The 57671-nt window shown below is 35.1% G+C and carries 55 protein-coding genes (1 of these 55 running past the window's edge); 10 read left to right on the top strand and 45 right to left on the bottom strand.

What is annotated here, in order from left to right; all coding sequences use genetic code 11:
• From HMPREF0072_RS05645 to HMPREF0072_RS05560, 17 genes are all read right to left on the bottom strand, one after another.
• Nucleotides 1-1029, bottom strand: partial view of an aminopeptidase gene (locus HMPREF0072_RS05645; protein ID WP_004828167.1) — the 5' portion only. It extends 360 nt beyond the left edge of the window; the window shows 1029 of its 1389 coding nt (coding positions 1-1029); it begins with the start codon at nucleotides 1027-1029; its stop codon lies beyond the left edge, outside the window.
• A 156-nt stretch (nucleotides 1030-1185) separates the two neighbouring features.
• Nucleotides 1186-1383, bottom strand: a complete 198-nt coding sequence (locus HMPREF0072_RS05640) for a hypothetical protein (protein WP_004828165.1) — start codon at nucleotides 1381-1383, stop codon at nucleotides 1186-1188.
• Nucleotides 1384-1438: 55 nt separating this feature from the next.
• Nucleotides 1439-1978 (bottom strand): hypothetical protein, encoded by a 540-nt coding sequence (locus tag HMPREF0072_RS05635; RefSeq protein ID WP_004828163.1) that lies wholly within the window; start codon nucleotides 1976-1978, stop codon nucleotides 1439-1441.
• 32 nt (nucleotides 1979-2010) lie between these two features.
• Entirely contained in the window at nucleotides 2011-3006 is a 996-nt protein-coding gene (locus tag HMPREF0072_RS05630; protein ID WP_155811875.1) for a hypothetical protein, read from the bottom strand.
• Between the two features lie 213 nt (nucleotides 3007-3219).
• A complete protein-coding gene (locus tag HMPREF0072_RS05625) occupies nucleotides 3220-3654 on the bottom strand; it encodes a hypothetical protein (protein WP_004828159.1) in 435 nt (144 codons plus the stop codon).
• Nucleotides 3641-4216 carry a hypothetical protein gene (locus tag HMPREF0072_RS05620; protein ID WP_050755268.1) on the bottom strand — a complete coding sequence of 192 codons (576 nt, stop codon included), beginning with the start codon at nucleotides 4214-4216 and terminating at the stop codon, nucleotides 3641-3643. The genes HMPREF0072_RS05625 and HMPREF0072_RS05620 overlap by 14 nt, the downstream gene beginning before the upstream one ends.
• A 192-nt stretch (nucleotides 4217-4408) precedes the next feature.
• A complete protein-coding gene (locus HMPREF0072_RS05615) occupies nucleotides 4409-4882 on the bottom strand; it encodes a hypothetical protein (RefSeq protein WP_039931171.1) in 474 nt (157 codons plus the stop codon).
• A 963-nt stretch (nucleotides 4883-5845) separates the two neighbouring features.
• Nucleotides 5846-6322, bottom strand: coding sequence for a hypothetical protein (locus HMPREF0072_RS05605; protein ID WP_004828148.1), 477 nt, complete (start codon nucleotides 6320-6322; stop codon nucleotides 5846-5848).
• Nucleotides 6312-6935, bottom strand: coding sequence for an ABC transporter ATP-binding protein (locus HMPREF0072_RS05600; RefSeq protein ID WP_004828146.1), 624 nt, complete (start codon nucleotides 6933-6935; stop codon nucleotides 6312-6314). The genes HMPREF0072_RS05605 and HMPREF0072_RS05600 overlap by 11 nt, the downstream gene beginning before the upstream one ends.
• Nucleotides 6932-8266, bottom strand: coding sequence for a bacteriocin-associated integral membrane family protein (locus HMPREF0072_RS05595; protein WP_211204221.1), 1335 nt, complete (start codon nucleotides 8264-8266; stop codon nucleotides 6932-6934). The genes HMPREF0072_RS05600 and HMPREF0072_RS05595 overlap by 4 nt, the downstream gene beginning before the upstream one ends.
• 818 nt (nucleotides 8267-9084) lie before the next feature.
• Nucleotides 9085-10185, bottom strand: a complete 1101-nt coding sequence (locus tag HMPREF0072_RS05590; RefSeq protein ID WP_004828140.1) for a hypothetical protein — start codon at nucleotides 10183-10185, stop codon at nucleotides 9085-9087.
• Nucleotides 10186-10311: 126 nt separating this feature from the next.
• On the bottom strand, nucleotides 10312-11670 hold the full coding sequence (locus HMPREF0072_RS05585; protein ID WP_004828138.1) for a M56 family metallopeptidase: 1359 nt from the start codon (nucleotides 11668-11670) through the stop codon (nucleotides 10312-10314).
• Nucleotides 11651-12067: a BlaI/MecI/CopY family transcriptional regulator gene (locus HMPREF0072_RS05580; RefSeq protein ID WP_004828137.1), complete on the bottom strand. Its 417-nt coding sequence runs from the start codon at nucleotides 12065-12067 to the stop codon at nucleotides 11651-11653. Before HMPREF0072_RS05580 ends, HMPREF0072_RS05585 begins: the two co-directional genes overlap by 20 nt.
• A 415-nt stretch (nucleotides 12068-12482) precedes the next feature.
• Nucleotides 12483-12899 carry a DUF4829 domain-containing protein gene (locus HMPREF0072_RS05575; protein ID WP_248601170.1) on the bottom strand — a complete coding sequence of 139 codons (417 nt, stop codon included), beginning with the start codon at nucleotides 12897-12899 and terminating at the stop codon, nucleotides 12483-12485.
• A 239-nt stretch (nucleotides 12900-13138) separates the two neighbouring features.
• The gene (htpG, locus tag HMPREF0072_RS05570; protein ID WP_004828134.1) at nucleotides 13139-14986 is read right to left on the bottom strand and encodes a molecular chaperone HtpG; all 1848 of its coding nucleotides are present in this window, start codon (nucleotides 14984-14986) and stop codon (nucleotides 13139-13141) included.
• Nucleotides 14987-15077: 91 nt separating this feature from the next.
• On the bottom strand, nucleotides 15078-15728 hold the full coding sequence (gene trhA, locus HMPREF0072_RS05565) for a PAQR family membrane homeostasis protein TrhA (protein ID WP_004828132.1): 651 nt from the start codon (nucleotides 15726-15728) through the stop codon (nucleotides 15078-15080).
• Nucleotides 15715-16047, bottom strand: coding sequence for a hypothetical protein (locus HMPREF0072_RS05560; RefSeq protein WP_004828130.1), 333 nt, complete (start codon nucleotides 16045-16047; stop codon nucleotides 15715-15717). The genes trhA and HMPREF0072_RS05560 overlap by 14 nt, the downstream gene beginning before the upstream one ends.
• Before the next feature lie 82 nt (nucleotides 16048-16129).
• On the opposite strand from HMPREF0072_RS05560, the gene HMPREF0072_RS05555 reads away from it, so the two are divergent.
• Nucleotides 16130-16345: a DUF1858 domain-containing protein gene (locus HMPREF0072_RS05555; RefSeq protein ID WP_004828128.1), complete on the top strand. Its 216-nt coding sequence runs from the start codon at nucleotides 16130-16132 to the stop codon at nucleotides 16343-16345.
• Between the two features lie 40 nt (nucleotides 16346-16385).
• Here HMPREF0072_RS05555 and HMPREF0072_RS05550 read toward each other — a convergent pair whose 3' ends face one another.
• From HMPREF0072_RS05550 to HMPREF0072_RS05540, 3 genes are read right to left on the bottom strand one after another with little or no spacing between them, the layout of a single operon-like run.
• The gene (locus HMPREF0072_RS05550; RefSeq protein ID WP_004828127.1) at nucleotides 16386-16901 is read right to left on the bottom strand and encodes an NUDIX hydrolase; all 516 of its coding nucleotides are present in this window, start codon (nucleotides 16899-16901) and stop codon (nucleotides 16386-16388) included.
• 46 nt (nucleotides 16902-16947) lie between these two features.
• A complete protein-coding gene (locus tag HMPREF0072_RS05545; protein WP_004828124.1) occupies nucleotides 16948-18594 on the bottom strand; it encodes a putative manganese-dependent inorganic diphosphatase in 1647 nt (548 codons plus the stop codon).
• A 9-nt stretch (nucleotides 18595-18603) separates the two neighbouring features.
• A complete protein-coding gene (locus HMPREF0072_RS05540; protein ID WP_004828121.1) occupies nucleotides 18604-19851 on the bottom strand; it encodes a hemolysin family protein in 1248 nt (415 codons plus the stop codon).
• Between the two features lie 135 nt (nucleotides 19852-19986).
• Between HMPREF0072_RS05540 and HMPREF0072_RS05535 the strand changes: the two genes are divergently transcribed.
• On the top strand, nucleotides 19987-21291 hold the full coding sequence (locus HMPREF0072_RS05535; protein WP_004828120.1) for an NCS2 family permease: 1305 nt from the start codon (nucleotides 19987-19989) through the stop codon (nucleotides 21289-21291).
• Between the two features lie 328 nt (nucleotides 21292-21619).
• Nucleotides 21620-22129: a tryptophan transporter gene (locus HMPREF0072_RS05530; RefSeq protein WP_004828117.1), complete on the top strand. Its 510-nt coding sequence runs from the start codon at nucleotides 21620-21622 to the stop codon at nucleotides 22127-22129.
• 140 nt (nucleotides 22130-22269) lie between these two features.
• Here HMPREF0072_RS05530 and HMPREF0072_RS05525 read toward each other — a convergent pair whose 3' ends face one another.
• The 4 genes from HMPREF0072_RS05525 to HMPREF0072_RS05510 all read right to left on the bottom strand — a co-directional run bounded on the left by HMPREF0072_RS05525 (nucleotide 22270) and on the right by HMPREF0072_RS05510 (nucleotide 27153).
• The gene (locus HMPREF0072_RS05525) at nucleotides 22270-24336 is read right to left on the bottom strand and encodes a glutamine synthetase III domain-containing protein (RefSeq protein WP_039931168.1); all 2067 of its coding nucleotides are present in this window, start codon (nucleotides 24334-24336) and stop codon (nucleotides 22270-22272) included.
• Between the two features lie 216 nt (nucleotides 24337-24552).
• Complete coding sequence (locus HMPREF0072_RS05520; RefSeq protein ID WP_004828114.1) at nucleotides 24553-24849, bottom strand: MTH1187 family thiamine-binding protein; 297 nt, start codon at nucleotides 24847-24849, stop codon at nucleotides 24553-24555.
• Entirely contained in the window at nucleotides 24850-26121 is a 1272-nt protein-coding gene (locus HMPREF0072_RS05515) for a M18 family aminopeptidase (protein WP_004828112.1), read from the bottom strand.
• A gap of 96 nt (nucleotides 26122-26217) precedes the next feature.
• Entirely contained in the window at nucleotides 26218-27153 is a 936-nt protein-coding gene (locus HMPREF0072_RS05510; RefSeq protein ID WP_004828109.1) for an alpha/beta hydrolase, read from the bottom strand.
• A gap of 158 nt (nucleotides 27154-27311) precedes the next feature.
• Here HMPREF0072_RS05510 and HMPREF0072_RS05505 point away from each other — a divergent pair, with 158 nt between their 5' ends.
• The gene (locus HMPREF0072_RS05505; RefSeq protein ID WP_004828108.1) at nucleotides 27312-28496 is read left to right on the top strand and encodes an MFS transporter; all 1185 of its coding nucleotides are present in this window, start codon (nucleotides 27312-27314) and stop codon (nucleotides 28494-28496) included.
• A gap of 18 nt (nucleotides 28497-28514) precedes the next feature.
• Here the strand turns inward: HMPREF0072_RS05505 and HMPREF0072_RS05500 are convergent, their stop codons facing one another.
• From HMPREF0072_RS05500 to HMPREF0072_RS05475, 6 genes are all read right to left on the bottom strand, one after another.
• Nucleotides 28515-29786 (bottom strand): amidohydrolase, encoded by a 1272-nt coding sequence (locus HMPREF0072_RS05500; RefSeq protein WP_004828106.1) that lies wholly within the window; start codon nucleotides 29784-29786, stop codon nucleotides 28515-28517.
• Nucleotide 29787: 1 nt separating this feature from the next.
• Nucleotides 29788-30627 carry a formate/nitrite transporter family protein gene (locus HMPREF0072_RS05495; protein ID WP_004828103.1) on the bottom strand — a complete coding sequence of 280 codons (840 nt, stop codon included), beginning with the start codon at nucleotides 30625-30627 and terminating at the stop codon, nucleotides 29788-29790.
• 122 nt (nucleotides 30628-30749) lie between these two features.
• On the bottom strand, nucleotides 30750-32441 hold the full coding sequence (locus tag HMPREF0072_RS05490) for a glycoside hydrolase family 13 protein (RefSeq protein WP_004828101.1): 1692 nt from the start codon (nucleotides 32439-32441) through the stop codon (nucleotides 30750-30752).
• Nucleotides 32442-32561: 120 nt separating this feature from the next.
• Complete coding sequence (locus tag HMPREF0072_RS05485) at nucleotides 32562-34442, bottom strand: PTS fructose transporter subunit IIABC (protein WP_004828099.1); 1881 nt, start codon at nucleotides 34440-34442, stop codon at nucleotides 32562-32564.
• The gene (gene pfkB / locus HMPREF0072_RS05480; protein WP_004828097.1) at nucleotides 34432-35337 is read right to left on the bottom strand and encodes a 1-phosphofructokinase; all 906 of its coding nucleotides are present in this window, start codon (nucleotides 35335-35337) and stop codon (nucleotides 34432-34434) included. Before pfkB ends, HMPREF0072_RS05485 begins: the two co-directional genes overlap by 11 nt.
• Nucleotides 35334-36029 (bottom strand): DeoR/GlpR family DNA-binding transcription regulator, encoded by a 696-nt coding sequence (locus tag HMPREF0072_RS05475; protein ID WP_004828093.1) that lies wholly within the window; start codon nucleotides 36027-36029, stop codon nucleotides 35334-35336. The genes pfkB and HMPREF0072_RS05475 overlap by 4 nt, the downstream gene beginning before the upstream one ends.
• A gap of 153 nt (nucleotides 36030-36182) precedes the next feature.
• Here HMPREF0072_RS05475 and HMPREF0072_RS05470 point away from each other — a divergent pair, with 153 nt between their 5' ends.
• Nucleotides 36183-36758: a xanthine phosphoribosyltransferase gene (locus HMPREF0072_RS05470; protein ID WP_037326849.1), complete on the top strand. Its 576-nt coding sequence runs from the start codon at nucleotides 36183-36185 to the stop codon at nucleotides 36756-36758.
• Between the two features lie 392 nt (nucleotides 36759-37150).
• Here HMPREF0072_RS05470 and HMPREF0072_RS05465 read toward each other — a convergent pair whose 3' ends face one another.
• Together HMPREF0072_RS05465 and HMPREF0072_RS05460 are read right to left on the bottom strand one after the other, a co-directional pair.
• Nucleotides 37151-39448, bottom strand: coding sequence for a coiled-coil domain-containing protein (locus HMPREF0072_RS05465; RefSeq protein WP_004828089.1), 2298 nt, complete (start codon nucleotides 39446-39448; stop codon nucleotides 37151-37153).
• Nucleotides 39441-41513, bottom strand: a complete 2073-nt coding sequence (locus HMPREF0072_RS05460) for an efflux RND transporter permease subunit (RefSeq protein WP_004828087.1) — start codon at nucleotides 41511-41513, stop codon at nucleotides 39441-39443. Before HMPREF0072_RS05460 ends, HMPREF0072_RS05465 begins: the two co-directional genes overlap by 8 nt.
• Nucleotides 41514-42098: 585 nt before the next feature.
• Between HMPREF0072_RS05460 and HMPREF0072_RS05455 the strand changes: the two genes are divergently transcribed.
• Nucleotides 42099-42533, top strand: coding sequence for a flavodoxin (locus HMPREF0072_RS05455; protein WP_004828085.1), 435 nt, complete (start codon nucleotides 42099-42101; stop codon nucleotides 42531-42533).
• Nucleotide 42534: 1 nt separating this feature from the next.
• Complete coding sequence (locus HMPREF0072_RS05450; RefSeq protein WP_004828083.1) at nucleotides 42535-43080, top strand: DUF3793 family protein; 546 nt, start codon at nucleotides 42535-42537, stop codon at nucleotides 43078-43080.
• A 109-nt stretch (nucleotides 43081-43189) separates the two neighbouring features.
• Here the strand turns inward: HMPREF0072_RS05450 and HMPREF0072_RS05445 are convergent, their stop codons facing one another.
• From HMPREF0072_RS05445 to HMPREF0072_RS05430, 4 genes are all read right to left on the bottom strand, one after another.
• A complete protein-coding gene (locus HMPREF0072_RS05445) occupies nucleotides 43190-44143 on the bottom strand; it encodes an L-lactate dehydrogenase (protein ID WP_037326934.1) in 954 nt (317 codons plus the stop codon).
• Nucleotides 44144-44238: 95 nt separating this feature from the next.
• Nucleotides 44239-44961 (bottom strand): copper homeostasis protein CutC, encoded by a 723-nt coding sequence (locus HMPREF0072_RS05440; protein ID WP_004828079.1) that lies wholly within the window; start codon nucleotides 44959-44961, stop codon nucleotides 44239-44241.
• A 96-nt stretch (nucleotides 44962-45057) separates the two neighbouring features.
• Nucleotides 45058-45591, bottom strand: coding sequence for a cysteine hydrolase family protein (locus HMPREF0072_RS05435; RefSeq protein ID WP_004828077.1), 534 nt, complete (start codon nucleotides 45589-45591; stop codon nucleotides 45058-45060).
• 13 nt (nucleotides 45592-45604) lie between these two features.
• Nucleotides 45605-46039 carry a hypothetical protein gene (locus HMPREF0072_RS05430; RefSeq protein WP_004828076.1) on the bottom strand — a complete coding sequence of 145 codons (435 nt, stop codon included), beginning with the start codon at nucleotides 46037-46039 and terminating at the stop codon, nucleotides 45605-45607.
• A 146-nt stretch (nucleotides 46040-46185) separates the two neighbouring features.
• On the opposite strand from HMPREF0072_RS05430, the gene HMPREF0072_RS05425 reads away from it, so the two are divergent.
• Complete coding sequence (locus HMPREF0072_RS05425; protein WP_004828074.1) at nucleotides 46186-46539, top strand: class II SORL domain-containing protein; 354 nt, start codon at nucleotides 46186-46188, stop codon at nucleotides 46537-46539.
• 156 nt (nucleotides 46540-46695) lie between these two features.
• Here the strand turns inward: HMPREF0072_RS05425 and HMPREF0072_RS05420 are convergent, their stop codons facing one another.
• From HMPREF0072_RS05420 to HMPREF0072_RS12590, 4 genes are all read right to left on the bottom strand, one after another.
• Complete coding sequence (locus HMPREF0072_RS05420) at nucleotides 46696-47367, bottom strand: 5'-methylthioadenosine/S-adenosylhomocysteine nucleosidase (RefSeq protein WP_004828071.1); 672 nt, start codon at nucleotides 47365-47367, stop codon at nucleotides 46696-46698.
• Between the two features lie 150 nt (nucleotides 47368-47517).
• Nucleotides 47518-48549 carry an enoyl-CoA hydratase/isomerase family protein gene (locus HMPREF0072_RS05415; protein WP_039931166.1) on the bottom strand — a complete coding sequence of 344 codons (1032 nt, stop codon included), beginning with the start codon at nucleotides 48547-48549 and terminating at the stop codon, nucleotides 47518-47520.
• Nucleotides 48550-48692: 143 nt separating this feature from the next.
• Nucleotides 48693-49739: an FAD-dependent oxidoreductase gene (locus HMPREF0072_RS11985; protein WP_004828067.1), complete on the bottom strand. Its 1047-nt coding sequence runs from the start codon at nucleotides 49737-49739 to the stop codon at nucleotides 48693-48695.
• The gene (locus HMPREF0072_RS12590) at nucleotides 49688-50470 is read right to left on the bottom strand and encodes an FAD-binding protein (RefSeq protein WP_004828065.1); all 783 of its coding nucleotides are present in this window, start codon (nucleotides 50468-50470) and stop codon (nucleotides 49688-49690) included. Before HMPREF0072_RS12590 ends, HMPREF0072_RS11985 begins: the two co-directional genes overlap by 52 nt.
• A 221-nt stretch (nucleotides 50471-50691) precedes the next feature.
• On the opposite strand from HMPREF0072_RS12590, the gene HMPREF0072_RS05405 reads away from it, so the two are divergent.
• A complete protein-coding gene (locus tag HMPREF0072_RS05405) occupies nucleotides 50692-51216 on the top strand; it encodes a sigma-70 family RNA polymerase sigma factor (RefSeq protein ID WP_004828064.1) in 525 nt (174 codons plus the stop codon).
• Nucleotides 51200-52189, top strand: a complete 990-nt coding sequence (locus HMPREF0072_RS05400; RefSeq protein WP_004828061.1) for a hypothetical protein — start codon at nucleotides 51200-51202, stop codon at nucleotides 52187-52189. Before HMPREF0072_RS05405 ends, HMPREF0072_RS05400 begins: the two co-directional genes overlap by 17 nt.
• 45 nt (nucleotides 52190-52234) lie before the next feature.
• Here the strand turns inward: HMPREF0072_RS05400 and yihA are convergent, their stop codons facing one another.
• The 5 genes from yihA to HMPREF0072_RS12465 all read right to left on the bottom strand — a co-directional run.
• A complete protein-coding gene (yihA, locus tag HMPREF0072_RS05395) occupies nucleotides 52235-52822 on the bottom strand; it encodes a ribosome biogenesis GTP-binding protein YihA/YsxC (protein WP_004828058.1) in 588 nt (195 codons plus the stop codon).
• Nucleotides 52819-55149, bottom strand: a complete 2331-nt coding sequence (gene lon / locus HMPREF0072_RS05390; protein WP_004828056.1) for an endopeptidase La — start codon at nucleotides 55147-55149, stop codon at nucleotides 52819-52821. Before lon ends, yihA begins: the two co-directional genes overlap by 4 nt.
• 55 nt (nucleotides 55150-55204) lie before the next feature.
• On the bottom strand, nucleotides 55205-56419 hold the full coding sequence (gene clpX, locus HMPREF0072_RS05385; RefSeq protein WP_004828054.1) for an ATP-dependent Clp protease ATP-binding subunit ClpX: 1215 nt from the start codon (nucleotides 56417-56419) through the stop codon (nucleotides 55205-55207).
• Between the two features lies 1 nt (nucleotide 56420).
• The gene (gene clpP / locus HMPREF0072_RS05380) at nucleotides 56421-57017 is read right to left on the bottom strand and encodes an ATP-dependent Clp endopeptidase proteolytic subunit ClpP (RefSeq protein WP_037326878.1); all 597 of its coding nucleotides are present in this window, start codon (nucleotides 57015-57017) and stop codon (nucleotides 56421-56423) included.
• Between the two features lie 48 nt (nucleotides 57018-57065).
• On the bottom strand, nucleotides 57066-57671 hold a 606-nt coding region (locus tag HMPREF0072_RS12465; RefSeq protein ID WP_004828049.1), incomplete at its 5' end, for a trigger factor.

Raw genomic sequence — 57671 nt, 5'->3', positions numbered from 1 at the left:
TTCTGCAAGGGTTACGTCAGCAGAAAGGACCTTAGAATTTCTGAGGGCTCTCTTTAGGCTAACAATATTGCCATTGCCTTCGGCTTCCAATATTTCAAGGACCATGTCTTCGAAAAATTGGCTAGTCATACCTGTTGCGCCAACAGAGCCGATTTCTTCCTTGTCAACATAAAGACCCACTAGAGTTTTTTCTGGTATATTTTCTCCAGCTTCAAGGATTGCCTTTAGAGAAGCAAAAGAGCATACCTTATCGTCGTGGCCATAAGCCATTATCATTGACCTATCAAAGCCAACATCACGTGCCTTGGTGGCTGGCACTACATTTAATTCTGCCACCATAAAGTCATCTTCTTCAAGGCCATAGGTTTCCTTTAGGTATTTTAAAACATTTTTCTTGATAGGATTTTCTTTTTCATCCTTAAGAGGAATTGATCCTACCATTATGTTAAGCTTCTCACCTTCTATAACTTCACCCGCCTTCTTTTGGTTAAGGTCGGCTGATAGGTGGACTAAAAGTTCAGAGATGAAAAATACTGGGTCATCATCCTTTTCACCTATTGATATTTCAACTTTTGTGCCATCTTTTTTAAAAGCAACTCCCACAAGACTAAGTGGAATATTTGTCCATTGGTATTTTTTAATACCACCGTAATAGTGGGTTTTTAAATAAGCTGCGTGGCTTTCTTCAAAAAGTGGAACTGGTTTAAGGTCAAGCCTTGGGCTATCCAAGTGGGAACCAACAATGGTCATGCCCTCTTCAAGGTCCTTAGATCCAAGGACAAATAAAGCCACAGCCTTGTTTCTATTTATAGCATAAGCCTTAGCCCCAGCTTTTACTTCGCCAGCCTTAATTAAGTCTTCAAGTGGCCTAAAACCAGCCTCTTCCGCTCTTTTAATAATTTCCTTAACAGCCATTCTTTCTGTCTTAGACTTATCCATAAAGCCAAGATAATCCTTAGAAAAAACGTCCAAATCTTTAAGCTCTGCCTCAGTCAATTCAAGCCAGGCAGATTTTCTAATATCTTCCATACTTCCTCCAATAAAAAAGGGAAATCTTCCCTCGATATTTCTTATATGATTACTATACTGGATTCTAAGTGATTTTTATAGCAATATAAAAACGATTAAGATTTTATTCCTAATCGTTTTTCAAAATTTTTTATTTTATCCTTTATAGGGCAAAACCTACTCGCCCTTATTTTTATTTTCTATAGCAAAAAATAAGATTGCTATGGCTATCAGGGTAATTGATAGGGGCAAAGTCTTAGCCATTAATACTCCTTCAATATAGTGGCCAAAAACACATTCTTTAATGACATATATGCTAATTAAGGCAAAAAGTATTCCGAGACATGTTTTACAGATATTATAAATATTTTTCATAAGTCATCTCCTTTTCAAATTTTTCTTCTCCGCTCGCCTTTTTATTAAAAATTTACTAATAACTTACTTTTATTTTTAAGAGATAGTCTGCTTTTTTATCCTTAAATAACTTATCCACTTCATCCACATTCGCCCATTTTAGTAAAATTTCTGAACTTTCTTCTCTGGCAACATTAAGCACAAATTTTTGCACAGCTGCTGATGGGCCTTCGACCATATTCTCATTTTTTATTGGAAAATCAGTCATAATATATGAAATTAAATTCAAATTTTCTTTTTCATCAAGGCTCCAATAATTAATAGGAAGACGTTGAGGAAGAACAATCTCAACAATATCGCTATCCCCATCCATCTTAACTTCTATTTCAGAACCCATATGTGATTCTCCTACAAGATCTATAGGATAAGCTTTGTTGTTTATCATTACCACATTGTTTTGTGGATATCCCTTATCATCCAAAGGAAATTCCACTTCTTTGTTCTCTGATACAGGCTCTTTGCTACAACTTGTCAGTAAAAACATAACAGAAAGCAAAAAAGAACCGATCAAAATAGTCAAAACTTTCTTAAAACTCAAAGACTTAGTATAATTCATAAAATCCACCTTCCTTAATTTTTTCAAACGCCCTACTTAACAGGATAAAAAATTATATTGTCATAATTTTTATTTCTAATTAAGACTGGTGTTTCAAGGCTTTCTCCACTATTAAGATTGAATTTCGTAATAGTTCCGAGATTAATTTTTCCTTTTTCCTTTGTTGGATTTTCTGTCCTTGAATAAACATATAGGTTTTCATCATTTATAAGATAAGAATCAACAAATGTATCATTTGAAAGAGGTTTTAGAACATTAAATTCATTATCACCTTCTATCTTACAAATCTTATTATCAATTATTCCGTAGAGGTCTTCTTTAAATGCGAAAATACCGTCAATTAAATCATCAAATTCTAACTCATTGATTTTTTTCAAAGTATTTTTATCAAGCACATCTATTTTTCTTGCCTCGTTATCCATATTAGCGGACAGACAATATACCTTATCTCCTATAATCAAAACTTTCCTATAATCACTATCTTTGGATAAGATATTTTCATTAATTTCACCACTCCTACAGTCGTAAGCGATTATCTTACTAGACCAGAGATTTTTATCCGCTTGTAAGAAAGAACCCACTATAAAGATTTTATTACCCAAAAATATTGCGTCTGATGCATAAATATCTAAAATCTTTTTTTCTTTCACATTGCCTTCTATATCTTGTATCACCAGCAAATTCTTGTAAGTATTATCAGCAAGGTTGCCATTCATAATGGCTATAACATTTTCTCCATCTGATGTAAGAGCAGTTACCCCCGAATAATTTGGATTATCTAGCAAGAAAAACTCTTTTACATTCCCATCCTCATCAATAATTAGGTTATTATTCGCCCTATGTCCACCTGCTATCAAATCCTTATCTTTGTAGGCAAATTCTGCTAAATCTTGGATTTTCAATCTTTCTTCGCTGGTAATTTCCCCATCAATATCAAGTCCAGTAAGACCTCCGGATTTTTTCAACATATCTGAATTAACTATATAATAAGCCGTTTCTTTGTTTGAAAACTTTTCCTTTTTAGTCATATAGAAAAAAACTCCTATTATTGCGGCAATTAGAACTATAATAACAAAGGTTTTCTTCGTATTGATTCTATTTTCTTTTTTCATCTCTTGCACCATCCTGCATTGTTTTCGTATCTTTTAATATCAAAATATTTCCTTATTTAAAGTTCTTCTTATTATAATAATTATATCACGAAAATTTGCTTTATAGGATGTTTTCTTGAATTCGTATAATCAATTTCCATTTTTTATTATATTTTTAATTTTCTCAGTAACATCACTTTCTATAATGTATGTCTTAACTATTTTGCCATTTTCATAAGATTCTATATAAGTATTATCATTTTCTGTATAAATCAACAACTTAGTTTTACCATCACTTACAAATTTAATAAATTTCATTGGTTCTATCTTTAACCAATTATCTTTTTTTAACTCTTTAATATCATTTGCAATCAAAAAATCAGACAGGTCTTTTTTTATTTCTTTTGTAAACTTTACTTTTTTATAAGCATCTCCTTCACAAAACTCTATTTCATAATAATTTTCCGGTAAAATTTCCCTTGTTTTTTTATGGCTCTTGTCATTATTAAAGTATAAAAATATAATAATAACAGCAATAAAAGATATTATAGATATAAGTAAAACATTCTTTTTATTTGTAACCATTTAATTTCTCCTCTAATTCCATATCCTCGATATATAGCATAGCCAACTCTTGATCCGATTTATTCATTTTATCAAGATTTTTCTTTAAGATTTCAATATTCTTTTCAGTTGTATCTAGTGTCGCTTCATATCCTGGATTTAGGTTCTCATTAATATAGTTAACAACTAGCTCATATCCATCTGGTTCATAAGAAACTTTGCCATTTTTACTCTTATAATACTCATAATCATCAACCAAATAATCCAATTTATTTAATATGCTAGAACTTGCCTTTTTAGCGATTTCTTTACTAGAAAGCTCAGGATACATATCTTTAAACATATTATATGCATCTATATAATCCTGGGTGTATAGTTTAACTTCATCGCTACTCAAGCCAGGTTTTAACTCTAACAAATCTTTTTGAAAGCTTTCAATATTATATTCTTTATCAAAATATTCAAACTCCTTATATCTATCCTTGTGTATTTCCGAGTCGATCTTTGATGTTGATGGAAATAAATTTCTCATTGTTGCTGCTATTATCAACATAATTATTAAGAAAACAACCTTCTTTTTCATAATTTTATTCCCCCTCCACATACAAAAATAGTTTAACACACTATATTTTTGAAACTTAAATTTAATTATCTCTAAAGTAAGGTATTTATATTTCCATTCTTATAACTCATTGCGTTTAATAGTTGCAATATTAAACTGTTGATTACAACAAGTAAACTATCATAAAACATAAGTGTTAAATTACTTATATTATTAGTCTCTTTTACTTACTCCGTAAGTAACTAATGATGCTGTAAGGATTCCACCTACCCCAGCTACTCCAGTTATACCAGTTTTAGCGTTGTTTCCTGCTTTCCTAGCTGGTTTCTTAGCTTCTTCCTGGTTATCTTCTTGTGCTTTTAAGTCTACAATATCAACTTTTGAAACTTCATTAGCACTGAACACTTTTAAAAGTTGACTTGGAAAATAGTTCACGGCTCGTTGTGCCTCTTTAGGAAGAGAATTATACCAGCTTAACCATTTTATATCTTTATCCGACAATCTAAGTGATTGTAATAGATCATAGTTTACACTTTTTTGTTCCTCTTTACTTAGACCATTAAACCACTCTTGCAATTCTTTAGGGCTAAGTTCTAAATTATTATTTGCTGATGAAGCAAATACATTTGTTGTAATTGTACTTAACAACATCACTATGGCTACTAATAGAGTAAATCTTTTTTTCATTTCATACCTCCTCATATAATTTTGTTTAACCTTAATATATTTGACATTAAAATCAAATATTATCTATTTTTCCAACTGTTGTTTCTAGCTATATTCTATAATATAGCATCTAAACTAATCGCTATTCTTATACCTCTGAGGATTACTATAGTTCATAAAGTTCACCCCAATTTCATTTATTTGATGTACACATCTTAACACGCAATTATCAACTACAATTTAAACTACTAAAAGTTTACTTTTAATCTAAGTCAAATATTTTATATATACAAACACCTAAATCGTTTACTATATAGTTAGCAGTTTTTTAGCTCGGAATTGTTTTACCTGTTTCTATTCTATTTATGCTTGTCCTTTAGTAGCTAAGATTTCATCATTTAATTTCAACAAACTTGAAATCAAATTGCAAATCAACAATGCAAGCATACACACAATACCCATATTAAGCATTTACATTCCTATTAGAATAGGTAGAATAATACAAACAATGTCTATAACAACTAATATGACTAAAAATTTAAACCTTATTTTAGCTGAAGATCTAACCAATTTCAATATCGAAAGTAACAACAAACTCATCGTTATAATGATAACAATTAAAGGAAAATGTAATCCATATCCAAATATTGTTGCTGATAGAAAATTATATTTTCTAATTATTATTTCTCCACTTCCTGTTCGAAAAGTCACCCATACATAGTTTCCAACAATGCCTAATATTAATGTTAATATTAAACAAATTATTGAGACAGAAGGTTTAACTAATAACTTTCTCAACATCATATAAATCCTCCTCACATAATTTTATTTGGCCTCAATATCTTAGATATTGAAATCAAATTTAATCTATGTTTCCCACTGTTAAAGCCTCCAAACTCTCTAACAATTATCTATTGCAAGGTTTAATATATTAACTTTAACAATGGCTGCACCTGCCGCGTTAGCAGCTTCACCCGCTGTCTCTTATTTAGATTCTATTTCGTCTAACAAGACCGTCATATACTCTTTTAATTTACCCTCTTTCTTTTCTAACAACTTCAAAGCTATTTCTTCTTCAGGTTCATCAAGAGTACTTTTATCTGCTAGATATCTAAATTGATCATCTACATAAAATGAGTAACTGGTATTATTCTCCTTATTGTATAGTGTTACACCGATTTCAGATTCTTTTTTCATTAGTGTTTTAGGCCAAAAAATTATTTGAACATCTTCTTCATAGTCGCTTATGGCATAGTTCCCAGTAAAGCTTGGATATTGGGGAGGATGATAAGAGATAATATACTCCTCAAATTCTTTATAGTAATTTTTAACACCCAGTTCATAACCGCTTGCTTTTGGGAACTTTGAGTAATTTATATACCACAAGAGATGAAATACCAAAACTATAATTAAGATAGCTGAAATAAATTTAGATAAAACTTTTCTATCTTTACATTTCATTGAGATTCACCCTTTTCTCTACTTTACTCTTTAGATATTCGTCGTGTGTTACAATGATAATTGTCTTTCCAATATCATTTAACTGCTTTAAAATCTCAAATATCTTTTCCGCATTTTTTCTATCTAGAGACCCAGTCGGCTCGTCTGCAAGTATGTATTTGCATTCTTTTAAATACAACCTAGCCATAGCGACCCTCTGTTGTTCACCACCTGATAAAGTATATACCTTACTGTTTTTTTTATCATCTAGACCTACCATTTTTAATGCAGAATCTATACTTACATCCGTACGATCTTCTTTTCTTATAAGCTTTAGATTTTCTTCCACTGTTTTGCTTTCTACTAACACGAAATTCTGAAAGATAAACCCAAGTTTTTTCCTGAATAAATCGAGTTTATCCTTTTTAGTTTCAATTGGTTTTCCTTCAAATAGGATTTCTCCTTCTTGATATGGCTCTAGTTGACCGATCATATTTAATAAGGTAGTTTTCCCTGTCCCACTATCTCCAGAGATACAAAGGAAATCCCCATCATTAATTATTAAATTGAAGTTTTTGAACAGTACATGTTCATCAAAGTTCTTACATAAATTCTTTATCTGTATCACTTTCATTGACCTCCTTTTATTATATGAGCAAGAAGTATCTCTTCTTTACTCTTTACTTGAATCATAGTATAGATTATTTCCAGTGTTATCAATACTATCGCAAGAATCATAAACACTTTAAAGTTAAAGACAGATAGATGTATATAAATAAGACAACTGATCAATAAGCTGATAAGTACAGTCAATGCTTGAGTTAATAAAAATATTTTGTTTTTTTCAAAAATGCTATAGCCAAGAATTGTCTTTAATACAAATTCTTTACGACGCAAAAAGTACTTCATTCTTATTATAAAAGCTAAAATCAAAAAGTTTAAGCCTAAAAATAGCAGGTTCATAAATAATAACATTGTCGTATTACGTCGTATATTATTCAACTCAAATGTAAATACATCATATATGTTTGTTCGTTTTGCTATTTGATTTTCTAGCTGAAACTTCTCAATTAGTTCTTCATATTCTTGACCACTTATATCATAGGGTGTTGAATAGGCATAATAGAGCATAGCATCCGCATTGCTGATTGAAATCCCCATGTTTCTTGTTTCTAAAATTACTAAAGGAGACTCTAATAGAACACTTCGGAGCAAACTGTTGGTATCATTGATTGCTATAATTTCTATCTTGTCCTTATATTGTACGTAATCAATTTTACTATTGGACGGATAGTATAGCTCTAGAACTCTTTCTATCTCCTCCTTTGTATCATCAGATAATTCAGATTGGTAAAAAACAGCCAAGTCTGTTCCTTCTTTTAAGTCATGGAGAGGTAGATGTATCTCTTGCTCCTCTAATGCTTTTTTATTTACTAATATGGATTCCAGCCCACCTAAATTTCTTGAAAAATTAAACATCAACATTGAACGTTCATAATATTTGTCGTTTAAGTATTTATGAATAAGGGCTGTATCGTCGGTATTATCAATATCTTTCCCCAAGGAATTATCAATTCGGTAATTTAATTGATAGTAGGAATATTCTTTATGATTTTCAAAAAAAGGTTTCTGCTTAGCATAGTCTAATCCGTTTTTTATAATCAATCCATTGCTGTACATTAACTGTATTAAAATCAATAGGACAATAACTCGAACTCCGTATGAAATCTTTACTACAGTATTATTGTTTTCTGCACGAATCCCAGTTTTTTCAATTTTATTTGCTGTTCTTATATAGAGTATTAAGGCCAGCAATAACTGTAAACTATATGCAACAGCTAAATAGTATCTTATGTATTCTAAGTAATAGAATCTCTTTATAAAAAGGTATAAGATAGCTGTAATCATACCCAAAATTAGCTGATCTTTGAAAAATAATTTCAAATTGCTTTTTACTATATCCACACCTTGTATAAGCTTTATATAGTTTTCTTTTTTGCTAATTTGTAGTTCGAATGTAGTTATCAAAATTAGGACAAGATAAACAATTGACAACACGAGAAGAGTTGTGTTTCTCAATGTATTGGATTTTCCATAGTACTTTGGGAATCCTCCCCCGTATTGATCGATAAGTTCTTTTTTAAACTCTCTTGTTTGGGTTAAATCTTCGGCATCATTGGTGAAGAACAATACTTTTAAGGAATCTACATTCTCTAGTTCTTTCCAGTCATGGAATATAACCTCTGCTTCACCTGCTACTAGACTATTATAAGCACCTTTTTTATTAAATGTTTTTTGAAGTTTTTTAAGCCCAATTTCATTACCATAGATATGGTATTCTTTTCGTTTTTCTTTTGGTAACTTGTTTTCTAAAGCAAAAATTCCTAAATTATATTTTTCTGCTGTGTCTACGAAATCATTTTTGCAACACTTAAATCCTCTACTTGATTAACAGCAAAAGTACAGTTAATATAATCATTAGAAAAGCTATCTAAATTATAAACATATAATTCTCCTAAAATCAGAAAAGAAATTATGACGCATAAGCTATATACTATAATTTTTATTTTTCTCATGACATCGCTCCCCTTTTATTTTAATCCTTTAAACAAACAATTATTATTACAATTACACTTAGCATTAAGAAAGAATATATATCTAAACTAAATTTCATTATAATAACCTCTTTGATCTACCTTATAATATGTCAACCTTACATAGATTTATCAACTCAAAGTTCAATATTCAATAAAAATTTCATGTCTGAAAATCATCCGTAAATTTTATTTATTATCAATACTAATAAAATCTACTTGTTCTCCCATCCATTCCCTACTTCCATCAAGTTTAATATCTATGTTTCTTATTAGTTTCATATCTTTTTTGTCATATTCTCTTATACAACCAACTTCCACATTATCAAAATCTTCTGATGTATAAAGAACGCTTAGAATATTTTCCTTATCAATAATTTTTCTTAAACCAAGTTTATTGTCTTCTATATCTTTTATTAAATCTGTATCTTCTATTTCTTTTTTATTAACTATTTCTAATTCACTGTTTAAGTCATATATATTTTTATTAGTAATAACTTTTAGATTGTCATTTACAAATACATACAATATATTTTCATTTTTAAATGTAATTTCCTTACTTTCATTAGTATTTGAATCAATCAAATACAAAAGTGATGAACTTCCAATATGTCCATAATCAACCACAGATTCGTTAAACTGGATCATTTGTTTGCCTGGGTCTATATAAGGTTTGTCAAAATTTATTATATTAGACGTCTTTTTTTCTTTATCAATTACAATTATCCTATATTTGGAGGATATTTCGTTATAGGCTTCTAGAAATATTTTTCCATCTACTTCGATTGCATCATCTAAATATTCCCATTTTAATAAAATCTCGTTTCTGACTTTTTCATTACTATAAGCTAAGCTAGTTATATAATAATCTGTATCTATTAGTCCGACATTTATTCCTTCAATCAGACCATCCTTACCCTTTTTGACAAACCATGTAGTTATATTAGGAGAATCAGCATATTCACTTTCTAAAGAGAATTTTTCAAAACCCTTGTCATCATAAATAAAATGCTCATTCGTTCTATACGAGTGCATATATATTTTATTGTCAAAATAATTTAGAGAATTTATACTTGCCCCTTTGTACTTTGCTTGTTCAATGATAGATCCATCCTTATCTATAAATATTAACTCAGCACGATTTTCCAGCATCCTTGATAAGGATAAAACATATTCAATTTTATCTTTGTTTTCTGAAAATTTGAAATTACTTTTCTTACAAGAAGACAGTAATACTAATAGTATCGCTAATGATATTAATCTAATCAACTTATTTTTTCTTATAAACATATAATCCTCCGTAAGAGATTTATTTTGTAATAAATTATAATCTTAAAGCACTACATAAGACCTAAAATTTATCATAGGAAATATTTTAGACAATATTCTTAATATGTTTTTATCTTGATAAGCGTCTTATTTGCTCGCATAAGTATTTATACTTACTTCTCCCAATAATTTTTTATTATACTCATTAGAAACAGTGATAATATAAGCACTTCCCTTTTGGCCCTTAACTTTTAATATTGAGTCCGAAGCAAAATTTCCATTATAAATGATTTCCCCATCTTCTTCTATAAATACCTGATATTTAATTCCGCCTGAGCAAGACATATCTTTTAAATTTATGATAAAAGCTTCGTTCTTATCATCATTAATCTCAAACTCATAGGAGGTCTTTTCAAAACTTCCTAGCTTTATTTGTTCGTCAACATTTGCTAGTCCAGATTCTCTTACCGATAGCTTTCCTAATTCTAATTTCTGATATTCTTCATCACTTATTTTTTGCACCCTATCATCAATATTAACTTCAATACTTTTTACTTCTTCACCCTGTGCATCAACCCTATCTTGGCTAAGGTCTGTCACATTGGCAAAGGCTGGCAAAGAAAGAGTAAAGGCAAGGATAAAGGATATAAGTCCCAGAAGGGTTTTCTTCCATATTTTTATTATCTCCATTCTTTCTATGTTAGGATTTAATTTTAAATATAGGTTGTTTTCATAAAATTCTCTTTCCACAAGTTTTAGCATTGATGAGCAATAAGCTTTCCTATTTTTTCTTGTGTCGCCTAAGTTTTCTACCACTAGCTTATCGCAGTTTATTTCAATATCCTGGTCTAGGTATTTTAAGCTTAGCCACAAGAGTGGATTGAACCAATATAAGCAGGCTACAATGTTTATCATGTGGTTAAGTAGGATATGAAATTTCTTTATATGGGTTAGTTCATGGATTAAAACATGGTCTAGCAATTTTTCATCAGCTAGGATATGATCTTGTAGGATTATCTTGGGTCTTAAAATGCCAAAGGTAAGGGGTGTTTTTAAATTATTATTTACATAAATCTCTACTTTTCTTTTTAGTCCAAATTCACTTATTTTTTCCTCGCATAAAGTATTGTGGGTAAGGATAGACCTTTTCATAACTGTATGAAATTTATAAATTTTTATTCCCAAATAAGTAAAAATCAAAATCGAACCTATTAGTCGGTTTAGTTTAAAAAATATAGAGCCTATTTTATTTACTGACCAGCCTAGGGAATAATTAAAAAAATTTGTTATGGCAAGTAAAATCCTACTTCCCTTTACGCTTTCTATTCCGATTTCAAGTTCATAGGGACTTATTAAGTAGATTAATAAGACTATCCACAAGATAAGGCTTGCTGACCTAAAGGATTTTTTATTTAAGATTGGTCTAACCAGGAAAATTATAGCTAGTAAGAAAAAACTTTTGATAGATTTTTCGAGTATAAGAACACTAGTTAGACTTAGTGTCATTCTTTTCTTCCTCTTGGCATTCCTCTTCGTCAAAGCTTGCTATTAATTTTTTCATTTCTTCTATTTCTTCTTTTGTAACTTCTTCATTTTGTAAAAACGTTTTACACATATTTAAAAGTGATCCCTTAAAAAGTTTGTGAAAGGCTTCTTTTTGCTTGTTTAGTAGGGCATCTTCCCTTGATACAAGGACCCTAATTGTATATTTAGGATATCTCCTAGCTATGGCACCTTTTTCTACTAATCTTCCAAAAAATGTGTAGCAAGATGTTTTGCTTATATTGTGCCTTTCCATCAATATTTTTGATAAGGCTAGGGCTTGAATTTCTCCATTTTCGTCTAAGACATCGCCCTTCCACAATTCTTCCATTACTAGTAGTTCTCCATCTGAAAACTCCATAAAGTCTACCTCCTTTATATTTTCGTATTTTTTCTTATATTTATAACTCGTTGTATTTTCACTTCGAATATATCATAAGATGAAAAAATAGTCAAGAATTTTTGACTATTTTAAATTAACCAAATCTATAGCTTGCAAAGCTCTTATGATTTTATAATGGAATTTTTTTCATAGGTTTTACCTTTGACAAATTTTTCTCTAAAAGATTCAATCTCTTTCCTACTTGTTCTTCAAGGTCTTTCCCGTTTGGTATATACAAGGTGATTTTAATGCGAATATTTTTTTATAAATTTCCTAGGGCATATTTTGCTTAGACTCCGCCCTTATTTGTACATAAGATTATCTCTGTTGGTTCATTTGCTCACTTCTTAATTAAGCTTAATAAAAAGAAAGCTTTAGGCTTAGCTTTTACATTTTAATAACCTTGATCTTCTATTTTCCATTCCTTGTCTTTGTCTTCTCGAACTAAGATCCAGCTATAATTCTTGTATTCTCCCTTACTTAATACAGGATTTTTCCCAGTCACATCAAATTCTGAAAATAGTGCGATAATATTATTTGGATCTATATCAGAGCCCTCGCCTTTTCCATATTCCATAAAATCTTTTATCGCATCTTCCGATTTATCTTCATCGTAGGAAACTGCTTTTAATTTTGAGCCTGGGAATGAAAAATTATCCTTTACTACTTTAATTGCAGAATCTATTTCAGCTTCGCTAAATTTACTAGAATCACCTTTATCGATTGTAATATCTCCATCTGTTTTCCCTTTACATCCTGTTAATGAAAATAAAATCATTATAGCAAGAAGAATTCTAAAACCACGATTCATAATATTTTCTCCTCTGATTATAAAATACCATGTCCACATAACAATTTGTGGTGGCGAGGTTTACCACATCCATAAAACTCTTGCCAAGTTCTAGCAAGATTTTTCAATATGGTCTATAAGTGCATTCATACAAGCACCTCTTTGACCTCTTAATTACTTTAATTATATCATAAAAAATAAACTTACACGATTTCTTAAAAAAAGGAAAGCACAGATATTCCGTACTTTCCTTTTTGATTTTACATTAACTTCCAAATATTTTTCGCATATGCCACAGGGTCTTCTATTTCTAGGCCTTCAATTAGCCTTGCTTGGTCTAAGAGTAGACCTGCTATCATTTTTGCCTTGTCTTTGTCATCCTTAAAGGCTTTTTCTAAAAGATCGTAGGCCTTGGTTTTTGTGGAGATTTCTAGGACTTTTTCTGCCTTGATACCGAAGGCGTTTGGTTGGTTTTTGAGGGTTTTTTCCATTTCGATTGAGACTTCGCCACGTTCTTTGATTAGGGATGGGACGTCTTCTAATTTGTCTGTGAAGGTCACATCTACCACGTCTTCTGGCATGGCTTCTTTAATAAAAGATATGATTTCACTATCTTCCTTGTCTTCGTCCTTGGACTCTTCCTCTGCAGTGATTGATTTAAATTTTAGGCCTTCGTATTCGCCTAGCATCTTGATTAAAAATTCATCTAAGGCCTTGTCTAATAAAAGAACGTCTTTATCTTCATCAACCATTTTGAGGGCTGGAGAAGACTTGATTTTTTCAAGGGATTCGCCTGTGCCGTAGTAGATAAATTCGGCTGTTGATGGAGCAGCTTCCTTGTATTCTTTTAGGCTTATTAGCTTATCTTCCTTTCTAGAATAGAAGAGAAGTAGGTCTTGTAAATCTTCCTTGTTTGCGCCATAGGATTCGTAGATTGAAACCTTGATAGAATCAGCAAATTCTTTGTAGAATTTTTCATAATCTTCCCTATTTTTCTCCATCATTTCCTTAAGGTGAGCGTTGATTTTTTTGTTTATCTGTTTTGAAATCACCCTTAATTGCCTATTTTGTTGGAGGGTTTCCCTTGAAATGTTTAGGGTTAAATCATCTGATTCAACCACACCTTTTACAAAAGAATAGGCGTCGTCTAGGATTTCATCGCAAGAATCCATGATTTTTACTCCATGGGAGTAGAGCTCAAGGCCGATTTGCCTGTCTTTTGAATAATAATCAAAAGGTGCCTTTTCTGGAATATATAAGAGTGCCCTAAATTCAACCAGGCCTTCCGCCTTGAAATGAACCCATGAAAGTGGCTTATCAAAGCCAAAGTGACTTTCTTGGTAGAAATTTATATAATCTTCGTCTGCGAGATTTTTCTTTTCTTCCTTCCAAATTGGTTTGTCAGAATTTAGGACGGTCATATCCCTGTAGTCTTCGTATTCTGGCTTATCTTCAGGTGAACCTTCCTTAATCCTAGTCTTGGTGATTTCCATCTGGATTGGATATCTGATATAGTTTGAATATTTGCGAATTAGACCTCTGATTGTATTTTGGTCTAGATATATATCATAATTTTCATCTTCTGTATTTTCCCTTAAGTATAAAATTACATCAGTTCCTGTGCTAGCCTTACTTGCTTCCTTGATAGTAAATCCGTCTGCATCCTCGCTTTCCCAGATGTGGGCCTTTTTAGAACCAGACTTTTTGGATAAAACTACAATTTTTTCTGCAACCATAAAGGCAGAATAAAAACCAACACCAAATTGACCGATTAAGTCCTTAATGTCTGATGAATCGACAGACTTCCTAAAGGCTTCGGTTCCTGATTTGGCAATGGTTCCGAGGTTGTTTTGTAAATCTTCCTCGTCCATTCCTATACCTGTATCCCTGATTGTAAGAGTCCTTGCTTCCTTGTTTGGAATGATTTCTATAAAATAGTCTTCCTTGTTTGTTGTTTTATCAGACTTTAAATCTTCGTAATATAGCTTATCTAGGGCATCAGATGCATTTGAGATAAGCTCTCTTAAAAATATTTCCTTGTTTGTATAAATTGAGTGGATCATAAGATCCATTACTTTTTTAGCTTCCGCCTTAAATTCTTGTTTCATAACTAATCCTCCTTGAGAATTTTTGCCAAAATAAATTAGCAGTCTACATCTTCGACTGCTAATATTATACTTAAATTTACTTTTCTTGCAATTATCCCAAGTATTTTATGTTGCCATAAAGCATGACAAAGGCTGCTACCAGAATAAAAATATGCCAGATGGCGTGGTTATAAGGAATTTTTTTGATAGCATAAAAAACTGCACCTATTGTGTAAAATAAACCACCAAGTACCAAAAACAAAATGTAAGAAATCCCAATGTGCTTATAAATCTGATACAAAAGCAAAACTGAAATCCAGCCCATGGCCATGTAGATTATCATTGAGGCCTTTCCAATCTTGTCTTCCTTGCCTGTAGCAAAGGCGATTATGTTCATGGAAATCCCTGTGATAGCCAATATCCAAATAATTACAAAAATTATTATGGAGAAGGTTGACTTTAGACCAATTAAGATAACCGGTGTGTATGATCCTGCGATTGTAAGGTAAATTACTCCGTGGTCTATTGCCCTAAAAATCGTGCGAGCTAGGGGATTTGTCATCGAATGATAGAGGCTTGATGCTAGAAACATCAAGGCAATGGCAATAAAATACATAAGCCATGCCAAAAAGTCAACTATTTTCCCATCCTTATAGGTTGAAATTACAAGTGGGAGGAAAAATATCAGACTCAACACAAAGCCCAAAAGGTGGGTGGCTATATTTAAAAATTCTTCAGACTTAGAGTACTTAATTATTTTCATTCCTAAGCTCCTTGATAAGTTTCACAATTTCCCTTTGGAGCCTTAACCTATTTTCTATGTCACTTTCCTCTTGTTTATGAAGTCTATACTTGACAATTACTCCACAAATAAATAAGGCAAGTATAAATATTATTACAAGAGATCCTACTTTTTGAGTATCGTCAAAGCCACAAAAACTGCCAATTATCATCCCTGCTATTGCTAAAATCAAAGGAACTGCAAAAAGTTTCAAAAAACTAACCTTATAACCTGCAAGAATTTTTTCCTCTAATATTTTTAATTCATTTTTCTTTTCTTCTAATAATTTTTCCTTTTCCATACTTCCTCCTATACCCTAGTATTTTACTTTGCTTATTTCCCCTTTGGTAGTAAAATGTTAGTAAGACAAAAAGGGGGTTAATATGACCGAAAATACACAAGACAAAAACAAAGTTACTATCACACGTGATATGATCATAGGCGATATAATCCAAGCTAAACCAGAAGCTATCAACATCCTCATGATGAGTGGTATGGGCTGCATAGCATGTCCAACAGCTCTTTATGAATCTCTTGAAGAAGCTTGCATGGTTCACGGCATGGACCCAGATTATTTGCTCGAACAACTAAACGACTAAGAAATTCATCCTGAACTTGAAAAATAAGTTCGGGATTTTTTTATACTACCATAAACCTCTCATCGTCATTAAGGTCAAAAAGCAAATCCAAAAAAGATTTTTTATATTTTACAAATTCGCCTTTAGCAAGTAAATCCAACACCTCTGCACGACTCGCAAAGCGAGCCGCCTTGACCTCTTCTTTTTGTAATTTAAGTTCATTAATTCCTATATTTTTCCTAAGAATATAAAAATCATCAAAACCCTGGGCGAAATTCGCTGTTAGAATCGGTCTAATAGACGAAAAATCAAAGTCTATTCCAAGTTCTTCATTTAGTTCTCGCCTTGCTCCCTCACAAGAATCTTCGCCCATCTGGCAAGCTCCTCCACATGAAATATCCCAAAGCCCACCCATCTTCTTATGGTCAGCCCTTTGTTGGATTAGAAGCTCTCCCTTATCACTAAAAATTAGGATATGGATTATAAGCCTTAAGCCACCATGGGGAATTTCTTCATTTCTGGGGTAGGTCTTGCCAGTTCTCCTCCTGTCCTTATCGTATATATCTAAAATTTCCATAAAATCTCCTAGGAAAAAAGCCTGCCAAAAATGGCAGACTCTATTATTACGCTTTTACAATTGCAGCTGTAAGCTTTGGTATTACTTGCTTTTTACGAGAAAGAACCCCATCTGCATTGATAGTTCCATTTGGAGTTAAATCGCCAAATTCCTCCTTGATTTCATCGTAATACTCGCCTACAACTAGAAGTTCACTTCTTTGGTTGAAAATATCTGTAAGGACAAGGACAAAGGTATCTTCGCCTCTTTCCTTAATCTTATCTGCCATTAACTTTTTAAGGTCATCCATAATTGGCACTAGCTCTTCAGGATTCATAGTGAAAACTTGACCTACTCTCACATTGGCATCGCCGATTGTAAAGGTCTTAATATCGCCCTCGATTAAATCCTTAGCAGACTTACCCTTTAGGGAAGTTCCTGCCCTAAACATCTTATCGGCAAATTCTTCCGGATTAATTCCTGCAATCTTGCTCATCCTGTCCAGAATTCTCCTATCAATGTCAGTTGTAGTTGGTGACCTAAATAAAAGGGTATCAGAAATAATTGCCGCACAAAGGATACCTGCAATTTCCCTTGATGGTCTAATACCTGATTCTAGATACATTTCGCTAATGATTGTGGCAGTTGATCCAACAGGTTCTGCCCTGAAAAATACTGGAGCAGTTGTAAGAATATTTGCCACCCTGTGGTGGTCGATAATCTCAACAATCTCTGCCTCGTCTATATCATCAATGGATTGGTTTCTCTCATTGTGGTCAACAAGGATTAGTTTTTTCTTGGTTGATGAAATTAAGTGGTACCTAGAAATAGAGCCTACAACTCTTTTTTTAGCATCAACAACTGGATAAGACCTAAACCTAGACTTAGCCATCATATCCTTTACAAGGTCAAGAGGATCATCAGTCTTAAAGTAAATCAAATTTTCAGTTGTCATTACCTGGCTAACTGGGATTGTAAGTGGCAAAAGCCTTGAAGTCATAAAGGAGTTAAATTCTGTTGAAATAACTGTAACCTTATTTTCCTTGGCAAGGTCCACCATATCTTCACCGAGGCTTGCCCCATTAGTAAGAATCAAAAGTGAAATTTTTTGCCTTAGCAGGTAGTCGTAATATTCAGTCCTGTTGCCTGCTATTACAATATCACCTTCAGCAAAAACATTGTCTAAGTTTTTTTCATCACCACCCATAGCAAAGACTGTCATCTTGCCAGGGAAGGTGGCCTTGTCATCATCTAGGCAAATAATTTTTGCAGCAAGCACGTCAACTATATTGTCAATAGAAGTATTTGAACGACCTAAAATCTCATCATCCCAAACATCCATATAGGACTTAGTAATATTTGAAAGTGAAGCTATACCAACAATCTCTCCCTTATTATCAACAACTGTAAGAGAATTTGTAGCACCCTTTTGGAAGGTGTCCCAAGCCTTTCTAATTGGGATAGAAGGGTCGATCATGGTTCCCTTATCAATAGCCAAATCTCCAACAGTAAGCTTCATAGATTCCTTGATTTCTGGAGGTTTTACCCCAAAATAATCAAGGACAAAACGACTTTCTTGGGAAAGTTTCCCCAACCTAATTGGAATCGCATCGTATTCTCCCAACCTGTTTTTAAGGTCAGCATAGGCAATAGCTGACATAACTGAATCTGTGTCGGGCTTTTTGTGGCCTGTAATGTAAACTGTTTCTCTCATTTTTCCCCCTTAAGAAAATTCTACCTTGAGCATTTCGAGTTTGTACCTATTAATCTGGACTACACTTATTTTGATACCATCTTCCTCCACACTATCGCCTAGTTTTGGAATCCTGCCTAGCTTGTCAATCAAAAATCCTCCGATAGAATCATTTTTGATTTGCTCTAGATCGGTATCAAAATAATCATTAAAATCATTTATGTGGATAGATGGATTTACCAAATATTCCTTATCATTTATCTTAAGGACAGTTTCAAGATGGGTGTCATACTCATCTTCAATCTCTCCAACAAGTTCTTCTACAATATCTTCTATGGTTACAATTCCAGATGTACCACCATATTCATCAATAACTATGGCAAGGGATACATTTTCGCCCCTCATCTGCTTAAAAAGGTCAAAGATGTGCATATTGTCGTAAACATAAAAGGCTGGCCTAACCATCTCCTCTATGTTTAGTTCCTTATCTTCTGCGATAAAAGCTACTATATCCTTCATATGTAAAATGCCTATGATATTATCAATAGACTTGCCATAAACTGGAATCCTTGAATGTTTGCAATTTTTTAGGAAATCTTTTAATTCCTTATCTTCCATGTCAACTGCAATAGCTTCCATGTTAGTCCTTGCAGTCATTATATCTTCAACATCAGAATCCCCAAACTCAAAAACATTATTGATAATCTCTGACTCTTGGTCATTTATAACCCCTTGTTCTTCAGAAACATCCACAATTGTTTTTAGGTCTTCTTCTGTAACTATGTCCCCTTTCTGAGCATTTTCCCCAATAATAAGCCTGGTCAAAAAATTTGTGATGGCTTGGAGAAAAAACGACATAGGTTTTAAGATAAAATCAAAAAACTTAATAGGCTTAGCCACCCTAAGCGCCACCTTTTCTGATGCAGATGAAGCGATATTTTTAGGTGTCACCTCTCCAAAAATCAAAATAGTTAAGGTAAGGACAATAGTCGAAATTATGGCACCCTTAGCCCCAAAAAGATCTGTAAAAAATATAGTAGCAACAGTAGTCGTTGCGATATTTACTATGTTATTTCCGATCAAAATAGTAGTTAAGACCTTGCCAATATTGTCAGTTAGTTTTCTAACAAGGGAGGAATTTTCTACCCCGTTTTCTTCCATTTGTCTAATTTTAAACACATTTAAAGATGTAAGGGCAGTTTCCGATGAGGAAAAAAACGCACTGCCAACTACACCAAATATGATAACTATAAGTTCAATCCAATTCGTATGACTCATTTTTCCTTCTTTCTAATAACTCTTCTTAGTCTTATACTTATTATAGCGATTTTTCTATCAAAAATAAAGCATTTTAATGATAAATCCAAATTAAAACATATAATGAATCTGTATCATAAATAAAAGGAGGCAAATATGGCAGAAGTTTCATTTTTAGAAAAAACTTTCAAGCTAAACAAACATGGTACTAATGTTAAGACAGAAATAATGGCAGGTGTAACTACCTTTATGACAATGAGTTATATCCTTGCAGTAAATCCAGGCATCCTAAGCGAAGCTGGTATGGATTACGGTGCAGTATTTTCAGCAACCGTCATCGCAAGTGTTGTAGCCATGGTCCTAATGGCCTTCTACGCCAACCTACCTTTCGGTCTTTCTGCTGGTATGGGGCTTAATGCTTTCTTCACCTATACAGTAGTCGGTCAAATGGGTCATTCTTGGCAATTCGCCCTCACCGCAGTATTTTTAGAAGGAATTATTTTCATGTTACTATCTTTAGTGGGAGTCAGAGAAGCGATTTTTAATTCAATTCCAACCACCCTAAAGAAAGCAGTTTCAGTCGGTATAGGCTTATTTATAGCAGAGATTGGTCTATTAAATGCCAAAATCGTTGTTAAGGCAGAGCCAGCCCTCGCTCTTGGAAACCTAAAGAGTCTTGAGGCCTTTATATTTTTCTTTGCCCTAGTAATAATGATCGTATTAACAGCTAAAAAGGTAAAGGGTGCCCTACTTTGGGGAATCTTGGTATCTACCGTTCTTTCCCTAATCCTAGGTGTTACACATTTACCAGACACAAACATCGTTAGCCTTCCACCATCAATCGCTCCAGTAGCCTTTAAATTAGACTTTTCTAATATTTTCTCTTTGGAGATGTTTTCGGTATTATTCTCATTCTTATTTGTAGATATTTTTGATACCCTAGGCACTCTTACAGGAGTAGCTACAAAAGCAAAAATGCTAGATGAAAATGGCAACCTACCTGAAGCAAGCAAGGCCCTAATGAGCGATGCTGTCGGCACAACTGTTGGCGCCCTACTTGGTACATCTACAATCACAACCTTCGTAGAAAGTTCATCAGGTGTTGCAGAAGGTGGTAGAACAGGCCTAACAGCCCTTGCAACAGCAGGATGCTTCGTAATAGCAGCATTCTTCTTCCCAGTATTTTCAATAATTCCACCAGCAGCCACATCAGCAGCCCTAGTAACAGTAGGACTCTTCATGCTATCAACTGTTGTGGAAATCAATTTTGAAGATATCACAGAAGCCTTCCCAGCCTTCATGACAATCCTCATGATGCCACTATCTTATTCTATAGCAGAAGGAATCGCCTTTGGTATGATGAGCTTTGCAGCCATCAAACTTTTAACAGGCAAGGGCAAGGAAGTAAGCTGGGTAATTTATGTTTTAGCAATTATTTTCTTTGTAAGATACCTTATTTAAAAAATTTACTTGACAAAGTGTTAATGTTGTAATAAGATAAAGCTAACATAAATCGTAGATAGAATTAGTAGCAAATAATTAAGCCAACAGAAAGTTAATGGTTGATGAGAATTGCAGGGTACAATTATTTGTGAATGGATCTATCAGATCAAAGGTGAAATTAAAGTAGCCGGCGGGTGGTTCTCACCTTACAGGGATAGGATATGAAAGTATCTAAAGAGGTCTATTTGTGGTAGACAAATGAGGATGGCACCGTGGGCACTAGCTCGCTCCTATTATAGGAGCGAGCTTTTTTTATTAGAGCCAATAGAAAAGAAAGGAAAAATTTATGCAAACAAACAAAGTACAAACAAGAAACTTAACAGTATCAGCAATTTTTATGGCCCTAGGACTTGTCCTCCACTTGATGGTGCCAGGAGTATTTTTTGGAGTCAAACCAGACTTCCTACTCTCAATGATGTTTATCTCCCTCATGATAGTAGGAGATGCCAAAGAAGCCATATTAATAGGTGTGGCAGGAGGCATCATGAGTGCCCTCACAACAGGTTTTCCAGGTGGTCAAATCCCAAACTTTATAGAAAAAATCATCACAAGCCTAGTTGTATTTTACATAATCAAAGCCATGGATAAAAATTTCACTATACCAAAAATAATCCTAATCTTTGCCCTAGGCACTATGGTTTCAGGTACCCTATTCTTATCAATAGCCCTAACCATGACCAAGCAACTAAACCTCTTTATCCCATCTTACCCAGCAGTCCTAGTAGCCATGGCCATAAACGCCATCCTTGGAATCTTCCTCTACCAAGCGACAAGAAGGATGAATCTATTGAGATAAAAAAAATATAAGAACTTCTAAAATATTTGTGATATGAAAAAAATTATAAATCTAAAAAGGCCCCAAGACTTATTTGATTCGAGCTTGAGGGCCTTTGTTTTTCCTTAATTTTTCTGCGTTTTTTAAATTTAACCTTAACTCTACAATGTCTTTAGCATATCGACATAGTTTGGCATAGAATAGTTTTCTCTTGAGATTAGTTTTTCCAAGGAGTCTGAGATCTTTCTTACTTCTCCTGCCACTTGTCTTGTTTCTTTTTGAAGAAAATCAGCCTTTGCTTCTATGTCTGGAATCTCTTCACTTCTTTCTATCAAATGTGAAATTTTTTCTGAATAGGCTAGGAGTTCTCCTACTTCTTCATTTATCCTTCTCGCCCTTTGACTAAGTTTTTCATTTTCCATAAAAGATAGGTAGTCTTTTATCCCCTTGATTTCCCTCATGGCTGATGGGAGAATTTCTTGGTGGATAAGGTTATTTAAAATCTCTAGTTGGGCTGAGAAAAATTTTATTACATCTTCAAAGCCTACATATATCAAAGATTCAATTTCCTTTTGACTAAAGATGCCTACTTTTTCAAAAATAGCGTAGGCCCTTGCATCTTTTGCTGCCTTTAGGGCATCTAGGTAGGTCGGATAATTTTCAAGACCTCTTTTCTCTGCTTCTTTTTTCCAATCTTCTGAATAGCCATCACCTTGGAAAAGAATATTTTTGTTGGCAAGGTAGATTTCCTTGATAATTTTATAGGCTTCTTCTTTTAAATTTTCTTCACTACAACCTTCTAACCTGGCGTAAATTTTCTCCAAAGCTTCTGCCATTCCAATATTTATCACTGTATTTAGGTCAGCTGCAGATTGGGAAGATCCGAGCATCCTAAATTCAAATTTGTTGCCAGTAAAGGCTATAGGTGAAGTCCTATTTCTATCTGAAGTGTCAGTTTTTATCTCTCCTAGGTGAGGGATTTTCACCTTGTTTGCAATGATTTTTTCCTCAAAATCGTCATTGGCAATCGCCTTTAGAACTTCTTCCAAATCGCAACCTATAAACATAGAGATTATAGCCGGTGGAGCTTCATTACCTCCCAACCTGTAATCATTACTTACAGTAGATGATGCTATCCTTATTAGCTTTTGGTATTTGTTACAAAATTCAACCATGGCTGATAAAAATAGGAGAAAAATCATATTATTTTTTGGGTCCTTGCCTGGCGAAAATAAATTTTTTCCATAGTTTGTTGCCAGAGAATAGTTGTTATGTTTGCCAGATCCTGCCATATTCTTGAAAGGTTTTTCCTTTAAAAGGCAAACCAAGTCGTGTTTGAGGGCAGTTTTTTCCAAGATATACATCAAAAGCTGGTTATTATCCACAGAAATATTGGCATTTTCAAACATAATTGCTATTTCAAATTGGTTTGGTCCTACCTCATTGTGTTCAGCTTCCATGTAAATTCCCAAATCGTAAAGAGCCTTGTTGACATCTTCATAAAAGTCATTCACCCTTTCAGGTATGGCTCCCAAATAATGGGAAATAAGCTCTTTTTCAACCATAGGATCAGAACCCACCAGGGTCATCCCTGAATATTCTAGGTCGATTCTTTGGTCAAAATATTTTTTATCAATCAAATAAAATTCTTGTTCAAGACCGACTTTGGCCTTGACCCTGTATGTATGCTCATCTTTTAAAAATAGGTTGCAAAGCTTGCTAGAAACCTTGCTTACCATGTTCATTGATTCTATAAGGGGAAGTTTCTTGTCGAGTTTTTCGCCATAAAAGGAAACAAAAACTGACGGAATATACAAAACCTTATCTAAAATAAAGGAATTTGCTGTCAAGTCCCAATATGTATAGCCCCTAGCTTCAAAAGTTGATCGCATACCTCCAGATGGGAAGGACGAAGCATCAGGTTCGCCAATTATAAGTTCCTTACCTGAAAACCTATTTATGGGATTATGCTTGTCATCCCTATTTAAAAAGGCAGTTTTTTTGGTGGCTGTTTTGCCATTAAGGGGTTGGAACCAATGAGTGTAGGATGTAGCTCCCTTGGAAATTGCCCAGATTTTCATGGCATGGGCAATAGAATCAGCAGTTTCCCTATCCAAAGTTGCATTATTTCTAGCAGCTTCCTTCCATTTTAAATAAACTGGATAAGGGACATTTTCTTTCATTGTTTTCTTATCAAAGGCTAGATTTCCAAATTCTTTCAAAATAATACTTCCTTATGTTTTCCTAGTGCGAAATTTTCTTTTTCATTATACCTCGTTAAATTTAAAAAATAAATTTTGATAATCTGTGAATCCTACAAGGTTTAAATTTTTTCAAAATGAAAACTAATTTTACAATAAGAAAAAAAATCCCTCCAATAACCCCTATCGCCTTCCACTTAATAAAAGTGAATGCGCTTGTTGATTATCAGTGGGATTTTTCCCTTAAAGTCTATCTTCGACCGACTTTATTTTTTGTTCCATTGTAGCTTTTTTATCACGTCTGTCATCCATTTTTATAACTGTATAGACCCTGTCGCAACCCTTATCAAAGACAGATTCTTGCATTTTTCTAATTGCTGCAAGGGCACTGTCAGCATCAGCTTCTATGACTGTGCCCATTGGATTTAGTTTATATTTTAGGCCTTCTGCCATAAGGATTTTTTCAGCTTCTGCTACATATTTACTTACTGATGTTTCCTTAGTTCCAATTGGAATTATGCAAACTTCTACTACTGCCATCTAGTCCTCCTCAAAAAACTTTTTATAAATTTCATAGGCTTCATATATATCATCGACTCCTGCAAGCTCCCTGATTGAGTGCATGGCAAGAAGAGGAATGCCCACATCAAGCGCCTTGATACCAAGGGATGTAGATGTGATAGGTCCTATGGTTGACCCACCTTGCTTGTCATTTCTATTGTGGAAGGTTTGAAGTTTATAGCCATATTTTTTGGCAATCTTCATAAGCCTTGCCTTGGTTTCTATGGTTGATGCGTAGGCACCATTGGCTGCGATTTTTATTACCAAACCCTCATTCATCCTGACCTTGTTAGTTGGGTCTGCAAAGGCCTGGTAGTTTGGATGGGTGGCGTGAGCCTGGTCTGCTGAAATTATCATAGAATTTTCTATCATTATTTGATAGCCTTCCCTATCTAGGCCAAATTTTTGGGCGATGCGTTCTAGGATATTTCCTAAAAAGTTCGAAGCAGCTCCACCTCTTGTTCGAGACCCAATCTCTTCGTTATCGCTTAAGAGAATCATCTTGTTTCTGCCAGGCTTGCTATCTACAAGAGCCATAAGGGATGCGTGGACAGAACCAAGATTATCAAGTCTTCCGACCTGAACCATATCATTTATAAGGGCACCCTTTTGCCTGTCATAGAGGCCAAGGTCAAAATCAAGGATATTTTCAGGATCAATTGCCAGTTCCTCTGCCAAAATATTTAGCAAATAGGATTCGCCTTCTAGCCTATCCTTGATTGTTTTCACAAGTGGATAGAGGTTGTCTTGAGGATTGTAGGCGTAACCCTTGTTGATTTCCCTATTCATATGGATGGCAGCGTTGGGTATTGTAAGTAGGTCCCTATCTATATTAACAAGGGCATACTTGACTTTGCCATCTTCTTCGTAGGCAACTTTGCCTGCTAAAGAAAGGGTCCTATCAAGCCAAGTTGAGTGAATCATGCCACCGTAGGCTTCGATATTTAATTTCAAAAATCCAGCATCAGCCATTTCTGGATTGCTTTTTACCTTGAAGGTCGGACTATCTGTGTGAGAACCGATTATCTCAAAGCCTTTTTTTAAATCTTCTCCAATCTCAAAGGCTATAAGGGCAGAATCATCACGAGTAGTGTAATACTTGCCCTTTTCTAGGTCCCAAACTTCATCTTCCCTAAGTTTCTTAAAACCATTTGCCTCTAAAATTTCGCCAGCATTTTTCACTGCGAAATAATTTAGGGGACTTGCATCAATAAAATTTATTAAATCTTTACTAAAATCTATACTATTCATAATATTACCATACCCAATTTTTAATAAGAAAAAAAGAGCAGAAAACCACAACAATCACAAATAAAATTTGTTATGGTTTATGCTCCTCATATATTTTTAATTTCTATAATTTTTAAGAAAATTACTAATCACATCCTTAAATCCCTGAGGATTTTCTTCAGCAAACTTGGTGTGGCCAAAGCCCTTGGCTGTGTAAATTTCCTTCTTATCTCCCCTTATACTCTTATAAATATCCTCGCCCATATGGACTGGAGTGACCTTATCATTATCAGAATTTATAATTAAAACAGGGGTATTTATATCAGCTTCTTTTGCCCATTTGCTCGCATCTATGTCTTTTAGGGTAAAACCTAATTTTGCCTTTAGAAAAATATTTGTCATGAATTTCATCAGTCCAATTGGTAGGCCTTGTTCTTCTTCTACTTGCTTATAGACCTTATCGGCAAATTCATTCGAATCAGATACCGGAGAGTCTAAAATTAGATAATCAATCAAAGAAGAATCCCTGCTTGCAGCAATTAGGGCTGTCGCCCCACCATAAGATTCGCCGTACAAAATAATTTCTTGAGCATCTAGAGTATTTTTCCCATAAGAAATTGCATCAAGGGCATCAAAAGATTCTAAAATTCCAAAAGTATTGTAAGTCGCTTCATTATCGCCAGAATTTCTTTGGTCGTAGATTAATAAACTATAACCTAAATCATAGAAAGCTTGGCCTGGTCCGTATAGAGAATACTTAGTCCCTCCCATACCGTGGACCATAACAGCAAGGCCTTTTGCATCCGGATTTTTGATGAAAATTGCAGGTATGTCATGGTCTTTTTGTGAAGATTTTATTTTTATTTCTTCTATTGATTTTCCCTTGGCAAAACTTTCGTATTTATCCCTGTAGGAATTAATATTTTTTTGAGTTTCTTCCCTACTTGCAATATTTGTAAGCCCGTCGAAAGAAGCCTTGCCAATAAAGCCCAAAAAACCAAGGCATAAAAGTACAATTATCAGGCCGATAATTTTTATAATTTTCTTTTTCATAAGATCCTCCTATTCTTATTATAAACAAAATTTCTTGGTAAAGATATAGAAATTAAGATATTTTACATGATTATTACAAATTATTCTTACCGCAAATTTGCTTATATTTTATCAAAGAGGGGTATAAATTAAGAATAGAAAAAGATAAGGAAGAAATTATGACAAATAAAAAATTACCAATTAAATCAATAGCTATCGAAGCAATCATGTTTTTGGCCTATGCTTTTTTTGCAGTAAACTGGATTGCAGGTTCCACCCTAACACCTAATATCTTAAAGGCCTTTAGTGTGGAGGGAGCTCATTCAGTTTCCCTAATTAATAATGTGGTTACCATTGCAAAAATCATTGGAAACCTAGTGGCAGCGACAATTTTCGCGAAACTTTTCCCTAAAAAATCTATAGGACTTGGTGCCCTTTTGATACCAGCGGGTGCCCTTCTTGCGGCCCTTTCACCATCATTTCCAATTTTTCTTATTGGAAGATTTATAATGGGTTTTGGTGGTGCACTTTTTGTAGTTTACTTCTCCCCTGTGGTTGTAAATTATTTTGATCCTGCCCACAGACCAGTTGTAAACGCCCTAAACAACGTATCTTACAATGTTGGTTCGATTTTGGCCTTGCTTCTTGTAGGCCCTGTCATAAAATTTTTGGGCCTTGGCAGGTATGCTCTTGTGGCCTTTTCCCTAGTTTCCTTTGTGGTTTTCCTTGCCTGGATCCTTATTGGAGAGGATTTTAGGATTACATCCAGCAAGGAAACTGGTTCAAAGACCTTTAACCTCAAAGATGCCCTTGGTGAAAAAATTGCAATTCTAATGCCAACTATGTATTTTGGCCACTTGACCCTCTACATGGTCATGCTAAATATTTTCCCAAATACAAACTTTTCGCCAATTCCAGCCAGTAAAATTTCAACACTTTTTACAACAGGAGCCCTAATTGGTACCCTACTTTCAATCATGGTTGCAAAAAGGTCAACAAAAAGAGTTCCTACCTTAAGAGTGTCAGGAATTTTGACCACTATTATAGGATTTTTTCTAATCCACACCACAAGTCCACTTTTAGCAAGCATCCTAGCCCTAGCCTTGGGTACAATTATGTACGTCCCACTTACAAACTTCGTCCTAATTCCCCAAGAAATGCCAGGCATGTTTTCAGAAAGGCTTACACAAATCATGTCAGTCTATTGGGCCCTTGTTTATATCCTAGAAACAATCGCCTACCAGATAATCGTCCATATCCAATTTAATTTTGGCGACAAAACTGCCCTCACAGCAACTATTGTCCTTTCAGTAAGCTTTATCATTGGCTCTTTCATCATGAAAGAACCTAGCGAAATAAAATAAATGAAAAAACGGAAAATCCTAGGATTTTCCGTTTTTGTTTAAGTATAATATGCATTCTTTAAATACATTTAGCCCAGTAGTTAGGGTTTTTTCATCAAAATCAAATGCTGTGTTGTGGTGGCCTGCTTTTAGGTCTGAGCCAAAAATAAAGTGGATGGCAGAACCGCCCTTTTCATTTACCTTGTTTATAAAATAGCATACATCTTCGCTCGCCTTAAAATCCGGACTTTTTATAGTATCAAAGCCTTTTGTTTTCAATAAAGAGTCAATTTCATCATAAAATTTATAATTTGCCTGATCTATTGAAGGAGCTTGGCCTGCAATTTTTATTTCATAGTCTAAGTCATATTGGATGGCAGAGCCTTTAATTACTTCGCCCGATCTTTTAACCAAAAAATCATTTACTTCATGGCTGGCACCCCTGGTTTCCATTTTGAGCATAGCCTCATCTGAGATGGCATTTCTGGCTGTGCCTCCCCTGATTACTCCAACATTTATCCTTGCCATTCCCTTAGAATGTTTGGCAAGAGTCTCCAGGTTTAAAAGGGCACTCGCCGCTGCAAGATTTGCATTTTTTCCCTCTTCTGGAAGGGCACTTGCGTGAGAAGCATGGCCCCTAAATATGACATCCAATTTGGTAGATGCTAGAAAACCAGTAGTTCCCACTCCGACTTTCCCAGAAGGCAGACCCATACCAATGTGGGCTCCAAAAAAATAATCTATATCTTGGATATATTTTGATTCACTAATAGATTTTCCACCATGAAGACCTTCCTCTCCAGGTTGGAAAATCAAAATGTACTTGCCTGTAAGCTTTTCTTTATTTTCCATAATCCACTTGGCAAGAAAAATCCCAATACTTAGGTGGCCATCATGGCCACAGGCGTGCATGGCAAAGGGATTTTCAGAGATGAACCCCTCCTTAAATGGTTTGTGGGTCACGCTTTGAGATTCCCTTATAGGCATGGCATCAATATCAAATCTAAAGCCAAAAGTCTTTCCAGGCTTTTGTGTGTCAATTTCTGCAATCACTCCTGTATAGCCTTCTAAAATCTCTTTTGTATCAAAATCAGCTTCTAAGTCAAAACTTTCTTTATAGGCTTTAATTTTTTCATTGGATGGTCTTCCAAAAATCAAATCTTCCCTATGGATTTTCCTGCCATAGCTAATATTTTCAATTCCTAGGGACCTTAAATCCTTAATAATATTTATAGTAGTTTTAAATTCCATCCAGGCAGGTTCTGCAATTTTGTGGTAAAACCTCCTGGTTTCTATCAAATCTTTTTCCATATCAATCCTTATTATCGTTTCTGTAGGCTAAGAAATACAAAGTACCAATAAATATTGTACCACCGATAATGTTGCCAAGGGTGACTGGAAATAAATTTTTAAAAACCATATTTGAAATATTTAGACTTTTGAGCGTTTCTAGTCCAAGTCCCGTTTTACTGGCAAAATCTGGAAAATTTTTCGCCAAAATCCCAGCAGGTAGGTAGTACATATTGGCAATACTATGCTCAAAACCTGATAGGACAAAAACGGAAATTGGGAAAAAGGCTGAAATAACCTTTGATCCATAAGATTTTGCCCCTAGCGACATCCAGACTCCGAGGCAAACCAAAAAATTACCCAAGAGTCCCAAAACCAGAGCCTGGCCAAAGGAAAAATCAATTTTGCCCTTGGCAATTAAAATTGTCCTCACCCCAACTAGACCATCAGCAAAAAACCATTGGCCCGACCTTGAAAGTAAAAAGGCTACAAATAAAGCTCCTATAAAATTTCCAAAATAAACCAAAATCCAAGACCTAAGCATGACCCCTAGGCTGATTTTCTTATCCAAAAGGGGAATTGTCATCAGGGTATTGCCTGTGAAAAGCTCGCCTCCAGCCAAGATTACAAAAATTAGTCCAGGTGTGAAAACTAGGCCTTGGACGAGTTTACCTATAGGAAATTTGCTCCTATCTCCAAGTAATGATGAGGCCGCAAGGGTTGAAGCCTCGCAAGCTAAGGCAACAAATACTCCCGCAAAAAACGCTAGGATCATTAGTTTTCCCATCTTAATTTTCGTCTTATTCGTATATACATCAATCGCCCTTGGTAAAATTTTATCAGGGCTCAGATCAGTTTGCATACTTCCTCCTTATATTTTTTTATAATTATATGTCAATCCTATTAAAATTCCTTATTTTTTAACTATAGCTCCCCTTCATGCTGGTCTCCCCGAGCCGACGGGCTAGTCTCCCCATATCTTTTTTATTTTTCCCATATTACAAAACTATTTTCTCCGAGTTTTTGGTTCTTAAAATTACCAGCTGCGAGGATTTCTTTGCATCCTAAGTCAAAGTTTTTTTCTTTGCCTAGGTTAATGGCAAGACTTAGGGTCTTTTCATTTACAAATCTTTCTAAAATTAACAAATCTCCCTCGCTATAAATTTTTATCCCACCATTTTTTATGGCTTCGTGTTTTTTAACTGCGAGGATTTCTTTAATTTTTCCTAATACATCTTGCTTTTCTTCTATCTTCTCCCAAGGGAAGGTCCTCCTACAATCAGGATCCCCTTTTCCTTCAAGTCCTACTTCTGTCCCATAATAAAGAGAATTTGCTCCCATGTAGACCACGCTTAAGGCGATGGCAGCAAGGGTTTTATCCAAAGATCCACCGATTTCTGTAATAAATCTTGGTGTATCATGGGTATCTAGGAAGTTTAACATCATTCTATTTGCCGCATCTCTATTTCTCATAAGAATCATATTTAACTTATCACTTGCTTTTTGGGCAGAAATTTTTCCCTTAAAATAATCTAGGCAGGTATTGGTAAAGGCATAATTCATTATAGAATCAAGCTCATCTCCCCTAAGGAAGGCTTCTGCATTGTGCCAATTTTCGCCAATTATAACTGCATCGGCCTTGGCGGATTTGATTTCCTTCCTAAATCTCTTCCACAAATCGTGGCTGACCTCATCTGATACATCTAGCCTCCAACCGTCAACGTCAAATTCTTCTATCCAATACTTGCCGATTTTTATTAAATAATCCTGTACTTCTTTATTAGAAGTTTTAAGTTTTGGCATATTATAAACGTGGGCAAAGGTCTCGTAATTTATTTTTTCTATATCAGCCTTGTCCCCATCTATATAAAACCAATCGTAATAAATAGATTCCTTACCCTTTTCTCTTACGTCTTTAAAAACTGGATTTTCGTGGCACATATGATTAAAGACTGCATCTAGGACTATTCTTATGCCAAAACTGTGGGCCTTTTCTACAAGTTTTTTAAAATCCTCCTTGCTTCCAAATTGTGGGTCAATTTCAAAATAATCTATGTTATCGTATTTGTGGTTGGTTGGCGATATGAAAATCGGAGTCAAATATAGGCAAGTCACGCCGAGGTCCTTGATGTGGTCAAGTTTTTCTATAATTCCCTTAAGGTCACCACCAGCAAAAGAACTTGGAGTTGGTAAGTCTTCCCAGGCTTGGTTAATGTAGGAGTCATCCTTAGAAAAATCTCCTCTCCTAAATCTTTCTGGAAATATCTGATAAAACACAGCGTTTTTCATCCATTCCACAGGCTCAAAAAAGTCTGCTTCGTGGATATAAGGCATGTGGAAGGATGTAAAATAAAAGTTTTCAAAATCATAGACTTCTTCAAGCCCATTTTCACTCAAATAATAAGTTTCATTTTCATCGCTTACCTTAAAAACATAGGCCAGTCTCTTATCTAAAAGTTTTAGGTTAATCTCATAATAAGAAAAGCTTTCATCTTCAAAGGTCTTCTCCATCTTTTCTTCTTTCCAGACGTGTGGGTAGTCACATTTATAAGTATAGACAAGTCTCACATCAAGTTTATCTTTTCTATCAGCTCTTAACCTAATATTTATTTGATCAAGGCTTATGGCATAGGCCATAAAACTTTCACTTAAGTGTAAAATTGCGGCTTTATTCATATTTTCTCCTTTGAGCTTTTACAGATATTATAACTCAAGTAAAATATAATTCATTTTTTAGACAAAAAAATACCAGAAGACTTGCTTCTGATATTTTTTAATTTGAAATATAAAATTTTATTATCTAAGGTTTTCTGGTTTCTTTTTGATTGCTCCTAGGATAAGTCCTCCGATTATTGCTCCTATTAGAACTGCTCCTACAAATAAAAGTGCTTGGTTTAAAGAACCCATAGCTGGAAGAATGAAGATTCCTCCGTGTGGTGCTGGGGCGCTTACTCCAAAGTAGCCTACGATTGCGCCTGCTAAGCTAGAGCCTATTACACAGGATGGGAGAACTGTTTGTGGCTCAGCTGCCGCAAATGGAATAGCTCCTTCTGTGATAAAAGATGCGCCTAGGATGTAGTTTGTAACTGTTGTTTTCTTTTGTTCTTCGTTGAATTTATCTTTGAAAAATGTTGTTGCAATGGCAATTGCGATTGGAGGTACCATACCACCTACCATTACAGCTGCCATAAAGGTGCCAATTCCTGTATCTGTGAAAGCACCGATTGCAAAAGCATAAGCTGCCTTATTTACTGGACCACCCATATCTATTGCCATCATGGCTGCAAGAAGGGCGCCAAGTAAAACCATATTTGTGCCAGAAAGGCTAGTTAACCAATTGTTAATAAAATTATTTACACTTGTAAAGACTGGGTCTATTGCAAAAAACATTATTGCTCCTACAATAAGGAGACCTAAAACTGGGTAAATTAACATTGGCTTAAGACCTTCAACTGATTTTGGAAGGTTTCTTGTAGCTTTTTTAAGGAAGTTTACTACATAACCTGCTATAAAACCACCTATTAAGCCACCTATAAAACCTGCACCACGACTTGCCATTAGACCTGCAACCATACCTGGCATGAGGCCTGGCCTATCAGCTATAGAGTAAGAAATATAGCCTGCAAGGATTGGTATTAAAAAGCTAAAAGCATCTCCTCCGAGTCCATTTAGAAAGGTGAAGATTGTTGATTTATCACCAGTAAATCTCTCAAAGAGGAAAGAAATTGCAAGTAAGATACCACCACCGATTACAAATGGGAGCATGTGGCTAATACCGTTCATGAGATCGCCATAGATTTTTTGAGTTATTGATTGGCTTTCTTCTTTGTAAACTGCACTCGCACCTGCCTCTTCGTGGTAGATATTTGCTTCGCCCTTTATCGCCTTATCTACAAGCTCATCTGCCTTTCTGATTCCGTCTGATACCGGTCTTTGGATTACTTTTTTGCCGTTAAACCTAGCAGTTTCTACTTTTTTGTCAGCTGCAATAATGATTGCGTCTGCCTTTTCGATTTCTTCTGCTGTGAGCCTATTTTTAATACCGTCAGACCCATTGGTTTCTACCTTGATATTTACTCCCCTGGCCTTGGCTGCCTTTTCTAGGGCCTCTTGGGCCATGTAGGTATGGGCAATGCCGTTAGGGCAAGCGGTCACTGCAAGAAGATTTATAGTAGCCTTAGCTACTTCTTTATTTTCTGCTTCCTTTTGGACTGGTTTTTCTTTTGCAGAATACTTTTCAATCACAGAATAGACTTGGTCTTCGTTTTCTACTTTTTTAAGGTCACCTATAAATCCATCTTTCATAATCATCTTTGAAAGCTCTGCAAGGGTTGCAACGTGGAGATTATTTTCCCCATCTGGAGCTGCAATTGCAAAGAAAATCTCTGTTGGCATCCCATCTAGGGCATCATAGTCAAGACCAGATTTTTTTCTAGCAAAGAGGACTGCTGGTTCTATTACTGTTTTATTTTTGCTGTGAGGAATGGCTACAGATTCGCCAAGAGCTGTTGAACCTTGGGCTTCTCTCTCCCTTAGACCCTCCGCAAAATCTTCCGCACTTTTTACATAACCCTTTTCGAAAAACTTATCAGCTATTTCTTTGATAGCTTCTTCTTTGGTCTCTGCCTTAAGATCTAGGACCATCAGGTCTTTTTTTAGTAAATCTTTAATTTCCAATTTTTTCCACCTCTACTTTTTTTAATATTTCATCAATCATATCTTTACTAGCTATATCTGGGCTAAAAGCTGTTGCACTTCCACATGCCACTGCTAGTTTGTAAGCGTCAATTTTTTTATAATTATTAACACAGCTATATACAAAACCACCTACCATTGAATCACCTGCACCAACTGAATTTACAAGTTTTCCATCAATAGGTCTTGCCCTGTAGGCTTCATCGCCACTTACAAAAATCGAACCCCTTGCACCGAGAGAAACAATTACATTTTGAGCACCCAATTCATTTAACTTCCTAGCATAGGCTACTAAGTTATCATCGGTAATTTCAGTTTGGAAAATTTTTCCAAGCTCCTCTTCGTTTGGCTTAACCAAGAGAGGTTTGTAGGACAAATAATCTAGAAGTTTCTTGTCAGCTATATCAATAGTGAAATCTGCTTCTGTTTTTTCTATGACTTTCTTATAAAAATTAGAATCCAAGGAGTATGGCAAGGATCCTGAAATAACAATGATATCTCCCTTTTTAGCATCTCTTAGACTTTCAAAAAAACTCTCAACTTCCTTACTAGAAATATGAGGCCCCTTGGCATTTATTTCTGTTTCCTTATCGTACTTAAGCTTAACATTAATTCTTGAGTTTTCCTTTATTCTAACGAAATTTTCGCCTAGACCCAGTTGTTTTATGGCGTTTGCTATATACTCGCCAATAAAACCACCGACAAAACCAAGATTTATTGACTTCTCACCAAGATTGTGGATGATTTTGCTCGCCATAATCCCCTTGCCACCTGGGTATTTTTCGTCTTCCCTAGCCCTGATTGTGGCTCCATCTTCAAATTTATCAAATCTTAAGATGTAGTCAATAGCAGGATTTGTTGTAATTGTATAAATCATTTTTCCTCCGTAATTAACTTAATTTCATCTCTCTTAGCTATAGTTGCAAAATATTTTACATTCTCCTTGGAACTATCAGCAAGAACATAGGCTCTGGTAGAATTTTCTATAGCCTTAGACTTAACCACAGCTTCATTTACATCTGCTGTATAAAATCCCCTCTTATCAAAACCATTTGCACCAATAAAAGCCAGATCGAAATTATATCTAGCGATTGCTTCTAAAGTCTTTGACCCAGTAGTAACCTTAGTTGCTGGTTTGACCTCGCCTTCCAAAAGAATAGTAGGAATATTTTTATTAATTAATTTATCAAGATGCATAAGCCCATTTGTGACTACAGTAATATCTTGATCACTAGATAAATAATCGATTAACTCATTACAGGTAGAGCCAGCATCTAGGTAAATAAACTTAGCATCCTTAATTAATCTTGCAGCCTTTTGACCGATTAGAGATTTTTCTTGAAGCATAGTTTTTTGGTTATCAGTGAAATTTATCTCTCTAGCAGCGATAGAATTTAAAACCGCACCTCCATGCACCCTGGTAATCTTGCCCATATCCTGCAGATATGACAAGTCTCGCCTTAAGGTAGATTCACTGACTCCTAGCTTATCAGTAAGAAATTTATTTGATACCGCTTCCTCTTTTTTTAGAGTATCTATAATTATTTCTAAACGTTTTTCCAATATCATACAAACATTATAGTTTCAAAATCAATCAAAGTCAATCAAAATCTTTCAAGACGGATTTGTTACAACTATAGAAATTGATTGACTATTTTATAGGGAAAGACTATAATTATTTAAAGTACATAGGAAGATTTTTAAAATATATAAGGAGACATGATGAAAGAACTAGAAGAACGCATTCTTAAAGATGGGATTGTTATTGGTCCTAACATACTAAAAGTTGACTCTTTTTTAAACCAACAAATCGACTCAAAGTTAATCCATAAAATGGGTGTTGAGTTTGCAAACTACTTTAGAGACAAAAAAATCGATAAAGTCCTAACTGTAGAATCATCTGGTATAGCCCCAGCTCTTGCTACAGCCCTCGAGCTCGAAGTTGACTGCGTTTTTGCCAGAAAAAAACAATCACTTACCACAGGTGATAACTTCTATCATTCAAGCGTATATTCATTTACCAAGCAAGTTACAAACGAACTTATAGTCTCAAAAGACTTCATAAAAGAAGGCGAAAACGTCCTAATGATCGACGACTTTTTAGCCAACGGTCAAGCCGCTAAAGGCATGATTGCAATAGTTAGACAAGCAGGAGCAAATCCAGCAGGACTTGGAATTGTAATCGAAAAATCCTTCAGCGAAGGTAGAGAGCTCATAGAAGATATGGACATAGATATCTACTCCCTAGCAAGAATTGCAAAATTAGAAGAAGGTAAAATCACCTTTGTAGAAGAATAAAAAAATAATCTGTCAGGAGAACAATCCTGGCAGTTTTTGATTGAAAATTTTTATATTTTTTTAATCCCTACTGGCCTAATTTATATTATATAATATTAGTGCCTAACACCATATTTTATTAGGTGGAGAAAGTTGAGAACATTTTGTCTCAAATCATCTGGGAAAATTTCTCTTTCCACTTGTTTGTAGGGTTAATCTTAATTTTTGTAAAAAAGTATCTAGACCTTTACGACAAGTAAACAATAAAAAGACGCCAGCAACAAGCCCGTCGGCTCGTGAAGACCTGGCGTCTTTTTGGTGAATTTATTTTGTCTCAAATACTCAGCTTTGTAAGAGGTGGCTTCTCTTGATATTGTTATATGAGTTTTCCTAGATTTTTCAATATCAATATCTTATCTGATTTTTTCTATTATCCTTGATCTTGTCTCAATATCATCAGTTGAGCCTGATATTGAATTGTTTTTCTTAGCAAGCTTTGACATTTGGTCTAGAATTTCTCCTATTTCTTTGATATCTCCGGTTTTTTCGGCTAATTTATCAATACCTTCTTCCTTGTATCTTCTAAGTCCTGAGTCAAATTCTTCATACTTTTCATTATAAGTATCTGACCCTTCTTTTAGCTTAAGTGCACCTGTCCTTAGGTCAAGTATTCCCTTATTTAAGTCAGAAAGCCCCTTAGCCATCGGATTTAAAGCCTTATCATCTATTGATCCAAGCTCACTAAGAGCTTTAGACCTTTCCTTAAATTCGCTAAGACCATCTGATAATTTTTCTGAGCCTTCTCTTAGGTCAGCAGATTTTGAATCTAATAAATTTAAACCATTAACGAGTTTATCCACTCCTTCCTTATTGGCTTGTGTACCAGCCACCATGTTTTCAGAACCTTCCTTTAACTTATCTAAGCCCTCATCAAGTTGGCTTAGGGCCTCCCCTAATTTCATTAGGTCGGAATCAGATAAGCCACTTTCAATTTTTTCTATACCCGCTCCTAGTTTGACTGATGCTTCTTCTAGATCATTTTTAGATCCATCAAGCTTTTCACTCATCTCTCCGAGGCCCAGGCTCAATTTGTTAAGGCCACTTGTAAGCTCATTTGATGCTCCGCTTAAGTTTTTTAAACTAGCGTAAATTTCTGCATTTACCTTTGCACTGGCGCCAAGTTTTTGACTTTGGCCATAAAGTTCATTTTTAATTGCCCTTAGACTTTCAATTTCGCTTGTCAAAGCCCCATCAGCATTTTTAGATTCAAGACTAGCTATTTGACTTTCAAGACTAGCCGCGTTCTGATTAATATTTGATATTACCCCTTCGATATTTGGCGCATTTTCTCCTGCAGCGCTTAAGTCAGCTAGGGATTTTGATATTTGTTCTGAAGATTCACTTGCTGATTTTAGGCCTTGGTTTAATTTTTCTAAGGATTCAGCCATAGGATTTATATTCCCGCTAAAGTCATCAATACCTGTTCTTAAGGCCTTTAAAGAGGTCGCAAATTCTAATAGATTGCCTCCTTTGGCATCTCGGGATAATTTTTCCCTAAGTTCCTTACTTCCTTGGCTGAGCCTTTCAATGCCTGCATTTAACTTGGTCGCACCTTGATTCAAACGGTCTGCACCATCCATCAAATCTCCCATTTTTGAATTAATCTCAGAAAGACCACCTGTATATTGGTTAAGACCCTGATTTAAATTAGCACCTCCCTTATCTAGGGCAGAAATGGCATTTTCCATTGGTCCAATTTTTTCTGGCAAGCTTGCAAAGGCTCCACTCATTTGGTCAAAACCTGCAATCAACTTCTCAGATCCTGCGGATAATTTTTCAGATCCATCAGCAAGGTCAGAAATCCCTTTATTTAGGCTTTGACTTCCTTCTTTGAGTTTGCCTGAACCATCCACAAGTTTTCCTGCATTTGTTGTTAATTCATCAAGTCCACTTTCCAAATCATCAAAGGATCCTAAGCTTTTACCGTCTTGGAAGATTTCGTTTGTAATTACAACATAGGCTTCGCTAGGTTTGAAATTTTCTACATCTATTTCAATTTCAATCTGGTCCTTAAACTTAGCGAGCTTTTCAGCATCCAGAAGGCCAGCAAAATTTTCCCTTAGACCTGGAGTAAGGACCCCGGCTACTATTTGGTTTTTGCCGTCTTTAACGATTTTTGCTGAATCAGCCTCGATATTTTTTACCTGGTCATCTGCAAAGGTCATCTCAGTCATTACAAGGTATGGTGAGTAAATCATCTTGCCAGATTTTTGCTTTTCTTTTACCTTGTTGTGGGCTGTGATAGTAATTTTTACCTTGCCAGACTTTCCTTCTAGGTCTTTAAAATCTATGGCCTTACCCTCTAGTTCGTATTTTATTTCTACATCCACAGGCAAGTCCTTGTCGGTCTTTCCCTGGTAATAAAAGTCTTTATCCTTAGAATTTATATCAATAAAGCCGTCCTTGGTCTCGATTTTTTCATCAGTTTCAAGATTTTTAATGTCTTTAAGGTCTGACTTATCCTTTACATCTGTCCTTCCGTCCTTGTTTATCCAAACTGAAACAGTCTTATCTTTGACTTTATCCGCCTCTTTGGTGACATAAACAGTTTCATTTTTATAAGTTTTAGTCGCACTAGCATAGGCGATATTCCCACCAAGAATTGAACTTACACTTAAAACTGCTAGAGCTTTTACAAATTTTTTATTCATTTTCTTTTCCTTCCTTAAATCCTTTTGTAGTTTTTTCGATAAAGGGAATTGTAAGCCCTATTATGGCAGGTAGGAAGATAATTATTACAAGCATTGAAATTATCGCACCCCTAGCCAAAAATATACAAATAGTTGATACAATTTCCATCTTTGAGTAGATACCTACACCAATAGTTGCTGCGAAAAATGAAAGTGCAGATGTAACTATTGATTTTGATGTTTCCCTTACTGACAAATCAAGTGCCTTTTCTAGATTTCTATGTTTTTTATATTCAAAGATAAACCTATCCATCATAAGTATTGAATAATCAATGGTTGAACCTAATTGGACTACACCTATAATTATCGAAGTGATAAATGGAATGGTGTGGCCAAAGTAAAATGGAATTCCCATATTTATGAAAATCGCAAGTTCAATTGCACTAATCAAAATAATCGGAATTGCAAATGACTTGAAAACTAAGGCTATGATTAGAAATACCACTATAAGCGAAACGATATTTACCATCTTAAAATCCCTATCGGATAGGATTGTCAAGTCTTTTGTTAAAACTGCCTCACCTGTAACTTTTCCATCAGCATCATGGGACTTTACAATTTTATCAATTTCTGCAATCTGGTTATTAACTTCATTTGACGCTGTTTGGTATTCTGAATTAACCATGATCATCTGATAGCCGTCTTGAACGAAGTTTTGCTTTAATTTTTGAGGTAATATTTCGCTTGGCACAGTAAGGCCTGTCATTGAATTTACGCTTAGGACATTATTTACCCCCTCCACATCTTTAATTTCTTCTATCATCGAATTTACACTTGTTTTTGAAAGGTCTTCCTTGACCACTATAAAGTGACTTGAGGCCATATTGTAGTCTTTTTTCATCTTGTTTAGGGCAACAATAGAGTCAAGATCTTGTGGAAGTGACCTGTCCAAATTGTAATAAAGATTAGTATTTCTTGCCCCATAGACAGCTGGGATAAACAAAATCAAAAATACTATAAAAAGTTTTTTCCTATGTTTTATTGTAAAATTTGCTATCCTTGAAAAATCAGGAAGTAAAACCTTGTGGTTAAACCTGTTTACAAGTTTTTCAGCAAGGAGAATCATTGGTGGCAAGACTACAACTGTTGAAATAAGTCCTAAAAGCACTCCCTTACTCATTACAAGACCTATATCCTTACCAAGACCCAGCTGCATTAATAAAAGCACTAAAAATCCAGCAAATGTTGTAAGGGAAGAGGCAAAGATAGATGCTAAAGTCGAATCAATAGCCTTAGCCATAGCCTCATTGTTGCTTTCATTTTTCTTTTTCTTCTCTACATACCTATGGTAAAGGAAAATCGAATAATCTGTTGTAACAGCAAGTTGCAAAACTGCTGCGATTGCCTTAGTAATATAGGAAATTTCTCCCAAGAAAAAATTTGTCCCAAAGTTATACAAAATTGCATAACCTATATTTAGCATAAAGAGAAATGGGATAATAGTTGATTCATTGGCCAAAGATAAAACAACAAGAGCCAAGGCAACCGCCAAGCCAACATAAATCGGCGTTTCCCTATCAATTAAGTCCTTAGTATCCTTAACCAAAGAAGAAATACCACTTAGGTATTTTTCCTTTGACTCAAGATTCCTTATATGATCTATAGCCTCCATAGTCTTAAAAGACGAAGATGACTCAGAAAATTTAACCATCAAAAGAGTTGAATCCTTCGCATAAAAAGCCTTCCTAATCTCATCAGGCAAAAATTCATTAGGAACTGTATCGCCCACGATTGAAGACTTTGAAATTACATCCTCAACCCCATCTATTTCTAATATTTCTTTTTTTAACTTGTCTGCATCGTGGTCAGTTCCCCTTAGGATAAGCATACCCGTAGCAGCATTCTTAAAGTCCTTATCAAGGATTTCCTGGCCTTGAGTAGACTCAAGATTTTCTGGCAAATATGATAGGATATCATAGTTTACCCCTGTGGACTTATAGCCAATCCATGATGGTATTAGTAAAAGAGTCATCACCAAAAGTACCAACCTAGGATGGTATGAAATAAATTTTGATATTTTTTTCATCACTAACTTCCTTTCTAAATAGGACCAAAAAATATAAACTGAGACTTTTAATAATTTCAATAAAATAGGATTTTGCTTTTGTTAAAATCTTTTAGCCTTATATTTTAATAATCAATTTGCAGTGAAAATAAAGTATTAATCATATTATATTATTTTTACTTCATTATTAAATTAATAATCCGAATATTTATATTCATTATCTTTCATTATCTAAACTTTAGATTTATGATTATTAACCTTTGTTTTTTTGTGTCCTCACTTTATAATACACCTATATAAAAAGAATTCAAATTTAGAAATAATATGATTTATATATAGTTTTTTAATTAATTTTTATATTTTGCCAAAATTTAGTATTCTTATCTTTCAAACTAGAATTTTTACCCTATTTTTTTACATATACTATAATATAAAGATTGAAATCTAGCTTTTCTTCATTTTTTAATAAAAAAATAAAAAAATGCTTGACAAGAACCAAACAATAGTTTATTATTAGGATAGATGTTGATAAGGATTATCAGTCTCATAAATATTGATAAGGATTATTAATATCATAAATTACGAAATCAAATTAAGGAGAAAAACATGAAAAAAGTAGCAATAGTTTATTGGTCAGGTACCGGTAACACTCTAGCCATGGCAAATGAAATAGCTGATGAGCTTAAAAATTCTGATTTAGAAGCAGAAGTAATTAATTGTTCTTCATTCAGCGAAGGCGATGTAGCAAATTATGACGGATTTGCTTTTGGTTGTCCAGCTATGGGATCTGAAGAATTAGAAGAAGGTGAATTTGAACCTATGTTTGAAAGCGTGGAAAAATCTCTTTCAGATAAACCTGTTTTAATATTTGGTTCTTATGAATGGGCTGAGGGTGAATGGATGCACACTTGGCAAGAAAGATGCGAAGGTGACGGTATAAACCTAGTTTGTGATGGACTAATTGCTTATGATTATCCAGATGACGATGCTTTAAAAGAATGTAGAAGGGCAGCTTCAGATTTAGCTAAAGCCTTACAATAAAATGAATGAATTTTTATTGGTTAATTACGCATCACAGACCTTAGCTAATAAAAAAATCGCAAATCTATTTACTTTTAAAAACATTAAAAATATCAACATCCAAAAAATGGTCTCTGAGTGGAATGAAATACTTAACAAGAAAAATATGTACGTAGAAATACTTAAGACCGACCAAAAAACCGCTCAAATTTTTGCTTATAGACCCGCAAAATTATCTTACGTAATAAACCAAACAAAGATAAAAAACCTCTTATCAACTCTGGGCTATAAGACAAATGACCTTGATCAATGCATTAGGCATTTGAAATATAGGTTTAAAAAAGAATCTTTTCCCCACGAAATAGGTATTTTTCTTGGCTACCCCTATGAGGACGTAGTTGGTTTTATAGAAAATAAGGGGGCTAAGTTTCTAGTAAACGGCTACTGGAAAGTATATGCCGACAAGGATCAAAAAATCAAATTATTTGATCACTACAATAAGATAAAAAAATCTTATAAAACTATTTATAAGAGCCATGGGGATATAAATAGGCTCTGCGTTGGGTAAAATTACAACGTATAATTCCCCACAATAAGGAAGATTGTCATATCCTTAAACTAAAATAATTTACTATGCAAAAAATAAGGAAGTAGAATCCTACTCCCTTATTTTTTTATTAATTTTTATCTTCTACAAGCCCAGAATCAACCATTACCTTTCTAAGGGTGTCAGCTGATTTTTTCATTCTTTCTTTTTCGGTATCTGTAAGTGGCACATCTATTACCCACTTTACGCCTTCCTTGCCGATTACTGATGGAACACCAATGAAAATATCTTTTTCTCCATATTCACCATCAAGGTAGGATGAGGTTGAATATACTGAATTTTCGTCATTTATGATAGATTCTACAAGCCTAGCAAGAGCCATGCCTATACCGTAAAAAGTTGCTCCCTTTTTATTTATTATTTCATAGGCAGCGTTTCTTACCTTTTCGAAAGTATCTAATAGGGCCATTTCGTCTACTTCTGAGTGGTTGGCTACCCATTCATAAATTGGAAGACCGCCAACATTGGTATGGGACCATACTGGAAATTCTGTATCCCCGTGCTCACCTAAGATAAAAGCATCAACACTTCTTGGGTCAATGCCAATTAGGGAAGCAATTTCTTTTTTAAACCTTGATGTATCAAGACTTGTACCAGAACCGATTACCTTTTCTGCAGGAGCACCAGAATATTTCCATGTTGCATAGGTTAGGATGTCTACTGGATTTGAAGCAACTACATAAATTCCCTCAAAGCCAGAATCCTTAATCTTACCAATCATATCCTTAAAAATCTTTAGGTTTTTGCCTACTAGATCAAGTCTGGTTTCACCTGGTTTTTGTGGGGCTCCAGCTGTGATTACAACCACTTCTGCATCCTTGCAATCAGAATAATCTGCCTTGAAAATCTCCTTTGGTTTAGTAAATGATAAGGCATCTGAGAGATCCATAGCGTCACCCTCAGCCTTATCTTCATTTAAATCTATAATTCCAAGCTGCCTACCTATACCTAAGATTGTTGAAGCATAGGCAAAAGATGAACCTACTGCACCATCACCAACCAAAATAATTTTGCTATCTTTAATCATATTTCCTCCTTTGTAAAACTTATTTAACTTTCTAAATTCTATTTTTATTTTAACAAAGATTGGAAAAATTACTATGACTCAAATCACAATTTTTATTTTTTTAAGTCATCAATAGCTAATCTCGCTGCTTCAACAAGGCCGGAACTGGTCCACCTATAATCATCAAAAGCCTTGCCAAAATTATCATAGGCAATTTCGCTTTGGCCTGTGTAACTAGCTGATAAATGGAAATTTTCTATGCCGGTTTTTTCGTAAATTTCTTTGATATTTTCATGATTAACCCCAGAGCCAGCCATAATTTCAATCCTATCTCCGTATTCAATTTGCAAGTCCCTTATCAAATCCAAACCATCAACAGCTTTTGGTTTTTTGCCAGAAGTTAGGATTCTTTCAAATCCCATCTTAATCAACTCTTCGATTTTTTCCTCACCGTCGATTGAATAATCAAAAGCTCTGTGAAGAACAACCTTCTTTGGAAAAGCTAAATATACAAGTTCCTTCATAGTTTCTATATCAAGCCTACCCTCCTCATCAAGGACACCAAGGACAAAGCCATCGATTGGCTTATCCTTAAAAGCAATAATTGTCGCCTTCATCTGGCCAAGCTCAAAATCATCATATGTAAAATGTCCTGGCCTTGGCCTAACCATGACAAATTTTTCTATATCTTCATACTCACAACAAATATCAACAAGACCAACATCTGGTGTAAGCCCATCAAGACTTAAAGCCGAGCAAATCTCAACCCTATCAGCCCCACCATAAAAAGCACCAACCATCCCATCAAATGAATCAATACAAATTTCAAGTTTCATAAAAGCTCCTTTAGTTTTTCTATTTCTATTATAGCAAATAAAAATATTATATAAAAAAATCCAACAAAAAAAGCTATGAGTACTGAAACTCATAGCCTATAATTCTTGCCTAAAATCAGCAAATTTTATTATATTTACCTGACAGGATGCCATGGCGACTAGGCTTGCTTGATGGGCAGCTTCGCTTGTAGCCTTGCACAAGTCTTCAATGACTGTCACCTCTGTATTAAGAAGGGCATTTTTGATCATGATAGCATTTGATAGGACACAGATGTCTGTACAAATTCCAACCATGTAAATATTTTTGATTTTTTCTTTTTTATCTAAGTCTTTAAGATAATCAACAAGTTCATAAGACCCAAAAGAAGGCTTATCTATTATCTTTTTATCCTTGGTAGGGATTTTTATTTCCCATCCTTTACTTCCCCTTATGCAGTGGGTCACAGGTAGGTGTTTGCCCTCAAGACTTTCCAAATAAGATTCCTCGTGAGTATCTCTAGTAAAAATCACTTCACCCTTAAAATCATCCACCAATTTTTCAATCGGACTGACTATCTTCTCATTGCCCTCATTACCAAGGGCACCGTCTACAAAGTCATTTTGCAAATCAACCACTAATAATACGTCCATTTTTTCCTACTCCTTAATTTTTCGCTTCCAATTCTCTTATTTCTTTTTCGAGCTTCTCACCTAGACCTACTATGGCGTATCTTAATTCTTTTAAGGCAACTAAGTTTTCTTTTATTTCTCCTCGGACTCTTATGTCGGTGAAGATATTGTCAAAAACCATGTCAAATAACTCGTCTGAGAAACTATCTGGTATGGTATCTGGCAAGCTTATATCAACATCACTTAGTTCTTTATTCAATGATTTAAGACTAGACGATATTTCTTCTAGGCTACGATTTGCCTCTCCTATCTTGTTTCTTTTAACAAGGCTTGAAATTAAGCCTCCTCCTAAAATATCTAGGATACCCCAAGATGATGCTGACTCTAATTGCTTGATTCCTGCATCTATCCTTACAATAACTTGGTCTACGGCTTCTCTTGCTTCTTTTAATTCTTTTAACCTATCCATAGTTGCTCCTTTATTTAATTATATTTTAAGAAGAATTATTTGCAATATAGTAATTTGTTAAAGTAACTTTGTTGAAAAATAAGTGTTTATAAATCATCAGCTAGGGTATATTATTTAATGTAGACTATAATATATGGAGGAATAATATGAAACTAACAGAAACAATTCAAACTGCTGATTGGAAAGCTGAAAAACACGTTCCAGTAATCCACATCGCCAAAGAAGATGGTCTTGTTCACATCAAGGCTAACGTTGGTGAAGAAGTTGCTCACCCAAACACATTTGAACACCACATCGCATGGATCAAAGTTTTCTTCAAACCAGAAGGAGCAAAATTCCCAATCGAAGTTGGTTCTTATGAATTCAAGGCTCACGGTGAAGAAGAAATCTTCACCCAACCATGTGTTGAAGCAAGAGTTAAAACAGACAAGGGCGGCGAAGTTTACGCACTTTCTTATTGCAACATCCACGGTCTTTGGGAAAATTCAGCAGAAATTTAGTATTTTAAAAAGCAAGGTTCATGCCTTGCTTTTTGCTTGCCAATTTTTATTAAAAATCTTTATATTTTCAATTCCCAAATCATTTTACAGATATTTTCCTCTTTAAAAGCCCAAATTTATTCACTTTATAAATGAATTTTATCCCTAGAGCAAAAATTAAAGAGCTTTGATGATATCATCAATTATCCCAACTGCGACTTTTGACGCACGTTCAAAATTTGCATAAAACTCTGCTCCACCTTCAGTTAGTGCATCTGATACTGCCTTTATCATGAGGAAATCTGCCCCATACAAGTGACAGGCTAGGGCAATAGCAGCTCCTTCCATGTCGACAATATCGCAAGACCACTCCTTGGCTAGCTTGCTTTTTGCATCAAGACCTGCTATAAATTTATCACCTGAAGCAAGCTTAACTTTTTCCAAGTGTGGGTCAATCTTCATTGCCAAATCTACAAGCTTGCCCGTAGTTTTCATAGCAACATCATCAAAAATCTCGTATTGGCCTTTTGCTACGTCATCTACATCAGATGTGTCCCATTCGTAATGGCTCACACTTTCCACAACAGTAAGCTCTTCCACCTTGCGATCATTTAAAGCGCCCACAACCCCATAATTTATAATGGTAGTGCACTTATAAACATCAAGTAGAAGGGTCATAGCAATTGCAGCACGAATTTGCCCTGCACTTGAAGGGCAAACAAAGACATCCTTGCCATGGATATGGTATTTCAAAACTTCAAAGCTACCATGCTTGTACCTTTCGATTGGTTCTTTGTAGATGTTATAAAAAGCATCAAATTCAACTGCTACTAAAATTCCTATATTCATCTAATCACCTCAGAAATATTATATAATTTATTGACCAAATTTCCATTAGCTTACACTAGGGCCTGTGAGCCCATAAACAAGCTAGCTTTGGCCCTTAAATATATGGCTTATAATTTTTAATCCTTATTTATTCCAAGTAGGATTTCTCTCCTATTTGATCCCTAAAAGCCTATCAACCTCTTCGTGGTCCACATCTTCGAGACTTTTTGTTGGCCAGGTTGGATTTTTGTCCTTATCTATCAGAACTGACCTAATGCCTTCTTCAAGAGCACCTGTTTTTCGACCGTATTTAATAATTTCTAAATCTAAGTCAATAGTTTCTTGCTTTGTCAGCTTTTTGCCTAGGAAATATTTTTTGAATTGGACTTCTAACATAAAAGGATCTCTATTATTTAATATAGCCAGACTTTCTTTTGCAAAATCAGAATCACTTGCTTCTAGACTATTTTTGATTTCTTCTACCCCATCTTTTGAGAAGTGCTTTTCTATTTCTTCTAAATTTTTGGTATTCTTTGTTTCTTTTGGAAGCTGGTTCAAATCTAGGACTTTTTCCTTAAAATCTTCTATCAAATTTTCTGAATCTGCGTCCATATCCATAAGCCTATTAACAAGTTCGCCATAGTCTTTTGAATCAATCAGCATATGACAAAATCCATAGCTTAGAAGGTCATCTGGATAAAGCCTTGCCCCAAGTAAGCCCACATATTGACCCATGGCTTGTGGTAATTTTGATATGAAATATCCTACTCCCACGTCTGGAACAAAGCCAAGACTTGTTTCTGGCATGGCCCAATTCACAGTTTCATCTGCTATTATTAGGTCAGAATGGATGCTAAGACCTATTCCCCCACCCATGGTAACCTCAAACCAATGGCTAATGATTGGTTTTGGGTAGGTCATTATATATTTATCAAGGGCAAACTCCTCTTTGAAAAATATGTCCTTATCCTTAGCCTCATCATTTTTAAGATAATCTACATATATTTCCTTAAGGTCTCCCCCTGCACAAAATCCTCGTTCTGATTTTGAGTCAAATAAAATAGCCTTGATTTCCGAGTCCTTTTCCCAAGATTTCAAAGTTTCTTCGATTTTTCCTATCATTTGTCGGTTTAGGGCATTTAGGGCCTGAGGCCTATCTAAATAAATTATTCCTATCTTGTTTTTTATTTCAGTTTGTATCATAAATTCTCCTAGCTTTTGATTAAAGCTTTTATATTTTTTCGCTATCTTATATATACCGTAAAGCAACTAAAGTTAAACAATTATTAGCAATCTTATTAATTAAATAAAAAATAGCTCCGAAGAGCTATTTTAAATATTATATATTATTTTTTTGCGTTTGCTGCTGCATTTTCACCAGCTATTTTTCCGAATACAGTGATGTCAGCCATAGCTACTGATCCAAGTCTGTTTGAACCATGGATGCCACCTGTAACTTCGCCTGCTGCATAAAGTCCCTCAATCCACTTGCCGTCTTTGTTTAATACCTGAGCGTCTGTATTAATTTTTAGACCACCCATGGTGTGGTGAACTGCTGGGGCTGCCTTCATCATGTAGAATGGAGCATCTTTTACTTGCCAGCCTAACATTCTTAGGTTAAATTCTGGGTCTTCTTTCTTTGCAGAGTTTTCATTGAAAGTCTTAACTGTTTCAAGAAGGGCATCCTTGTCGATTCCAAAGTGGTCAGCTAATTCTTCAAGAGTGTTAGCCTTAACCATTAGGCCCCTATCAACTAAAGATTCTGCTTCTTCTGGATTTGATTTCATAGTGCCTGTTTTTTCGTTTGATGTTTCATCCCAAAGTAGGTAGCCAACATAGTCTATCTGCTTTTTGATTGCCATTGAGATTTCTCTTCTTGTGCCCAATTCTTCTACAAATCTCTTACCCTCTTTGTTTACAAGAAGGGCGCCACCAACAAGTCTAGTGTCTCCACAGTAAAGAAGTTTGCCTGTTTCAACGTCACATACTGGGTAAAGTTGGATTTTATCCATGTCAACAGTATCAGCACCAAGTTTTTCTGCCATTAGGATACCATCTCCTGTAGCTCCTGGTGAGTTTGTTGATTTGACGTGTTCGTCGATTTCCTTATCATATTCATAGCACATTTTAGCATTGGCACCAAAACCACCTGATGCAACTACAACTGACTTAGCGTTTACAACTAGGTCTCCTTCTTTGGTTTCTGCCTTGATACCACAAACTTTTCCATCTTTTGATAAGATTTCTTTTACATCTGCTTCTTTGATTACTTCTATTCCTAATTCTTCTGCTTTCTTTAGGTAGTTTTTGATTAGTTCATTACCTGTGTGATCCGCAGGAATTAGAGATCTTTTACAGAGTGACCACCAAAGAACATTAGTGAATCTAACCACTTAACTCCGATGTCATCTCTTAGCCAATAAGCATCTTCTGTAGCCTTATCAGCAAGCACCTTGATAAGTTCTGGATTTTCACCTGCTTCTTCTACGTCTATAGCAAAAAGTTCCTTGCTATCCTTGGTGCCTTCTTCTTTTTGAAGGTCATTATCTGGAGCAGCATATTCTCCACCAGAAATTAGAGTATTACCACCAACTGTTGCAAGTTTTTCAACTAGGATTACATTTGCTCCTACTTCCTTGGCACTAACTGCTGCAGCAAAACCTGCACCACCACCAATTACAACTACATCAGTTTCTTTTTCAACTGTCTCACCTTTTTTAGCTTCGCTTTTAGCTTCAAAATTCTTTACATCCCTACCACTAGCTTGGATGGCAGCCTTAACTGCTTCTATAACAGCGGTAGATGTAACTGTTGCACCTGAAACTGTCTCAACATTTACAGAATTATTTGCAATAATTTCGTCAACAAGCTTATCAGCTGCCTCATCGCCTAGACCTTTTGTTTCTTCATGAGTAAGATCGATTTTAGCAATCTTATCTCCATCAAAAGTTACAACTGCCTTAAGATCACCATTGTGACCCTTTGCTGTACCCTCACCTGTAGTTTCACCGACTGTAGAATCTTTGCCATCTCCTGCCTTATTATCAGTTTTTGTTCCACCACAAGCTGATGAAAGCATAGATATTGAAAGTAATAATGCTAATGTTTTATTTTTTTCATACACTCTCCTTTATGTATTCTGTTTCACCAGTATGATATCAAAGATATGAAACCTTTGCGAGCACCTAAGCTAGCCAATTGAAGCAATATTTATAAATAATTATCTAATAAATTATTTATGCACACAGGTTAGGTCTTGGGTCGTAATAACGCATATTTATAATTATTTTTTTTATTTGATAGAAAGTTAGGACTCTCTACGAATACATAGGTGAAGGAGGGCATATGAATGAAGAAAAAATAATACAAGGCATAAAAAATAGAGATGAAAAATCCCTTAGAGCCTTTATCGACTCCTATGGCCCGGTTATGAAGGCATCTATCTATAAGGTTCTTACCTTTAATGAAAATGTCAGGATGGAGGTCCTAAACGATAGCGTGCTCGCAGTTTGGGATAATATAGACTCCTTTGATCCTGCAAGGTCTTCTTTTAAAAACTGGTGCGCTGGTGTGGCAAGGTATAAAGCTATAGATGCCCTAAGAAAGGAAATCAGGCACAAGAGTGTAGATTTGGACGAAGTTTCTCCTTACTTATCAACTGATGATGACATAAGTATTGACGAAACAGAAGAAATTTTGAAGGTCCTTGACGAAAAAGACCGAGAAATTTTTAGGAAATTATTTATTGAAGGCTATTCCTACGATGATTTGGCTAAGGTCTACGACATATCAAAGGCAGGACTTTACAACAGGGTAGCCAGGGGTAAGAAAAAAATCAAGGAGGAAATCCAAAATGAAAAATGTTTATGATAAGATAAACGACCTAGACTTTGAAACTAACGAATTTGAATTAAATGATATAGAAAGGGAGAAATTATATATGACAGCAAAAACTTATAAGAAAAAATCAAATAAAAAATATATGGCAGTTGCAGCAGCCCTCTTGCTTGCGCTAGGACTTACTGTTCCTCCTGTAAGAGCAGAAGTTTCTAAGGCCTTTACAGACCTTAAAGTCTCTATGATGGAAACAATAGGAGCAAGTCCTGAATCATACAAGTACGTAACAGAACTTCATAAACCAATACAAATAGGCGATGAATCAATTGTGCTCGAAAATCTTGTAATCGAAGATGACAAGGTCTACTCAACTATCCTACAAGACCCAAAGGGAAGAAGCCTTGAAGAAGATATTTCTAATAACACAAATATCTACAAAATAGTAATGAATGGTGAAACTTACAAGGCTTTAGGTTCAAGTGGATCAAAAGGAATGTCAGATGACGGCAAGGCCTTTGTTTCTGAATCTATGACAACATTCAACAAGACTTTCCCAGAACTAAATCAAGCAGATATTGACCTTTACATTGGAAGCGGCACTTCAAATGAAGTTGTATCAATCAAAGCAAGTTCAAATATAGTAAATAAAGACAATAAAGTATTAGCAGAAAATTATAAACTTGAAAATGGGGCAAAAATTAAGTTAATGAAAATAAACCCAATCACCATGACAGCAGTACTCGAAGGTTTAGATAAGGACTACACTTATGAACTTAATGGTGTAGATAAGGACGGCAAGAAAATCGAAATTGACTTAAGAACAGTTGATAATGGCGTATCCACCTTCATTTATAACAAAGACTTCTCAGACCTAAGCCTAGATGAAATCAAGGACGGCAGAGAAATCACCTTCACCTTATCAGCTTCAAAAATAAATAAAAACTCAGGCAGACTAACAGACGGAAATTACGAAAAAATCGCAGTCTTTACACTATCTGCAAAATAAACATCAAAAAAGTAGGTGAAATCACCTACTTTTTGCTTGCAATTTTTAAGCATTTATTATAACTTCAACCTGCTCTTCTAAGACGTCCTTGTTGTGTTTGGTCTCTGAGGAGTAGGCGAAGATTAGGCCTTCGTCTTCTATTTCTAGTTTCTTTTTGATTTGATTAATGTGTTTTTGGATTTGACCCTTAGAGATTTTGTCAAACTTGGTTGCGATTACAAAACCCATATAGCCAGAATCAATAATCCACTCATACATTTGCTTATCTTGGGCTGTTGGCTCGTGGCGGATATCTACTATCAAAAATACTTCCTTGAGGTTTTCCCTGTCGTGGAGGTATTCGTTGATTAGTTTATCCCACTTGGCCTTTTCTGCCTTAGATACTTTGGCAAAACCATAGCCAGGTAGGTCTACTAGCCTAAAAGTATCATTTGCCCTATAAAAATTTATAGTCCTGGTCTTACCCGGTTTGGAAGAAATCTTGGCAATGGCCTTCCTATTTGAAAATGAATTTATAAAGGAAGACTTGCCGACGTTAGACCTACCTACAAATGCAATCTCAGGCAAGGCATCTTTTGGCCACTGGGCCTTAAAACCTGCCACCTGTTCGAGTTCTATATTTTTAATTTTCATATGAGAGCTCTTTCTATAACTTCTGAGACATTTGATACTGGAATAAAGTTAATCTTATCCCTGATTTCCTTGTCAATGTCTTCTGTATCACGCTCGTTATCCTTTGGAATTATCACGTTTTTAATGCCATAAGCGTAGGCTGCAAGGGCCTTTTCCTTTAGGCCACCAATAGCTAAAACATCACCTGTGATTGTGACTTCACCTGTCATGGCGAGATTATTTTTAACCTTCCTGCCTGTAAGGGCTGAAGCAATGGCTGTGGTCATAGTTATACCTGCAGACGGGCCGTCCTTAGGAGTTGCCCCTTCTGGAACATGGACATGGATATCCTTATCTTCGTAAAACTTACCCTTAATACCAAGTTTACCTGCATTTGACCTTATATAGACAAGAGCTGCCTGTCCAGATTCTTTCATGACATCGCCAAGAGAACCAGTAAATTCTACATTGCCCTTACCTTCCATGACGTTAGCTTCAACTGTAAGCATAGTTCCACCAACAGATGTCCAAGCAAGACCATTTACAACTCCCACCTTCTCTTCTTTTAGGATATGATCGTCAATAAATCTCTCACGACCCAAAAACTTGGTGTAGTTTTGCATGGTCACCCTGATGGTTTTCTTGCCCTCAAGGATTTCCTTGACGGAGCGACGGCAAATCTTGCCGATTAGCCTTTCAAGCTCCCTCACACCTGCTTCACGAGTGTATGCCTTTATCACTCTTTCTATAACCTTATCTGAAATTGAAAATTCATCTTCCTTCAAACCTGTATTTGCCATCTGCTTTTTAATCAAATATTTTTTGGCAATATTTAGCTTTTCACTTAGGGTATAGCCAGATAATTCAATCACTTCTAGCCTATCAAAAAGCGCATCTGGAATGGCGTTGATGTCATTGGCTGTAGTTAGGAAAAATACATCCGACAAATCAAATGGTATATCCAAATAACGGTCAATAAATTTATCATTTTGCTCTGGATCTAGGACTTCAAGCAATGCACTTGATGGATCTCCCCTAAAGTCTGATCCTAGTTTGTCAATCTCATCTAAGAGAAAAACTGGGTTTTTAACTCCAATTCTATTGATATTGGCAATGACACGACCTGCCATGGCACCAACATAGGTTCTCCTGTGACCACGAATCTCAGATTCATCAGTCACCCCACCAAGTCTCATTGAAACAAACTCACGATTTAGGGCGCGAGCAACAGACTTAGCAATAGAGGTCTTTCCCACCCCTGGAGGACCGACTAAACAAATTATAGACCCTCTTACAGACTTATTTTTTATCTTAACTGCTATTGACTCAAGGATTCTTTCCTTGACATCTTTAAGACCGTAATGGTCCTCATCAAGAATTTCAGAAGCCTTTTTGATATCAAGACTTTCCTTAGATTTTTTGCTCCAAGGAAGGCCAACTACAAAGTCTAGATATGATGACAAAACCCCATAATCAGGACTCATTTCTGGGATTAGATCTAGCCTATCAAGGTCTTTTTCAAGCGATTTTCTCGCTTGTTTGTCAAACTTAATCTTCTTTATCTTTGCCCTAAGCTCATCAACTTCGTTTTCTGCTTGGCCAGTAGTAGATGCAAGTTCCTTCTTCAGAACATCCATCTTTTCCCTTAGGTAGTATTCCTTCTGGGACTGGTTGATATTTTCCGTAACAGCAAGCTCTATTTCTGTTCCTAAGTTTTTAAGTTCTATTTCCTTATTTATAATCCTATGGGCAAGCTCCATCCTCTCCTTAGCGTTAAAGGTTGAAAGTATTTGATAATATTCCTTTGGTGCAAGATCAAGATGGTAAGTAATTAAGTCCACTAGCCTGTGATAGTTTTCTATTTCAGTCATGCCATAAGCGATTTCGTCAGGGATATCATCATTAATCATGGCAAAATCCCTAAATTCACTTACTAAAAGCTTGCGAAGTGCTTCTAGGATATCTGTTTTTTCTTCATTTTCTTCTATATATTCGTATTTTTCAACCTCAGCTCTCAAGAAACCTTCTGCAACATGGAGATTTTTAATTTTCCCAAGGCCTGTTGCCTGAACAAAAACTCTCACATCTCCATTTGGCAAAGGAAAAGTTTCCTTGATTTCTGCAACTATGCCTATCTCATGAAGACCATCCATTTTTGGATTGTCATCAAAAATATCAAGCTGGTTTACCAAAAACAACTCTTCATTGTTAAGTTTTGCGTTTTCTACAGCGTTTTTTGATATAGATCTTGATGAGTCAAAGTTGAGCATAGTAGTAGGCATGACCCAATACCCTCTAAGGGGTATTAGGGGGAGATTTACTTCACTTATTTTATAAACTTCTTTCATGTTTGCCTCTCTTAGTTATAAAAAGGGAAATGACTAGCATTCCCCCTTTGTATCTTTATTTCTTTTTATATTCTAGTTTACTATGGTCATCAATAGATTCTTTAGTTACAATTACTTCTTTGATTTCATCTCTTGATGGGATTTCATACATCACATCCAAAAGGAGATTTTCAATAATTGTCCTTAGACCCCTAGCACCTGTCTTTTGATCATAGGCTTTTTTTGCTATCTCTGAAATTGCATCGTCATTAAAACTTAGCTTTACATCATCCAGGTCAAAAAGCTTTTGATATTGTTTGATTAGGGAGTTTTTTGGCTCCTTCAAAATTCTTACAAGAGCCTCTTCGTCAAGAGCATCAAGACTAACTATAATCGGAACCCTGCCTATAAATTCTGGTATCAAACCGAATTTTAATAAGTCATCTGTATTTACCATGGATAGGTCAGTTTTTTCTCTCTTTGTAATATCTGCCCCAAAACCAATGGTCTTATCCATTTGTCTTTGGTTTATGATATTGCCGATGCCTTCAAAGGCACCACCCAGAATAAATAAAATATTTGTAGTATCTACCCTAATATATTCTTGAGATGGGTGCTTTCTTCCACCCTGAGGTGGAACATTAGCCTCAGTTCCCTCTATTAATTTAAGAAGGGCTTGTTGGACGCCTTCCCCACTTACATCGCGGGTTATAGATGGATTTTCACTCTTTCTAGTAATCTTATCTATCTCATCAACATAGATTATACCAAGTTCTGCTGCTTCAATGTCATAGTCAGCTGCTTGGACTAATTTTAAGATAATATTTTCTACATCCTCACCCACATAACCTGCTTCGGTAAGGCTTGTAGCATCTGCAATGGCAAATGGAACATTAAGCTTTCTGGCAAGGGTTTGAGCAAGAAGAGTCTTTCCTGATCCTGTTGGTCCAAGCATTAAAATATTTGATTTTTGTAATTCAACTTCTGAATCGTCTTCGTTGCTAGTAATTCTTTTGTAGTGGTTATAGACTGCCACAGATAGGGTCTTCTTTGCATCTTCTTGACCAATTACATAAGAGTCAAGGTAGGCCTTAATATCTTTTGGTTTTGATAATTTAAAATCAAAATCAAATCCATTATCGCCACCCTTTTCTTCTTTGATAATATCAGAGCAAAGCTCAACACATTCATTGCAAATATAACCATCTGCCCCTGCTATTATCCTCTTGACCTGGCTGGCATCCTTACCACAAAAAGAACATCTTACCGTACTTTTTTCCTTATTAGCCATTTTACTTATTACTTTCTATTACTTTATCAATTAGGCCGTATTTTAGGGCCTCTTCTGCTGTCATCGCGAAATCTCTGTCTGTATCTTTTTCAATAGTCGCTAAGTCTTTGCCAGTATTTTCTGACAAAATCCTATTAAGGTTAGCCTTTATTTTTAGGATTTGCTCAGCTTGGATAACTATGTCTGATGCTTGACCTTGGGCCCCACCTGATGGTTGGTGGATCATTATATTGGAGTTTGGTAGGGAAAATCTCTTGCCTTTGGCTCCTGATGATAATAATACAGCCCCCATTGATGCTGCTTGGCCAATACAAATTGTAGATACATCTGGTTTTATATAATTCATTGTGTCATATATGGCAAGACCACTTGTCACAACTCCACCTGGGGAATTGATATAAAAATGTATATCCTTATTTGGGTCTTCACTTTCAAGGAAAAGAAGTTGGGCGATTATTATATCGCTCACTTCATCACGCACTTCTCCAGATAGGAAAATTATCCTATCCTTTAGAAGTCTTGAATATATATCATAGGCTCTTTCGCCTCTATTTGTTTGCTCAATGACAGTTGGTACTAAATAATTTTTAGCTAACACTGTGTCTCCTTTCTGGGGCATTCCCCTGGAAACTGCTAAGAATAGCTATTAGTCTTCTTTCTTTTCTTCTTTTTTAGCCTTAGTTTCTTTTTTAGCTTCTTTCTCAACTCCCTTGTGGTATTCTTCGTGAGGAAGAGCCTTTGCCTTTGAAGCAAGAAGTTCTACAGCTTTTCTTCTCTTAATATTTTCTACAAGGGTATCATCTGATACGTTCTTAGCGAAGATTTCTTTGAATTTTTCAAGGTCTTCTACGCCATAATTTTTAGCAGTTTCTTGTAGTTCTTTTTCTTTTTCTTCATCAGTAACTTCGATGTTTTCTTTTAAAACTACTTCATCAATTACAAGGTTGGCCTTAACCCTAGCACTAGCTTGCTCTTTATATTGGCCACGGATTTGTGCCATATCCATCTTTGTAAGCTCGATATATTGGCTTAGGCTTAGTCCCATGCCTTGAAGTCTTTGATCAAGGTTTTGCATTTCATAGTCGATTTCTTTATTAACCATGCTAGCAGGAGCTGTCACTTCAGATTTTTCTACTAGGGCAGCTACAGCTTGGTTTTCTCTTGCATTTTGAGCATAAGCTTTTTTATCTTCAGCTAATTTTTCTTTTAGAGAGTTTTTAAGCTCATCAAGTGTGTCGTATTCTGAAATATC

The sequence above is a fragment of the Anaerococcus lactolyticus ATCC 51172 genome, assembly GCF_000156575.1.
GTDB classification, from domain to species: Bacteria; Bacillota; Clostridia; order Tissierellales; family Peptoniphilaceae; genus Anaerococcus; species Anaerococcus lactolyticus.
The sequence above is the reverse complement of the archived record's forward strand: the minus strand, read 5'-3'. Positions and strand labels throughout refer to the sequence as shown.

Excerpts from the sequence above, each read along its gene's own strand:
- HMPREF0072_RS05640 (WP_004828165.1), bottom strand. The coding sequence starts at position 1,383 with ATGAAAAATATTTATAATATCTGTAAAACATGTCTCGGAATACTTTTT.
- HMPREF0072_RS05635 (WP_004828163.1), bottom strand. The coding sequence starts at position 1,978 with ATGAATTATACTAAGTCTTTGAGTTTTAAGAAAGTTTTGACTATTTTG.
- HMPREF0072_RS05630 (WP_155811875.1), bottom strand. The coding sequence starts at position 3,006 with ATGACTAAAAAGGAAAAGTTTTCAAACAAAGAAACGGCTTATTATATA.
- HMPREF0072_RS05625 (WP_004828159.1), bottom strand. The coding sequence starts at position 3,654 with ATGGTTACAAATAAAAAGAATGTTTTACTTATATCTATAATATCTTTT.
- HMPREF0072_RS05620 (WP_050755268.1), bottom strand. The coding sequence starts at position 4,216 with ATGAAAAAGAAGGTTGTTTTCTTAATAATTATGTTGATAATAGCAGCA.
- HMPREF0072_RS05615 (WP_039931171.1), bottom strand. The coding sequence starts at position 4,882 with ATGAAAAAAAGATTTACTCTATTAGTAGCCATAGTGATGTTGTTAAGT.
- HMPREF0072_RS05605 (WP_004828148.1), bottom strand. The coding sequence starts at position 6,322 with ATGAAATGTAAAGATAGAAAAGTTTTATCTAAATTTATTTCAGCTATC.
- HMPREF0072_RS05600 (WP_004828146.1), bottom strand. The coding sequence starts at position 6,935 with ATGAAAGTGATACAGATAAAGAATTTATGTAAGAACTTTGATGAACAT.
- HMPREF0072_RS05590 (WP_004828140.1), bottom strand. The coding sequence starts at position 10,185 with ATGTTTATAAGAAAAAATAAGTTGATTAGATTAATATCATTAGCGATA.
- HMPREF0072_RS05585 (WP_004828138.1), bottom strand. The coding sequence starts at position 11,670 with ATGACACTAAGTCTAACTAGTGTTCTTATACTCGAAAAATCTATCAAA.
- HMPREF0072_RS05580 (WP_004828137.1), bottom strand. The coding sequence starts at position 12,067 with ATGGAGTTTTCAGATGGAGAACTACTAGTAATGGAAGAATTGTGGAAG.
- HMPREF0072_RS05575 (WP_248601170.1), bottom strand. The coding sequence starts at position 12,899 with ATGAATCGTGGTTTTAGAATTCTTCTTGCTATAATGATTTTATTTTCA.
- htpG (WP_004828134.1), bottom strand. The coding sequence starts at position 14,986 with ATGAAACAAGAATTTAAGGCGGAAGCTAAAAAAGTAATGGATCTTATG.
- trhA (WP_004828132.1), bottom strand. The coding sequence starts at position 15,728 with ATGAAAATAATTAAGTACTCTAAGTCTGAAGAATTTTTAAATATAGCC.
- HMPREF0072_RS05560 (WP_004828130.1), bottom strand. The coding sequence starts at position 16,047 with ATGGAAAAGGAAAAATTATTAGAAGAAAAGAAAAATGAATTAAAAATA.
- HMPREF0072_RS05555 (WP_004828128.1), top strand. The coding sequence starts at position 16,130 with ATGACCGAAAATACACAAGACAAAAACAAAGTTACTATCACACGTGAT.
- HMPREF0072_RS05550 (WP_004828127.1), bottom strand. The coding sequence starts at position 16,901 with ATGGAAATTTTAGATATATACGATAAGGACAGGAGGAGAACTGGCAAG.
- HMPREF0072_RS05545 (WP_004828124.1), bottom strand. The coding sequence starts at position 18,594 with ATGAGAGAAACAGTTTACATTACAGGCCACAAAAAGCCCGACACAGAT.
- HMPREF0072_RS05540 (WP_004828121.1), bottom strand. The coding sequence starts at position 19,851 with ATGAGTCATACGAATTGGATTGAACTTATAGTTATCATATTTGGTGTA.
- HMPREF0072_RS05535 (WP_004828120.1), top strand. The coding sequence starts at position 19,987 with ATGGCAGAAGTTTCATTTTTAGAAAAAACTTTCAAGCTAAACAAACAT.
- HMPREF0072_RS05530 (WP_004828117.1), top strand. The coding sequence starts at position 21,620 with ATGCAAACAAACAAAGTACAAACAAGAAACTTAACAGTATCAGCAATT.
- HMPREF0072_RS05520 (WP_004828114.1), bottom strand. The coding sequence starts at position 24,849 with ATGGCAGTAGTAGAAGTTTGCATAATTCCAATTGGAACTAAGGAAACA.
- HMPREF0072_RS05515 (WP_004828112.1), bottom strand. The coding sequence starts at position 26,121 with ATGAATAGTATAGATTTTAGTAAAGATTTAATAAATTTTATTGATGCA.
- HMPREF0072_RS05510 (WP_004828109.1), bottom strand. The coding sequence starts at position 27,153 with ATGAAAAAGAAAATTATAAAAATTATCGGCCTGATAATTGTACTTTTA.
- HMPREF0072_RS05505 (WP_004828108.1), top strand. The coding sequence starts at position 27,312 with ATGACAAATAAAAAATTACCAATTAAATCAATAGCTATCGAAGCAATC.
- HMPREF0072_RS05500 (WP_004828106.1), bottom strand. The coding sequence starts at position 29,786 with ATGGAAAAAGATTTGATAGAAACCAGGAGGTTTTACCACAAAATTGCA.
- HMPREF0072_RS05495 (WP_004828103.1), bottom strand. The coding sequence starts at position 30,627 with ATGCAAACTGATCTGAGCCCTGATAAAATTTTACCAAGGGCGATTGAT.
- HMPREF0072_RS05490 (WP_004828101.1), bottom strand. The coding sequence starts at position 32,441 with ATGAATAAAGCCGCAATTTTACACTTAAGTGAAAGTTTTATGGCCTAT.
- pfkB (WP_004828097.1), bottom strand. The coding sequence starts at position 35,337 with ATGATTTATACAATTACAACAAATCCTGCTATTGACTACATCTTAAGA.
- HMPREF0072_RS05475 (WP_004828093.1), bottom strand. The coding sequence starts at position 36,029 with ATGATATTGGAAAAACGTTTAGAAATAATTATAGATACTCTAAAAAAA.
- HMPREF0072_RS05470 (WP_037326849.1), top strand. The coding sequence starts at position 36,183 with ATGAAAGAACTAGAAGAACGCATTCTTAAAGATGGGATTGTTATTGGT.
- HMPREF0072_RS05465 (WP_004828089.1), bottom strand. The coding sequence starts at position 39,448 with ATGAATAAAAAATTTGTAAAAGCTCTAGCAGTTTTAAGTGTAAGTTCA.
- HMPREF0072_RS05460 (WP_004828087.1), bottom strand. The coding sequence starts at position 41,513 with ATGAAAAAAATATCAAAATTTATTTCATACCATCCTAGGTTGGTACTT.
- HMPREF0072_RS05455 (WP_004828085.1), top strand. The coding sequence starts at position 42,099 with ATGAAAAAAGTAGCAATAGTTTATTGGTCAGGTACCGGTAACACTCTA.
- HMPREF0072_RS05450 (WP_004828083.1), top strand. The coding sequence starts at position 42,535 with ATGAATGAATTTTTATTGGTTAATTACGCATCACAGACCTTAGCTAAT.
- HMPREF0072_RS05440 (WP_004828079.1), bottom strand. The coding sequence starts at position 44,961 with ATGAAACTTGAAATTTGTATTGATTCATTTGATGGGATGGTTGGTGCT.
- HMPREF0072_RS05435 (WP_004828077.1), bottom strand. The coding sequence starts at position 45,591 with ATGGACGTATTATTAGTGGTTGATTTGCAAAATGACTTTGTAGACGGT.
- HMPREF0072_RS05430 (WP_004828076.1), bottom strand. The coding sequence starts at position 46,039 with ATGGATAGGTTAAAAGAATTAAAAGAAGCAAGAGAAGCCGTAGACCAA.
- HMPREF0072_RS05425 (WP_004828074.1), top strand. The coding sequence starts at position 46,186 with ATGAAACTAACAGAAACAATTCAAACTGCTGATTGGAAAGCTGAAAAA.
- HMPREF0072_RS05420 (WP_004828071.1), bottom strand. The coding sequence starts at position 47,367 with ATGAATATAGGAATTTTAGTAGCAGTTGAATTTGATGCTTTTTATAAC.
- HMPREF0072_RS05415 (WP_039931166.1), bottom strand. The coding sequence starts at position 48,549 with ATGATACAAACTGAAATAAAAAACAAGATAGGAATAATTTATTTAGAT.
- HMPREF0072_RS05405 (WP_004828064.1), top strand. The coding sequence starts at position 50,692 with ATGAATGAAGAAAAAATAATACAAGGCATAAAAAATAGAGATGAAAAA.
- HMPREF0072_RS05400 (WP_004828061.1), top strand. The coding sequence starts at position 51,200 with ATGAAAAATGTTTATGATAAGATAAACGACCTAGACTTTGAAACTAAC.
- yihA (WP_004828058.1), bottom strand. The coding sequence starts at position 52,822 with ATGAAAATTAAAAATATAGAACTCGAACAGGTGGCAGGTTTTAAGGCC.
- lon (WP_004828056.1), bottom strand. The coding sequence starts at position 55,149 with ATGAAAGAAGTTTATAAAATAAGTGAAGTAAATCTCCCCCTAATACCC.
- clpX (WP_004828054.1), bottom strand. The coding sequence starts at position 56,419 with ATGGCTAATAAGGAAAAAAGTACGGTAAGATGTTCTTTTTGTGGTAAG.